The 55559-nt window shown below is 72.7% G+C and carries 56 protein-coding genes and 2 pseudogenes (1 of these 58 running past the window's edge); 48 read left to right on the forward strand and 10 right to left on the reverse strand.

The genetic code is table 11. From position 1 onward, the window contains the following. Positions 1-696 carry the 5' portion of an anhydro-N-acetylmuramic acid kinase gene (locus AB0I60_RS28380; protein ID WP_360734920.1) on the reverse strand. Its footprint begins 423 nt before the window's first position, so only the first 696 of its 1119 coding nucleotides appear in the window; it begins with the start codon at positions 694-696; its stop codon lies off the left edge, out of view. A 114-nt stretch (positions 697-810) separates the two neighbouring features. Here AB0I60_RS28380 and ftsY point away from each other — a divergent pair, with 114 nt between their 5' ends. Beyond that, positions 811-2205 carry a signal recognition particle-docking protein FtsY gene (gene ftsY, locus AB0I60_RS28385; protein WP_360734922.1) on the forward strand — a complete coding sequence of 465 codons (1395 nt, stop codon included), beginning with the start codon at positions 811-813 and terminating at the stop codon, positions 2203-2205. 10 nt (positions 2206-2215) lie between these two features. Here ftsY and AB0I60_RS28390 read toward each other — a convergent pair whose 3' ends face one another. Then, positions 2216-2581: a hypothetical protein gene (locus tag AB0I60_RS28390; RefSeq protein WP_360734924.1), complete on the reverse strand. Its 366-nt coding sequence runs from the start codon at positions 2579-2581 to the stop codon at positions 2216-2218. Between the two features lie 194 nt (positions 2582-2775). Here AB0I60_RS28390 and aceB point away from each other — a divergent pair, with 194 nt between their 5' ends. From aceB to AB0I60_RS28415, 5 genes are read left to right on the forward strand one after another with little or no spacing between them, the layout of a single operon-like run. Continuing rightward, a complete protein-coding gene (gene aceB / locus AB0I60_RS28395; protein ID WP_360734926.1) occupies positions 2776-4305 on the forward strand; it encodes a malate synthase A in 1530 nt (509 codons plus the stop codon). Positions 4306-4338: 33 nt separating this feature from the next. Next, positions 4339-4467, forward strand: coding sequence for a hypothetical protein (locus AB0I60_RS28400; RefSeq protein WP_360734928.1), 129 nt, complete (start codon positions 4339-4341; stop codon positions 4465-4467). 55 nt (positions 4468-4522) lie between these two features. Next, positions 4523-8299: a CHAT domain-containing protein gene (locus tag AB0I60_RS28405; RefSeq protein ID WP_360734930.1), complete on the forward strand. Its 3777-nt coding sequence runs from the start codon at positions 4523-4525 to the stop codon at positions 8297-8299. Further along, a complete protein-coding gene (locus AB0I60_RS28410; protein WP_360734932.1) occupies positions 8296-8856 on the forward strand; it encodes a hypothetical protein in 561 nt (186 codons plus the stop codon). Before AB0I60_RS28405 ends, AB0I60_RS28410 begins: the two co-directional genes overlap by 4 nt. Continuing rightward, on the forward strand, positions 8856-10211 hold the full coding sequence (locus AB0I60_RS28415) for a hypothetical protein (protein ID WP_360734934.1): 1356 nt from the start codon (positions 8856-8858) through the stop codon (positions 10209-10211). The genes AB0I60_RS28410 and AB0I60_RS28415 overlap by 1 nt, the downstream gene beginning before the upstream one ends. A 15-nt stretch (positions 10212-10226) precedes the next feature. Here AB0I60_RS28415 and AB0I60_RS28420 read toward each other — a convergent pair. After that, positions 10227-10589: pseudogene (locus AB0I60_RS28420) on the reverse strand (urate oxidase); the annotation flags it as partial. A gap of 61 nt (positions 10590-10650) precedes the next feature. Continuing rightward, positions 10651-11145, reverse strand: coding sequence for a 2-oxo-4-hydroxy-4-carboxy-5-ureidoimidazoline decarboxylase (locus AB0I60_RS28425; RefSeq protein ID WP_360734937.1), 495 nt, complete (start codon positions 11143-11145; stop codon positions 10651-10653). A 319-nt stretch (positions 11146-11464) separates the two neighbouring features. Here AB0I60_RS28425 and AB0I60_RS28430 point away from each other — a divergent pair, with 319 nt between their 5' ends. The 25 genes from AB0I60_RS28430 to AB0I60_RS28550 all read left to right on the forward strand — a co-directional run bounded on the left by AB0I60_RS28430 (position 11465) and on the right by AB0I60_RS28550 (position 35175). Beyond that, positions 11465-13003 carry an alpha/beta hydrolase gene (locus AB0I60_RS28430; protein WP_360734939.1) on the forward strand — a complete coding sequence of 513 codons (1539 nt, stop codon included), beginning with the start codon at positions 11465-11467 and terminating at the stop codon, positions 13001-13003. 233 nt (positions 13004-13236) lie between these two features. Then, a complete protein-coding gene (locus AB0I60_RS28435; protein ID WP_360734941.1) occupies positions 13237-14577 on the forward strand; it encodes an ammonium transporter in 1341 nt (446 codons plus the stop codon). Then, positions 14574-14912: a P-II family nitrogen regulator gene (locus AB0I60_RS28440; RefSeq protein ID WP_360734943.1), complete on the forward strand. Its 339-nt coding sequence runs from the start codon at positions 14574-14576 to the stop codon at positions 14910-14912. The genes AB0I60_RS28435 and AB0I60_RS28440 overlap by 4 nt, the downstream gene beginning before the upstream one ends. Before the next feature lie 43 nt (positions 14913-14955). Further along, a complete protein-coding gene (locus AB0I60_RS28445; RefSeq protein ID WP_360734945.1) occupies positions 14956-17310 on the forward strand; it encodes a [protein-PII] uridylyltransferase in 2355 nt (784 codons plus the stop codon). Between the two features lie 249 nt (positions 17311-17559). After that, a complete protein-coding gene (locus AB0I60_RS28450) occupies positions 17560-18117 on the forward strand; it encodes a Zeta toxin (protein WP_360734947.1) in 558 nt (185 codons plus the stop codon). A gap of 36 nt (positions 18118-18153) precedes the next feature. After that, on the forward strand, positions 18154-19704 hold the full coding sequence (gene ffh, locus AB0I60_RS28455) for a signal recognition particle protein (RefSeq protein ID WP_360734949.1): 1551 nt from the start codon (positions 18154-18156) through the stop codon (positions 19702-19704). Next, complete coding sequence (locus AB0I60_RS28460; RefSeq protein WP_360734952.1) at positions 19701-20777, forward strand: amidohydrolase family protein; 1077 nt, start codon at positions 19701-19703, stop codon at positions 20775-20777. Before ffh ends, AB0I60_RS28460 begins: the two co-directional genes overlap by 4 nt. A gap of 92 nt (positions 20778-20869) precedes the next feature. Beyond that, the gene (locus tag AB0I60_RS28465) at positions 20870-21580 is read left to right on the forward strand and encodes a CPBP family intramembrane glutamic endopeptidase (RefSeq protein ID WP_360734954.1); all 711 of its coding nucleotides are present in this window, start codon (positions 20870-20872) and stop codon (positions 21578-21580) included. Between the two features lie 14 nt (positions 21581-21594). Then, positions 21595-22371, forward strand: a complete 777-nt coding sequence (locus AB0I60_RS28470) for a type II CAAX endopeptidase family protein (RefSeq protein WP_360734956.1) — start codon at positions 21595-21597, stop codon at positions 22369-22371. Then, positions 22368-23123: a 5-oxoprolinase subunit PxpA gene (locus AB0I60_RS28475; protein ID WP_360734958.1), complete on the forward strand. Its 756-nt coding sequence runs from the start codon at positions 22368-22370 to the stop codon at positions 23121-23123. Before AB0I60_RS28470 ends, AB0I60_RS28475 begins: the two co-directional genes overlap by 4 nt. A gap of 151 nt (positions 23124-23274) precedes the next feature. Beyond that, on the forward strand, positions 23275-23703 hold the full coding sequence (gene rpsP / locus AB0I60_RS28480) for a 30S ribosomal protein S16 (protein WP_360734960.1): 429 nt from the start codon (positions 23275-23277) through the stop codon (positions 23701-23703). Then, on the forward strand, positions 23700-23939 hold the full coding sequence (locus AB0I60_RS28485) for an RNA-binding protein (RefSeq protein WP_015104447.1): 240 nt from the start codon (positions 23700-23702) through the stop codon (positions 23937-23939). The genes rpsP and AB0I60_RS28485 overlap by 4 nt, the downstream gene beginning before the upstream one ends. Before the next feature lie 8 nt (positions 23940-23947). Then, entirely contained in the window at positions 23948-24466 is a 519-nt protein-coding gene (gene rimM / locus AB0I60_RS28490) for a ribosome maturation factor RimM (RefSeq protein WP_360734962.1), read from the forward strand. After that, entirely contained in the window at positions 24456-25196 is a 741-nt protein-coding gene (gene trmD / locus AB0I60_RS28495; RefSeq protein WP_360734964.1) for a tRNA (guanosine(37)-N1)-methyltransferase TrmD, read from the forward strand. Before rimM ends, trmD begins: the two co-directional genes overlap by 11 nt. A 187-nt stretch (positions 25197-25383) precedes the next feature. Continuing rightward, positions 25384-25743 (forward strand): 50S ribosomal protein L19, encoded by a 360-nt coding sequence (rplS, locus tag AB0I60_RS28500; RefSeq protein ID WP_360734967.1) that lies wholly within the window; start codon positions 25384-25386, stop codon positions 25741-25743. A 35-nt stretch (positions 25744-25778) separates the two neighbouring features. Continuing rightward, positions 25779-26693 (forward strand): signal peptidase I, encoded by a 915-nt coding sequence (lepB, locus tag AB0I60_RS28505; protein ID WP_360734969.1) that lies wholly within the window; start codon positions 25779-25781, stop codon positions 26691-26693. A 4-nt stretch (positions 26694-26697) separates the two neighbouring features. Next, on the forward strand, positions 26698-27606 hold the full coding sequence (lepB, locus tag AB0I60_RS28510; protein ID WP_360734971.1) for a signal peptidase I: 909 nt from the start codon (positions 26698-26700) through the stop codon (positions 27604-27606). 12 nt (positions 27607-27618) lie between these two features. Beyond that, on the forward strand, positions 27619-28410 hold the full coding sequence (locus AB0I60_RS28515) for a ribonuclease HII (protein WP_360735035.1): 792 nt from the start codon (positions 27619-27621) through the stop codon (positions 28408-28410). Beyond that, positions 28410-28733, forward strand: coding sequence for a DUF2469 domain-containing protein (locus tag AB0I60_RS28520; protein WP_015104440.1), 324 nt, complete (start codon positions 28410-28412; stop codon positions 28731-28733). Before AB0I60_RS28515 ends, AB0I60_RS28520 begins: the two co-directional genes overlap by 1 nt. A gap of 213 nt (positions 28734-28946) precedes the next feature. Then, positions 28947-29303, forward strand: a complete 357-nt coding sequence (locus AB0I60_RS28525) for a YraN family protein (protein ID WP_360734973.1) — start codon at positions 28947-28949, stop codon at positions 29301-29303. Position 29304: 1 nt separating this feature from the next. Next, positions 29305-30822 carry a YifB family Mg chelatase-like AAA ATPase gene (locus AB0I60_RS28530; RefSeq protein WP_360734975.1) on the forward strand — a complete coding sequence of 506 codons (1518 nt, stop codon included), beginning with the start codon at positions 29305-29307 and terminating at the stop codon, positions 30820-30822. 205 nt (positions 30823-31027) lie between these two features. Beyond that, positions 31028-31681 carry a hypothetical protein gene (locus tag AB0I60_RS28535; RefSeq protein ID WP_360734977.1) on the forward strand — a complete coding sequence of 218 codons (654 nt, stop codon included), beginning with the start codon at positions 31028-31030 and terminating at the stop codon, positions 31679-31681. Continuing rightward, positions 31674-32819 carry a DNA-processing protein DprA gene (gene dprA / locus AB0I60_RS28540; RefSeq protein ID WP_360734979.1) on the forward strand — a complete coding sequence of 382 codons (1146 nt, stop codon included), beginning with the start codon at positions 31674-31676 and terminating at the stop codon, positions 32817-32819. Before AB0I60_RS28535 ends, dprA begins: the two co-directional genes overlap by 8 nt. A gap of 33 nt (positions 32820-32852) precedes the next feature. After that, positions 32853-33830: a tyrosine recombinase XerC gene (locus AB0I60_RS28545; RefSeq protein WP_360734981.1), complete on the forward strand. Its 978-nt coding sequence runs from the start codon at positions 32853-32855 to the stop codon at positions 33828-33830. Positions 33831-34341: 511 nt separating this feature from the next. Beyond that, positions 34342-35175, forward strand: coding sequence for a FliA/WhiG family RNA polymerase sigma factor (locus tag AB0I60_RS28550; protein ID WP_360735037.1), 834 nt, complete (start codon positions 34342-34344; stop codon positions 35173-35175). Here AB0I60_RS28550 and AB0I60_RS28555 read toward each other — a convergent pair. Further along, entirely contained in the window at positions 35153-35803 is a 651-nt protein-coding gene (locus tag AB0I60_RS28555) for a M23 family metallopeptidase (protein WP_360734983.1), read from the reverse strand. The genes AB0I60_RS28550 and AB0I60_RS28555 overlap by 23 nt on opposite strands. 659 nt (positions 35804-36462) lie before the next feature. Between AB0I60_RS28555 and rpsB the strand changes: the two genes are divergently transcribed. The 5 genes from rpsB to AB0I60_RS28580 all read left to right on the forward strand — a co-directional run bounded on the left by rpsB (position 36463) and on the right by AB0I60_RS28580 (position 40624). After that, complete coding sequence (gene rpsB, locus AB0I60_RS28560; RefSeq protein WP_360734985.1) at positions 36463-37320, forward strand: 30S ribosomal protein S2; 858 nt, start codon at positions 36463-36465, stop codon at positions 37318-37320. Between the two features lie 101 nt (positions 37321-37421). Next, positions 37422-38237 carry a translation elongation factor Ts gene (gene tsf, locus AB0I60_RS28565; RefSeq protein ID WP_360734987.1) on the forward strand — a complete coding sequence of 272 codons (816 nt, stop codon included), beginning with the start codon at positions 37422-37424 and terminating at the stop codon, positions 38235-38237. Positions 38238-38350: 113 nt separating this feature from the next. Then, positions 38351-39061, forward strand: coding sequence for a UMP kinase (gene pyrH / locus AB0I60_RS28570; protein ID WP_360735039.1), 711 nt, complete (start codon positions 38351-38353; stop codon positions 39059-39061). A 47-nt stretch (positions 39062-39108) separates the two neighbouring features. Next, positions 39109-39666 (forward strand): ribosome recycling factor, encoded by a 558-nt coding sequence (gene frr / locus AB0I60_RS28575; RefSeq protein WP_360734989.1) that lies wholly within the window; start codon positions 39109-39111, stop codon positions 39664-39666. 109 nt (positions 39667-39775) lie between these two features. Beyond that, positions 39776-40624, forward strand: coding sequence for a phosphatidate cytidylyltransferase (locus AB0I60_RS28580; protein ID WP_360734991.1), 849 nt, complete (start codon positions 39776-39778; stop codon positions 40622-40624). 4 nt (positions 40625-40628) lie between these two features. Here AB0I60_RS28580 and AB0I60_RS28585 read toward each other — a convergent pair whose 3' ends face one another. Next, positions 40629-41444 (reverse strand): VOC family protein, encoded by an 816-nt coding sequence (locus AB0I60_RS28585; protein ID WP_360734994.1) that lies wholly within the window; start codon positions 41442-41444, stop codon positions 40629-40631. Positions 41445-41500: 56 nt separating this feature from the next. Here AB0I60_RS28585 and AB0I60_RS28590 point away from each other — a divergent pair, with 56 nt between their 5' ends. Beyond that, entirely contained in the window at positions 41501-42247 is a 747-nt protein-coding gene (locus AB0I60_RS28590) for a class I SAM-dependent methyltransferase (protein ID WP_360734996.1), read from the forward strand. A gap of 40 nt (positions 42248-42287) precedes the next feature. Here the strand turns inward: AB0I60_RS28590 and AB0I60_RS28595 are convergent, their stop codons facing one another. Then, complete coding sequence (locus tag AB0I60_RS28595; RefSeq protein ID WP_360734998.1) at positions 42288-42920, reverse strand: PadR family transcriptional regulator; 633 nt, start codon at positions 42918-42920, stop codon at positions 42288-42290. 108 nt (positions 42921-43028) lie between these two features. On the opposite strand from AB0I60_RS28595, the gene rlmN reads away from it, so the two are divergent. Next, the gene (gene rlmN, locus AB0I60_RS28600) at positions 43029-44135 is read left to right on the forward strand and encodes a 23S rRNA (adenine(2503)-C(2))-methyltransferase RlmN (protein ID WP_360735000.1); all 1107 of its coding nucleotides are present in this window, start codon (positions 43029-43031) and stop codon (positions 44133-44135) included. Between the two features lie 267 nt (positions 44136-44402). Further along, entirely contained in the window at positions 44403-44867 is a 465-nt protein-coding gene (locus AB0I60_RS28605; RefSeq protein WP_360735002.1) for a ricin-type beta-trefoil lectin domain protein, read from the forward strand. Positions 44868-44915: 48 nt separating this feature from the next. Here the strand turns inward: AB0I60_RS28605 and AB0I60_RS28610 are convergent, their stop codons facing one another. Continuing rightward, a complete protein-coding gene (locus tag AB0I60_RS28610; RefSeq protein WP_360735004.1) occupies positions 44916-45404 on the reverse strand; it encodes a carbonic anhydrase in 489 nt (162 codons plus the stop codon). 256 nt (positions 45405-45660) lie between these two features. Then, positions 45661-45921: a DUF2631 domain-containing protein gene (locus AB0I60_RS28615; protein WP_360735006.1), complete on the reverse strand. Its 261-nt coding sequence runs from the start codon at positions 45919-45921 to the stop codon at positions 45661-45663. Between the two features lie 141 nt (positions 45922-46062). Between AB0I60_RS28615 and AB0I60_RS28620 the strand changes: the two genes are divergently transcribed. From AB0I60_RS28620 to AB0I60_RS28645, 6 genes are all read left to right on the forward strand, one after another. After that, on the forward strand, positions 46063-47214 hold the full coding sequence (locus AB0I60_RS28620; RefSeq protein WP_360735008.1) for an ABC transporter ATP-binding protein: 1152 nt from the start codon (positions 46063-46065) through the stop codon (positions 47212-47214). Further along, entirely contained in the window at positions 47207-48352 is a 1146-nt protein-coding gene (locus AB0I60_RS28625; RefSeq protein ID WP_360735010.1) for a spermidine/putrescine ABC transporter substrate-binding protein, read from the forward strand. The genes AB0I60_RS28620 and AB0I60_RS28625 overlap by 8 nt, the downstream gene beginning before the upstream one ends. A 100-nt stretch (positions 48353-48452) precedes the next feature. Beyond that, positions 48453-49301 (forward strand): ABC transporter permease, encoded by an 849-nt coding sequence (locus AB0I60_RS28630; RefSeq protein WP_360735012.1) that lies wholly within the window; start codon positions 48453-48455, stop codon positions 49299-49301. Next, positions 49298-50131: an ABC transporter permease gene (locus AB0I60_RS28635; RefSeq protein WP_360735014.1), complete on the forward strand. Its 834-nt coding sequence runs from the start codon at positions 49298-49300 to the stop codon at positions 50129-50131. Before AB0I60_RS28630 ends, AB0I60_RS28635 begins: the two co-directional genes overlap by 4 nt. 40 nt (positions 50132-50171) lie before the next feature. After that, positions 50172-51803 (forward strand): sensor histidine kinase, encoded by a 1632-nt coding sequence (locus AB0I60_RS28640; RefSeq protein WP_360735016.1) that lies wholly within the window; start codon positions 50172-50174, stop codon positions 51801-51803. 4 nt (positions 51804-51807) lie between these two features. Continuing rightward, positions 51808-52458, forward strand: coding sequence for a response regulator transcription factor (locus AB0I60_RS28645; RefSeq protein ID WP_360735018.1), 651 nt, complete (start codon positions 51808-51810; stop codon positions 52456-52458). Between the two features lie 102 nt (positions 52459-52560). On the opposite strand, the gene AB0I60_RS28650 is transcribed toward AB0I60_RS28645, so the two are convergent. After that, entirely contained in the window at positions 52561-52827 is a 267-nt protein-coding gene (locus AB0I60_RS28650) for a GlsB/YeaQ/YmgE family stress response membrane protein (protein WP_360735020.1), read from the reverse strand. Between the two features lie 156 nt (positions 52828-52983). On the opposite strand from AB0I60_RS28650, the gene dxr reads away from it, so the two are divergent. From dxr to AB0I60_RS28665, 3 genes and pseudogenes are all read left to right on the forward strand, one after another. Next, positions 52984-54204: a 1-deoxy-D-xylulose-5-phosphate reductoisomerase gene (dxr, locus tag AB0I60_RS28655; protein WP_360735022.1), complete on the forward strand. Its 1221-nt coding sequence runs from the start codon at positions 52984-52986 to the stop codon at positions 54202-54204. 4 nt (positions 54205-54208) lie between these two features. Next, positions 54209-55402, forward strand: a complete 1194-nt coding sequence (locus AB0I60_RS28660) for a site-2 protease family protein (protein ID WP_360735024.1) — start codon at positions 54209-54211, stop codon at positions 55400-55402. A gap of 28 nt (positions 55403-55430) precedes the next feature. Further along, positions 55431-55559: pseudogene (locus AB0I60_RS28665) on the forward strand (4-hydroxy-3-methylbut-2-en-1-yl diphosphate synthase); the annotation flags it as partial.

Consider the following 55559-nt stretch of genomic DNA (forward strand, 5'->3'; position numbering starts at 1 on the left):
GTGCTCCTTGCCGGTCGACTTGGGCGGCTTCGCGGCGTAGTACGGGTCGGCGAGGAGCCGCGCGAGCAGTTCCTCGTGGACGTGGCCGCGCGCGGCGAACTCACCGTCCACGTCGTGGGTGCGCAGCCCCTGGGACAGGGCGGTCATGGCGGCGTCCATGAGCGCGTTGCCCGGCCCGGTGTCGTAGGCGACCACGCCGTCGGGGGTCCGCCGGGTGACGTTGGCGATGCCGCCGATGTTGAGGGCGGTGGTGCCGGGCAGCTCGGCCAGCCAGAGCGCGTCGAGGGTGCCGGCGAGGGGTGCGCCGTGACCGCCGGCGGCCACGTCCCGGACGCGGAAGTCGGCGACCACCGGGAGGCCGGTGGCCTCGGCGATCCACGCCGGGTGCCCCAGTTGGAGGGTGCCCAGGCAGCGGCCGTCCTCGACGTGGTGGTGGACGGTCTGGCCGAGCGACGCGACCAGGTCGGCCCCGGCGGCGTGCGGTGCGGCTGCCGAGGCGAACAGCCGGCCGAGGCGGGCGTCGAGGAGGCAGACGTCCTGGGCGCTGCCCGGTGGGGTGCGCAGCTCGGGCGGGAAGGGGTGCTCGGCGTGCGCGAGCGGGGTCAGCACGACGGTCGGGCCGTCCAGCGCGAAGTCGCCCACCGCGACGTCGACGGCGTCCATGGACGTGCCCGAGATCAGCCCGATCACCCTCACGCCCTGTGTCCTATTCCACACCGAGCGCGAGCGCAAGGGGTCGGGTGGGGAAGTTGCCGGACGTCAACCTGGTTCGTTGGTTGGTCACGAAGCGGGGCGTGCGAGGATTGCCCGGTGTCCACCACGCTCCTGATCTGGATCGTTGTCGTCGTCGCGGCGCTGCTCGCGGTCGCCCTCGTCACGGGCGTCGTGCTGTCCAAGCGCAGGCGCATCAGCCTCACCGAACCCGAGCGGGACAAGCCCGTGAAGGGCTACCAGGCGGGTGGTGGCGTCACCTTCGCCCAGCCCTCCGCAGCGGTCGAGCCCGCCGATCCGGTCAGGGCCGCCGACCCCGTCGCGGACGCCGTCGAGGCAGCCGGCGCGCGTGACGCCGCCGGTGCGGTCGTGGAGCGCGGGGCCGTCGCGGAGCCCGGGACCCGCCCGGAGACCGAGCCGCAGCCCGAACCGGTGCAGCACCCGGTCGCCGACCGGACCGAGGTCGACGGGCAGCCCGGCGTGGGCGACGACGCCGCCGTGCCGAGGGACTCGGTCAAGCGCGGGTTCGTCGAGGTGCCGCTGCCCGAGGCCGCGTCCGAGATCGACGAGATCGAACCCACTGCCGGGCGGCTGGAGCGGCTGCGCGGCAAGCTGTCGCGCTCCCGGTCCACGCTCGGCCAGGGCCTGCTCGGGCTGCTCGGCGCGGGCGACCTGGACGAGGACTCGTGGACCGACGTCGAGGACACGCTGCTCATGGCCGACCTCGGCGCGGCGGTGACCGACCAGGTGGTCGCGGCGCTGCGCGCCCAGATCGTCGCGCGCGGGGTGCGGTCGCCGGAGGACGCGCGGGCGCTGCTGCGCGAGGTGCTGGTCGACGCGCTGCACCCGGAGATGGACCGCGCCGTGCACGCGCTGCCGCACTCCGGGAAGCCGGCGGTGGTGCTCGTGGTCGGCGTGAACGGCGTCGGCAAGACCACCACGACCGGCAAGCTGGCGCGGGTGCTGGTCGCGGACGGGCGGACCGTGCTGCTGGGCGCGGCGGACACGTTCCGCGCGGCGGCGGCGGACCAGTTGGCGACCTGGGGTTCACGTGTCGGCGCGGACACCGTGCGCGGCCCGGAAGGCGCGGACCCGGCGTCCGTGGCGTTCGAGGCCGTGAAGAAGGGCGTGGACGCGGGGGTCGACACGGTCCTGGTCGACACGGCCGGCCGGCTGCACACCAAGACCGGCCTGATGGACGAGTTGGGCAAGGTCAAGCGGGTGGTGGAGAAGCAGGCGGCGGTGGACGAGGTGCTGCTCGTGCTCGACGCCACCACCGGGCAGAACGGGCTGACCCAGGCCCGGGTGTTCGCCGAGGTGGTCGACGTCACCGGGATCGTGCTGACCAAGCTCGACGGCACGGCCAAGGGCGGCATCGTGTTCCAGGTGCAGCGGGAGCTGGGCGTCCCGGTGAAGCTCGTGGGGCTGGGCGAGGGCGCCGACCACCTGGCGCCGTTCGAGCCGGTCGCGTTCGTGGACGCGCTGCTCGGCTGAGCGGGGCGCCTCAGCCCACGTCCGCGCAGCGGTGCCAGCACTCCTTGACCTGCCGGCGCTCCGGGACCACGTGGTAGTGCAGCGGTTCCAGGTTCGACCGGACCACGTAGGACGGTGCGGCGGGGCGGGCCTGCGGGACCACGTACCGCAGGGACCCGCGCGCCGGGGCCCGCCAGTCGTCGCGGTTGGTGGCGCGCACCCGCGCGCCGGGGTAGGCGCGGCGGTACTCGCCGATCAGGTCGACCAGCCACTGCACGCGGTCGTCGGCCCGCGCGGCGGGCACCGGGTCCAGCTCGGCCCCGTCGCACCAGCGGCCCACCACCTGGCGGTCGTCCCAGTGCAGGGTGAGCGTGCGGCCTTCATGCGTCGTTCCCACGCCGAGATCATCGCGCGCGGGCGCGCGTCCGGCCGTGCCGGGTCATCCGATCGTGCGAACGGTGGTCCCGGTCGGTGGGCAGGGGCTGCACACCCGTGGACTGCCGTGCCGTCCGATTCACCCTCCGTTGCCGTTGCGCGATGCGAAAACTACAGTCCGCACAGCAGAACCGGGCGCAGGAGAGGCGGCCACCCGTGACCGGTACCCGGGTCCTCGGCGGCGAGGTCGAGCGCGGGGACGAGATCCTCACGCCGGACGCCCTGGAGTTCGTCGCCGGCCTCCACCGCGCGTTCGCCGCCACCCGCGACGAGCTGCTGGCCCGCCGGGCGCGGCGCGGCCCGCTCGGGTTCGCCGAGGAGACCCGGCACGTCCGCGAGGGCGACTGGCGGGTGGCCGGGGCACCCGGGCCGCTGCGCGACCGCCGGGTCGAGATCACCGGGCCCACCGAGCGCAAGATGACCGTCAACGCCCTGAACTCCGGCGCGAAGGTGTGGCTGGCCGACCTGGAGGACGCGAACACGCCGCACTGGCACAACGTCGTCGCCGGCCAGGTGAACCTGCGCGACGCGGCCCGGGGCACCGTCGAGTTCCGCTCGCCCGAGGGCAGGCACTACACCCTCGCGGACGGCGACCGCCCCACGATCGTGGTCCGCCCGCGCGGTTGGCACCTGCCCGAACGGCACATCGAGATCGACGGCAGGCCCGCCGTCGGGGCCCTGGTCGACTTCGGCCTGCACTTCTTCCACAACGCCGAGCTGGGCCGGCCGTACTACTACCTGCCGAAGATGGAGAGCCACCTCGAAGCACGGCTGTGGAACGACGTCTTCACCGCCGCGCAGGCCGCGCTGGGCGTCCCGCACGGCACGATCCGCGCGACCGTGCTGATCGAGACCATCCCGGCCGCGTTCCAGATGGAGGAGATCCTCTACGAGCTGCGCGACCACGCGTCCGGCCTCAACGCGGGCCGCTGGGACTACCTGTTCAGCATCATCAAGTACTTCCGCGACCAGGGCCCGGACCACGTGCTGCCGGACCGCAACAGCGTCACCATGACCGCGCCGTTCATGCGCGCCTACACCGAACTGCTCGTGCGCACGTGCCACAAGCGCGGGGCGTTCGCCATGGGCGGCATGGCCGCGTTCATCCCCAACCGCCGCGACCCCGAGGTGACCGCCCAGGCGCTGGCGAAGGTCCGCGACGACAAGTCGCGCGAGGCCGCCGACGGCTTCGACGGCAGTTGGGTCGCCCACCCCGACCTGGTCCCGGTGTGCCGGGAGATCTTCGACGCGCGGTTGGGCGACCGGTCCGACCAGCTCGACGTGCTGCGCGAGGACGTCGACGTCACCGCCGCGCAGTTGCTGGACTTCGCGTCGGCGGGCGGTCGGGCGACCCGCGCGGGCGTGGAGAGCGCGGTGGACGTCGGTGTGCGCTACCTGCTGTCGTGGTTGGGAGGCAACGGCGCGGCGGCGATCCACGACCTGATGGAGGACGCGGCCACCGCCGAGATCTCCCGTTCCCAGCTCTGGCAGTGGGTGCACAACGGCGTGGTGCTCGCCGACGGCGAGCCGGTGACCGCCGAGCTGGTCCGCGCGGTGCTGCGGGACGTGCGCGGCCGGCTCGACGGCGAGCACCTCGACCTGGCCGTGGAGCTGTTCGAGCAGGTGGCGCTGGCCGACGACTTCGTGGACTTCCTGACCCTCCCGGCGTACGAGCGGATCGACTGAGGCTCCTCGGACGTCGCCGGGCCGGACGAACCCGTGACCGCCCAGGCGCTGTCGTCGTCGTTCGTCCGCGCGGTGGAGTGCGGTGCGCCGGACGCCGAGGAGGTCCGACGGATCACCGGGCCGGACCCGGCCGCGTTGTGCGCCCCGGCCGGAAGTCGGTAACAGGGCGGGGATTCCCGGCGACCCACACAGGGACGACCACCCCGCCGGAGGTCCCATGTTCGCCGACCGCCTGGCCAGCGCGCGGCAGGCGCTGGCCGAGGGAAACCACGACCAGGCCGTGCTGATCGTCGGGAGCGGGCTGGCCGAGGCCCGCCGCCGGTGCGACCGGGGCGACGGCGACGCGCTCGCCTGGACGGTGGTGCTCACCACCGAGTTCGACGCGCTCACCGAGGACGTGCTGGAGCCCGCCGAGCGCACCCGGCCGTGGGAGGAGTTGCGCGCCCTGGCCCGGCGGGCGGGCGCGGCACCCGCCGAGCTGGGCTCGGTGCTGCGGCTGGCCGTGCTGCACCTGCGCGCCGACCGGCCCGAGGTCGCCGCCGAGCACGCTGCGGCGGTGCTGGACCTGGTGCCCCGCAACGGGGTGCTGCGCGCCGACGGGGTGGAGATCGAGGGGCCCGACCCCACCACGATCCACGAGGTGCTGGCGGACGTGGCGCACGACCTGTACTACCGGCGCGAGGACTTCGACGCGGTCGAGGCGCTGGCGGGCGCGTTCGCCGGGCACTTCCCGGACTCGCCGATCCCGTGGTACTTCCTCGGCCACTCGGCGGCCCGGCTGGAGCACCACGACGACGCGGTGCGCGCGTTGACCCGGCTCGCCGAGCTGGTCCCGGACGCGCCGGGTCCGCTGGTCGCGCTGAGCGGGTCGCTGTTCCACGTCGACCGCCGGCAGGAGGCCGTCGCGGCGCTCGACCAGGCGATCGCGCTCGCGCCGGACGAGGCGCGCTACCGGTACTTCCGGGCCCGGGTGCACGCGGCGGACGGCCGGGCCGAGGAGGCCCTGGCGGACCTGGACGACGTGATCGGCGTGCCCGTGCCGAGGCCGCGCGGCGGCCGGCCCGACCCGGCGCGCGAGCTGGTCGACCTCGCGGCGGTCCTGCGGTTGAACCTGCTGGTGGACCTGGGCCGGACGGGGGAGGCCGGCGCCGAGGCGCGGGTGCTCGCCGACACCGCCGACGAGCCGACGGCCGGCGCGGCGTACGCGGTGCTGGGCGAGCTGGCGTTCGACGCGGGCGACCACCGCCGGGCGATCGTCTGCTTCACCGCGCAGCTCGACCTGCACGAGTCGGCCGAGGCGCTGCTGTCCCGCGCGGCGACCTACGAGGCGGCGGACCTGCTGGACGCCGCCGCCGCCGACCTGGACGCGGTGACGGCGCACGACCCCGACCTGGCCGTCGAGGTGCTGTCCGGGCTGCGCGAGCGCCACCCGACCCACGCCGGCACGGCCAAGGCCCTCGGCCACGCCCTGCTGAGGGCGCTCGACCCGGCGCGGGCCGTGGAGGAGCTGGCGGCGGCGCACCGGCGGCTGCCCGACGACTGGCAGGTGGTGGCGTGGCTGGGGCTGGCGGCGATCACGCACAGCGCGGCCGGTGACGACTGGAACGCGGGCTTCGGCAGCCGCCGCGTGCTGGACGCCGTCGCGCGGCTGACCGACGCCGTGCTGCTGGCACCCGACGAGCCGTACCCGCGCCGGCACCTGCGCTGGCTGGTCGACCGGGCCTGCGCGTGGCCGCCGGTCCTGGAGTTCCTGCTGGCCGCCCGGGACGTGCCGCGCGGTTTCGGGCCGGGCGGCGCGGACCTGGCGGCGGCGCTGCCGGACGTGGACGACCTGCTCACCCGCTGGTCGCGGGTGGTTCCGGGCGAGCCGGCGCCGGCCGACCTGGCGGCGCTGCGATCCGGGGTGCGCGACCTGCCCGTGCTGGGCGCGCTGCTGGACCTGCGGACGGCGGACGCGCACCTGCGCCGGTGCCAGGTGTCCGAGGCGCTGGGCCTGGTCGCCGAGGCGGAGCGGGCGCTGCTCGACGTCGGCCGGCCGCCACTCGCCGACCTGCTGCCCGACCTGGACCACCGGGAGCTGGTCGCGGTGGTGCACGCGGAGCTGCGCAAGGCCGTCGCGGCGCGCGGTTCCCGGGCGCTGCACCGGCTCGGTGACCTGGAGGGCGCGCTGGAGGCGGCCGACCACGGGCTGGGCGACGACGACTTCGACGACCTGTACCAGCGCGCCGTGCTGCTGCGCGACGTCGGCCGGGTCGACGAGGCGGTCGGCCGGCTGCCCCGCCTGGCTGAACTCGCCACCGACGCCGACCGCACCCGGCTGGCCAACCTGGAGGCGACCCTGCACCTGAGCCGGCGCGACTTCGACGCGGCGGCGGACGTGCTGGAACGCGTGCTGCCGACGGTGGCACCGGATTCCTACGACGCCTCGGTGTTCGTCGGCAACCTGATCTCGGTGCACCTGGAGCGGGACGAGCCCGCGCGCGTGCTCGACCTGGTGGACCGCTACCCGCTGCCCGCGTGCGCCCAGCCGTCGCTGCTGCTCGACCGGTACGCGATGCGCGCCGTGGCGCTGTGCGGGCTGGGCGACCACCGGGGCGCGGCGGACGGCTTCCGGGCGGCGCTGGAGATCGCCGAGGACGTGCGCGCCGGGCTGCCCGACCGGGAGTCCCGGTCGTCCTGGCAGGCGACCCACCTGTGGGTGTACGAGCAGGCGGTGCTGGCGTCGCTGGCGGACGGCGACCTGGTGGGCGCGCTGGAACTGGTGGGGCGGGCCAAGGCGCACGCGTTCCCGGAGCGGCCCGGTCACCGCGCGGCAGCGGTGTCCGCCCAGCGGCTCGACGTGGCGGTGGCGGTGCGCGGCGGGTGCGTGCTGGCCGAGTTCTACGTGGCCGCCGACCGGGTCCTGCTGTTCGTGCTGACGCCGGGCAGCGCGCGTCCCGTGGTCTACCAGTGGGCGGCGGACCCCGACGAGCTGGTCGGCTGGTTCTTCGACCGGTCCGCGCGGGAGCTGGACCCGGACGCGTTCGCGGAGGCGTTCGGCCCGCTGGTCGCCCCGATCACCGACCACTGCGCGCCCGGCGACGTCGTCCTGCTGGTGCCGCACGGGGAGCTGCACCACCTGCCGCTGCACGCGCTGCTGCTCGACCGGAACCCGGTGTGCCGACTGCCCTCCTCGGGCCTGGGCCACGGCCGGCCGGGACGCCGGGAGTGGCGCACCGCGCTGGTCCTGGGCGACCCGGGCGGGGACTGCGCGCACGCCCGCCGGGAGGCGGAGGCCGTGGCGGAGGTGTTCGGCACCCGGCCCGCGCTCGGCGGCGAGGCGACCCGCGACCGGCTGTCGGACGCGGACGTGATCCACCTGGCGTGCCGCGCGCGGTTCGACGACGACCCGGCGGTCCTGTTGGCGGACGGGCACGAGCTGACCGTCCAGGACGTCCTGGGGCTCGAGATCGGCGCGGGGCTGGTGACGCTGGCCGCGTGCGAGTCCGGTGCCGGCGAGGAACTCGCCCACGCCGTGCTGCACGCGGGCGTGCCGTCCGTCGTGATGAGCCTGTGGGAGGTGGACGACCTGTCCACCAGCTTGCTGATGGCCGACTTCTACGCGCGGGCGCGGTCCGGCGCGGGACTGGCCGTGGCGCTGCGCGACGCCCAGTCGGCGCTGGCCGCCACCACCGCGCGGGAGGTCGTGGCGCACTGCGACGAGCGCCTGGCCGGCGCGGACCCGGTGACGGCCGCCGCGCTGCTGCTCGACCGGGCGGGCGCGCAGGCGGCGGCGGGCGACGTGGTGGGCGCGGCGGCGTCGTGCCGCGAGGTCGACCCGGTGCTGGCCGGGACGCGCGGCCCGTCCGCCGGACGGCTGCGGGCGCGTGCCGCGCGTCGGCTCACCCTGCTGGCGCTCAAAGCCGAATCCGCGCCCCCGGTGGATTACGCCACGCGACCTTTCGCGCATCCCTACCATTGGGCGGCATTCGTGCTCGTGGGTGATTGGCGGTGAGGCCGGTGCTGTTGTCGTCGTTGACCAGGAGCCACGTGGTCGTGCGGGACGACGTGGAGGTGGGCCAGGCGAGGGCCGCGCGGGAGCGGGTGAACGCCGAGTTCATCGTGGTCGTCACCTCCGACGGCAACCCGCTGGGCGTGCTGGGCGTGCCGGAGCTGGCCGAGCTGGCCGCCACCTCGGAGACGCTGACCGCCGTGGCGCACCTGTTCCCGACCCTGGTGGTGGTCGGCGGCGACCCGGACGAGCTGGCCCCCGACGAGCTGTTCGACCTGGCCGAGCTGGTGGTGCGCGAGCGGCTGCGGTTCGTGCTGGTGGAGCGGGACGGCCAGCCGGCGGGCGTGGTGCCGCGCGCGGCGATCGCCGACGCCCTCCCGCTCGACGCGCTGGACGGCCTGGCCGTCCGCACGGGCAACCCGATGGTGCCCGCGCTGCGGTACGTGTGCCGCAAGTGCGCGCCGCCGTCGTTCCAGTTGCCGCGCGTGCCGGCGGAGGGCGGCCGGCCGCCGAACTGCCGCCGGGTCTTCTTCCACGGCGCCACGGAGCCGGACGCCTGATGTTCGCCTCGGTGCTGCGGGAGGTCACGGGCTACTTCGACAAGCGCGCCCTGATCTCGACGTTCTTCCCGGTGCTCGCCTTCCTGGGCGGCGCGGTGGTCGTGGTGTGGACGACGGTGTCCGGGGTGGCCGGCGCGCTCGCGGCGTGGGGCGGCCTGGCGGGCACGGTGCAGGTGGCGCTGCTGGTCGGGTTCCTGGCGCTGGTGGCGTTCCTGACCTTCCTGCTGGGCACCCTGCGCGAGTGGCAGGACCGGCTGTGCCAGGGGTACTGGCCGTCGTGGGCGGCCGGCCTGGCGGAGCGGTGCGCGCGGTCGCACCGGGCGGCGCGGCGCGCGCTGGTCGAGCGCGACGGGGAGTTGCAGCGCGAGGAGGAGGCGCTGGCGGTCGAGCGGGCCTGGCTGCCCCGGCCCGACGACGCCGCGTCCGGCGGGCTGACCGACGAGGAGTTCGCGGCGGCGGTCACGGCGCTGCGGGCGGTGCGGCAGTCCCCGGAGTGGCCGCGCGGCACGGCCGAGCGGCTGGCCGAGGTGGTGCGCGCCGTCCGCGAGCGGCCCGCCGAAATCGAGGCGGTGACCGGGCTGGCGCTGGACCTGGACGCGCACCTCGCGGCGGTGGAGCAGGCGGTGCGCGCCCGGCGGGCGGCGGTGCAGCAGGAGCTGTTCCTGTGGTACCCGCAGCCGCCCGGCGACGTCCAGCCGACCCGGATGGGCAACGTGGTGCGGGCCGCCGAGCAGCACCCGACGACCCGCTACCGGCTGGACGCCGTGGTGCTGTGGACGCGGCTGCAACCGGTGCTGCCCAAGGAGTTCGCGGACGCGGTGAGGGACGCCAAGGTGTCGGTGGACCTCTTGCTGACCACAGCGGTGTTCCTGCCGCTGTTCGGGATGCCGCTGACGTGGTGGCTGGCGTGGCGGCTGCCGGCAATCGAGGGCCCGGCGACGTGGCTGACGGTGCTGGCCGTCGTGGTGTGCGGGTGCGCGGTGGTCCGGCTGAACCACCGGATGCTGCCGCCGGCGGTGGCGGGCGGCGGGCTGGTGGTGGTGCACGCGGTCACCCGGGTCTGGGAGCCGGTGCTTCGCATCGAGGTCTGTCTGCTGTGGACGCTCGCGCTGGCGGTCCTGTCCTACGGCCTGTACCGCAATGCGACGCACGCGACCCTGGCCTACGCCGAACGCCTGCGGACGGCGTTCGACCTGTACCGGTGGAAGCTGTTGGAGGAGCTGCGGATCAAGCTGCCGGAGACGTTGACCGAGGAGCAGCACGTGTGGGGCGGGTTGAGCCAGTTCCTGTACCGGGGCGGCGTGGCCGATCCGGCGCTGCTGCGCTACGAGCACCCCCGACCCGAAGGGCCGTGACCGCGTCGGGCGTCGGAACGCCGGCAGCGTGAGCCAGGCAGAGCCCGCGTCTTCGGCGTCGTCGCGCAGCACCGCCTCGCCCATCGCGTACAACGTCTGCTGCAACGACAGGGTGTGCCTGTCGGCGAACGTCCGGAGCAGGGGAGTGCGGATCGCGCCGAAGCTTTCCGCCCAGTCGGTTCCCTGGTAGCGCCGGCGCGCGGTCACCGAGGTCGCCAGGACGCGGTCTGTCATCTCTCGTAGTGTCGTGTGGTCGTGGCCGGCGATCCGCTGTCACGAGCGCTCGTCGACGAGGACCAGCGCGCCGCTGACGGGGTCCTGCGTCGACACGAAGTGCCGTTCCAGCCGCAGCGCGAAGTCCTCGATCTCGCCGACGGGTACTGCTTGGCGAAGGCGTACCCGGTTGGGCCGCAGGACGAAGGCCATCTGCTCAGCCCCCTCACGGGTCGTGGGGGTGGAGCACCTCCCGCAGGCGCAGCACGGCGATCTTGGCCAGTTCCCCGCTCACCACGCGCCACTCCTCGTCCGGCTGGTGGTCCAGCCGCGCGGTGAGGTCCGCCAGCACCTGCTCACCGGACATGCCCGTCGTGCACACGAGGTAGAGGTGCCCGAAGCGCTTTTCGTAGGCCGCGTTGGCCGCCTGCACCCGTTCGGCCGAGGGGTCGCCGACGCGGGACTGCCCGGTGGCCGACCACAGCGCCGAGGCCCCGCCGCCCGTGGGCCGCTCGCCGATGCGGGAGTGCCCGGCGAGTGCCGCGCGCGCGTCGTCCCGGCCGAGTTCGAGGGACCGGGCGGTGGACAGCAGGGCGTCCTCCGACGCGTAGGGCCGGCCGGCCAGCACGGCGTCGACCCAGCGCGGCACGGCGAGGCACTCGGTGAGCAGCGGGCGCAGGTCGGCCGCCGGCGCGGTGTTGAAGTCGTCCAAACCGGACACTGGGACTCCGTGTTTCGTCAACGCGGAAGCGCGCTTCCGCTGCGGGGACGGTACGAGCGGGTTCGGGGGAGTGTCAACAGTGTCGCGCCGCTCCGGCCCGGCCGCTCGCTCCCCGGTTCGAGAACTCCGCGTCCGCACTGCGGAAGGGGTCGCCGGTGCGTTCAGTCCGGCCGTCACGCAGTGTTATCGGAATCTGTCCCGTTAACCTGAAAGCAGTCAGCCCACCGAAGGACCCGGCGTCCAACTTCGGGTGGTTGTGCACCAGTTCACCCTCCTGGAAGCCTGCGGAAACCCATACGGGTGACAGAGGGAGGGAACTGTGCGACCGATCTTCCGCGCATTGGGCGGTGTGGGCACGGCGGCGGCACTCGTCGTCGGCCTGGTGTCGACCGCGTCGGCCGACCCCGTCGAGGCGCAAGGTCTCGACACCCAGGCCATCGACTGGAAGCCGTGCCCGGAACTCGCCGAGGTCGAGTGCGGCACGCTGAGACTCCCCGTCGACTGGGGCAAGCCCCGGGGTGACAAGTTCGACCTCGCGGTCGCCCGCCGCAAGGCCACCGACCCGGCCAAGCGGCTCGGCGTGCTGGTCATCAACCCCGGCGGTCCCGGCGGTTCCGGCGTGGACTTCGCCCTGGGGGCGAACCGCTACTTCAGCGCTCAGGTGCAGGAGCGGTTCGACATCGTCGGTTTCGACCCGCGCGGCGTCGCGCGCAGCCAGCCGGTCAAGTGCTCCATCGACGTGCTGCAGCGCCAGCCGTCGACCCACCCGACCACCCAGGCCGAGTTCGACGCGCTGGCGCGGTACAACCGCGAGCTGGCCACGGACTGCCGCAAGCAGACCGGCCCCATGTACGACCACGCCGACACCATCGGCGTCGTCAACGACATCGACGCCCTGCGCCGCTCGCTCGGCGAGCGGAAGATCAACTACTACGGCGTCTCCTACGGCACCCTCATCGGCCAGCAGTACGCCGAGCGCTACGGGCGCAACATCCGCACCATGGTGATCGACTCGAACATGGACCACAGCCTCGACCTGCGGGGCTTCAACGAGACCGAGGCGCGCACCGCCGAGGACTCGTTCACCGAGTTCGTGAAGTGGTGCGACCGGACCACTTCGTGCGCGCTGCACGGCAAGGACGTCGCGAAGTTCTGGGACGACCTGCTGGCGAAGGCGGATCGCGGTGAGATCACCGACCCGAACGACCCGACCTACAAGGTGACCGCCGACGACATCATCGGCTTCGCCTTCAGCGCGTTCTACGGCCCGGACTGGCACCTGCTGGCCTCGGTGCTGCTCGACCTGACTTCCGGCACCGCCCCGCCGCGCGCGTTCGCGGCGGAGACCGCGCAGAACCCGTTCCCGGCCGTGTTCTGCCAGGACTGGGCGATCCGGGTGAAGAACCAGCGCGAGTTCGCCGCCGTCGAGCGCCGTGCCAAGCAGATCGCGCCGCACATGCGCGGCTCGGCCCTCGGCCACAGCGCGATCGCCGGCTGCGTCGGCCTGCCGGAGAAGGTCAACAACCCGCAGCACCGCCTGAACATCAAGAACGCGCCCAAGATCCTGATGCTCAACGCCCTGCACGACCCGGCCACCGGCTACGAGTGGGCCGTCGCCGCCAACCGCCAGAGCCGGGACACCACGGTCCTGGTCACCTATGAAGGCTGGGGCCACGGCGTCTACGACCGCAGCCAGTGCACCCAGGGCACCACCGACGACTATCTGATCAGCCGGCGGGTCCCGCGCCACGGCACCCGGTGCGCAGCCGTCGAGCCGCCCCCGGTCACCGCACGCACGACCGACACCACCCGCCTGCCCGCCGGCCCGAAGCCCGGCATCCCGGGCTGGCTGCGCTGACACCCTCCACGACGGGCCGCTCCTCGACCTACGGGGAGCGGCCCGCCGCGTCGGGCGGCCGGCGATTCCACGGTCCCCGGTCGTGATCGCCGACGGTCGTCCGCCCGCCGACCATCGGAAACCTGCTCGTAACACCGGACCCCGGACAGTTCACCGCCGCGAAACGCACCGCGCCGCCCGGCGAAACAGTGCGTCCCGATGCTCCCTGCAACCGACGTGCAGTGGAGGTCGACGTGGATACAGGGGACACCGCCTGGTTGCTCACCAGTTCCGCTCTGGTGCTGCTGATGACCCCGGGCCTCGCCTTCTTCTACGGGGGGATGGTCCGCTCGAAGAGCGTGCTCAACATGATGATGATGAGCCTGGGCGCGATGGGCGTGGTCGGCGTGCTCTGGGTGCTGGTCGGCTACTCGACCGCGTTCGGCACCGACGTCGGGGCCGGTCTGCTGGGTGAGCCGTTCCAGTTCTTCGGCCTGGACGGGCTGCTGGGCGCGGACGCGCTGTCCGGCACCGTCCCGAGCACCGTGTTCGCCGCGTTCCAGGCCATGTTCGCCATCATCACGGTGGCCCTGGTCTCCGGCGCGATCGCCGACCGGGCCCGGTTCGGGCCGTGGCTGCTGTTCGCCGCGCTGTGGTCCGTGGTCGTGTACTTCCCGGTCGCGCACTGGGTGTTCGACTTCGACGTCAAGGACGCCTCGGGCACGGTCGTGGACCCCGGCGGCTGGATCGCCAACCAGCTCGCCGCCCTCGACTTCGCGGGCGGCACGGCGGTGCACGTCAACGCCGGCGCGGCGGGGCTCGCGCTGGCCGTCGTGCTGGGCAGGCGGGTCGGCTGGCCGCGCGACCGGATGAAACCGCACAACCTGCCGCTGGTCGTCCTCGGCGCCGGGCTGCTGTGGTTCGGCTGGTTCGGCTTCAACGCCGGTTCGGCGGTCGGCGCGAACGCCACGGCCGGGGTCACGTTCGTCAACACCCTGGTGGCCACCTCCGCCGCGCTGCTCGCGTGGCTCGCGGTCGAACGCGTCCGGGACGGCAACGCCACCACGCTCGGCGCGGCGTCCGGTGTGGTCGCCGGCCTGGTGGCGATCACCCCCGCGTGCTCCGCCGTCACCCCCACGGGCGCCATCGCAATCGGTGCGGTCACCGGCGCGCTGTGCGCCCTCGCGGTCGGCCTGAAGTACCGCTTCGGCTTCGACGATTCTCTGGACGTGGTGGGCGTGCACCTGGTCGGCGGCCTGTCCGGCACCGTCCTGATCGGCCTGTTCGCCAGTGACGCGGCCCCGGCGGGGGTCGACGGCCTGTTCCACGGCGGCGGCCTGGACCAGTTGTGGCGTCAGGTCGTCGGCGCGGGTGCCGTGCTCGTGTACTCGTTCGTGCTCAGCCTGGCCCTGGGCTACCTGGTCAGGTTCACCGTCGGCTTCCGCGCCGACGAGGAGGCCGAGGTCGTCGGGATCGACGAGGCGGAGCACGCCGAGACGGCCTACGAGTTCGGCGGCGGCCTCGGTTCGCGGGGGAGCAGCAGGCCGGGTGTCGCCGGCGCAGCCGCCGTGCTGGAGAGGAGCACCACGTCATGAAGCTGGTCACCGCGATCATCAAGCCGTTCATGCTCGATGAGGTGAAGACGGCGTTGGAACGGCTCGGCGTGCTCGGCATGACGGTCGGCGAGGTGCAGGGCCACGGCCGGCAGAAGGGCCACACCGAGGTGTACCGGGGTGCGGAGTACGCCGTGGACTTCGTGCCGAAGTTGCGCGTCGAGGTGCTGGTGGACGACACGGCCGCGGACAGGGTGCTCGACGCCGTCGTGGACGCCGCCCGGACCGGCAAGATCGGCGACGGCAAGGTCTGGGTCACCCCGGTGGAGGCGGTCGTCCGCGTGCGCACAGGAGAGCGCGGGACCGACGCTCTGTGAGGCACGTCCGGTGGAAGACGTTCTGCGAGAACGGGGTGCGGGCGTGGTGGAAGACGTCGGAACGGCCGACGACCTGGTGCGGGCCCGTGATCGGCTGCTCGCGCCGGGCCGTCGCCGGTTGACCGGGGAGTCCCTGCGGGAGGCGCTGGTCGACCTGCACGAGTTCTGGCTGACCGCGCACGCCGCACGGGCGGGCGTCGGACGGGCGGTCGGGTCCGCCCTGGTCGCCGTGGGCAGCCTGGGCCGGCGCGAACTCGTCCCGCACTCGGACCTCGACCTCGTCCTGGTGCACGCCGGGGAGAACGGCGTGGACGCGGTCGCCGAACGGCTCTGGTACCCGCTGTGGAACTCGGGCATCGGGCTGGACCACTCCGTGCGCACGGTCGGCGAGGCGCTCCGCGTGGCGGCGAACGACCTGCGCACGGCGGTGGGGCTGCTCGACCTGCGGCACATCGCGGGCGACCCGGAGATCAGCGGACGGCTCGCGGACAGCGCGCGTCGGGCGTGGCGGTCCGGGGTGCGGACCAGGCTGGACGAGGTGGCCGAGACCGCCCGGCGCCGGTGGGCGCGCAGCGGCGAGGTCGCGCACCGCGTCGAACCCGACCTGAAGCACGGGCGCGGCGGACTGCGGGACGTGACCCTGCTGGACGCCCTGTCGGCGGCCCAGCTCACCGACCGCCCGTCGCCCGACGTGGACGAGGCGCGCAGGCTGCTGCTGGACGTGCGGACCGAACTGCGCCGGGTCGCCGGACGGCCGCGAGACGTCCTGCGCGCCCAGGACGGTGACGAGGTCGCCGCCGCGCTCGGGCTGGCCGACCGCTTCGCGCTGGCGCGCGCCACGTCGTCGGCGGCGCGCACGATCGCGTACGCCGTGGACGTGTCCATGCGCGCCGCCCGCGCCGCCGTGCCGAGGAAGGGTTTGGGCGTCTTCGTCCGCTCGCCGTTGCGACGGCTGCCCGTGCGTCGGCCGTTGGACGAGGGCGTGGTGCTGCACGGCTCTGAGGTGGCGTTGGCCCGTGACGCGATGCCCGGCCGTGACCCGGCGCTGCTGCTGCGGGTCGCCACGGCGGCGGCGCGCGGTCGGCACCCCATCGCGGCCGGGACGCTCGCGCGTCTCGCGGACGCCGCCCCGGAGCTGCGCCGGCCGTGGCCGCGTGAGGCGCGCGACGAGCTGCTGGCGCTGTTGGGCAGCGGGTCCGGCCTGGTCGACGTGGTGGAGGCGTTGGACCGCACCGGGCTGTGGGGACGCTTGTTCCCCGAATGGGGCGCTGTCCGCGACCTACCCCCACGCGACGCCGCGCACACGTGGACGGTCGACAGGCACCTCGTGGAGACCACCGCGAACGCGGCCCGTTTGACGACCCGTGTGTCGCGTCCGGACCTCTTGCTGTTGGGCGCGTTGCTGCACGACATCGGCAAGGGGCGTCGGCAGGACCACTCGGAGGTGGGTGCCGCCATCACGGCACAGGTCGCCGAACGCCTGGGCCTGTGGCCGCAGGACGTCGTCACGGTGACCGCGCTGGTCCGCCACCACCTCCTGCTGCCGCACACCGCGACGCGGCGGGACGTCGAGGACGAGGCGACCGTCCGGCGCGTGGTCGACGCGCTCGGTGGCGACCCGGTGCTGCTGGAACTCCTGCACGCCCTCGCCGAGGCGGACGCCACCGCGACGGGCCCCGGCGCGTGGACGGGGTGGAAGGCGGCGCTGGTCGGCGACCTGGTCGCCCGCTGCCGGGCCGCGATGGCCGGCGACCCGCTGCCGCGACCGGAGCCGCCGGGCCGACGGCTGCGCGGGGTGGCGGAAGCGGTGCTCGCGTCCGGGGAACCGGACGTGCTGGTCGACTCCCTCGACCACGCGGCCACCGTGACCGTGGTCGCCCTCGACCGGCCGGGGCTGCTGTCCCGGGCGGCGGGCGTGCTGGCGCTGAACTCGCTGGAGGTGCACTCGGCCGTGCTCGGCTCGCACGGGGGCGCGGCGGTCGACGTGTTCACCGTGTCGCCCAGGTTCGGGTCGCTGCCCGGCGCGGCGCTGCTCAGGGAGCAGGTGACCCGGGCGGTGGACGGGTCGTTGCCGCTGGCCGGGGAGCTGGCGGCGAAGGAGCGCGACTACGGCGGCCCGCCCCACGACCCACCGCCCCCGAAGGTGCTGTGGTTCGACGACGAGTCGACCGGGGCGGTGGTGCTGGAGCTGCGCGCGGCGGACCGGATCGGCCTGCTGCACCGCGTGGCGGACGCGTTGGAGCGGTGCGGCGTCGACGTGGTGTGGGCGCGGGTGGCCACGCTGGGGTCGACGGTGGTGGACTCGTTCGCCGTCACGGCGGTGGGCGGTCCGGACGGGGAACTGCGCCGGAAGGTGGAACGGGAGGTGCTGGCGGCTGCCCGCCGGTCGGATGCGTAGGTCTACGCACAACCGATGCGGGACGTCACGCTGACCAGCACCCGCGCGTCACGGCAGGCTCTTCGCTGTGACGCGGGGGCCGCCGGACGTGGGCGGCGGAGCGTCACCGGCGGAAGTCCCGGAGGCGGTCCATCGAGGGGTTGAACCGCCTCCGGGCACCCCCACGCCGACCCGGCTCGTGCCGGCGGGCCCGGTGTGAGCTGTCCGGGAACTCCGGCCCGTCCGAAACGTCTCTTTAGTATGGGTGTGATGAACGCCGTCGCCGTAGCGCCACGTGCTCTCGTAGTGCTGGCCGGGCTGCCGGGTGCGGGCAAGACGACGTTGCTCGCCGGTGTCGACACCGGGGGAGCGCCGGTCGTCGTGCTGGACTCCGACCAGGTGCGCGGCTACCTCCGGGGCGTGTTCCCGGCGGCGCTGCCCTACCGCTTCTACCGGCCGCTCGTCCACCTCGCGCACCGCGCGCGCATCCTCTGGTTCGCGGTCACCACGTCCGGCCTGCTCCTCGTCCACGAGCCGTCCACCCGGCCGACCACCCGCGCCGGGCTGGTGCTGGTGGGGCTGGTGGCGCTGCGCCCCCGCCACTTCCTCTGGCTCGACGCCAGCCCGGAGCAGGCGCTGTCCGGCCAGCTCCAGCGCGGCCGGCTGATCCGGTCGCGCTCGTTCACCCGGCACGTCCGCCGCGCCGCCCGCCTGCGCGAACGGCTCACCGGGGGCCGGGCGCCGCGCGGCTGGCAGGCGTTGACCGTGCTCACCCGGGACGACCGGCTGCGACTGTCGGTCACCCGGAGCGGCTACGCTGGCGGGTAGTCATTTGTCCGACGACGTGCGAGGTCTGGCGGCATCGTGTTCAACACCCTTTCCGACCGGCTCACCTCGGTCCTGCAGAACCTGCGGGGCAAGGGCCGGCTGTCCGAGGCCGACATCGACGCCACCGCACGCGAGATCCGGGTGGCGCTGCTGGAGGCCGACGTCGCGCTGCCCGTCGTCCGGACGTTCATCGCCTCGATCAAGGAACGCGCCAAGGGCGCCGAGGTCTCGCAGGCCCTCAACCCGGCCCAGCAGGTCGTCAAGATCGTCAACGAGGAGCTCGTCGGCATCCTCGGCGGCGAGACCCGCCGGCTGAACCTGGCCAAGAACCCGCCCACGGTGATCATGCTCGCCGGCCTCCAGGGCGCGGGCAAGACGACCCTCGCGGGCAAGCTCGCCAAGTGGCTGCGCGGCCAGGGGCACACGCCGGTGCTGGTGGCGTGCGACCTCCAGCGCCCGAACGCGGTCACCCAGCTCCAGGTCGTCGGCGAGCGGGCCGGCGTGCCGGTGTTCGCCCCCGAGCCCGGCAACGGCGTGGGCGACCCGGTCGACGTGGCCCGGCGCGGCATCGAGGAGGCCCGGCGGGCGCAGCACGACGTGGTCGTGGTCGACACCGCCGGCCGGCTGGGCGTCGACGAGGAGATGATGCGCCAGGCGGTCGACATCCGCGCCGCCGTGCAGCCCGACGAGGTGCTGTTCGTGGTCGACGCGATGATCGGCCAGGACGCGGTGAACACGGCGACCGCGTTCCGCGACGGCGTCGGCTTCACCGGTGTCGTGCTGACCAAGCTCGACGGCGACGCCCGGGGCGGCGCCGCGCTGTCGGTGCGCGAGGTGACCGGCCAGCCGATCCTGTTCGCGTCCAACGGCGAGAAGCTGGAGGACTTCGACGTCTTCCACCCCGACCGGATGGCGTCGCGCATCCTCGGCATGGGCGACATGCTCACCCTGATCGAGCAGGCGGAGCAGGCGTTCGACGCGGAGCAGGCCGAGGCCGCCGCCGTGAAGATGGGGTCCGGCCAGCTCACGCTGGAGGACTTCCTGGAGCAGATGCTCACCCTGCGCAAGATGGGCCCGATCGCGAACCTGCTCGGGATGCTGCCCGGCGCGGGCCAGATGAAGGACCAGCTGGCGAACCTGGACGAGAAGCACCTCGACCGGGTGCAGGCGATCATCCGGGGCATGACGCCCGCCGAGCGGGACGACCCGAAGATCATCAACGCGTCCCGCCGGCTGCGCATCGCCAACGGCTCGGGCGTCCGGGTCAGCGAGGTCAACGACCTGGTCAACCGCTTCTTCGAAGCGCGCAAGATGATGTCGCAGATGGCCGGCCGGTTCGGCCTGCCCGGTGCCCGCACCAACGGCAAGAAGGGCAAGGGCAAGAAGGGGAAGAAGGGCAAGGGCGGTCGTGGTCCCACGCCGCCGAAGATCAGGGGCGGCTTCCCCGGCATGGTGCCGGGCGCGATGCCGCCCGGGATGCCGCCGGGGATGCCGGGCGGGATGCCCGAGCTGCCGCCGGGCATGGGCGGGCTGGACCAGCTTCCGCCGGGGTTCGACCCGTCGAAGCTGAAGTTCCCGAAGAAGTGACCGGGCTGCACCTGCGCGGCGTCGTCCTGCCCGACGGCGGCGACCCGCGCGACCTGTGGGTGGTCAACGGGCGCATCCGCACGCAGCCGGTGCCGGGCGCCCGGACCGTCGTGGACGGCGGCTACCTGGTGCCCGGCCTGGTCGACGCGCACTGCCACGTCGGCCTGGGGCCGCAGGGCGTGGTGGACCTGCCCGAGGCCGTGGAACAGGCGCTGCTGGACCGCGAGGCGGGCACGCTGCTGATCCGCGACTGCGGCTCGCCGCTGGACACCCGCCCGCTGCAGGAGCGCCTGGACCTGCCCCGGATCATCCGCGCGGGCAGGCACATCGCCCGGCCCCGCCGCTACATCAAGTACCTGGGCGTCGAGATCGAGGACGAGCAGGAGCTGCCGGCCGCCGTGGCGGAGCAGGTCGCGCAGGGCGACGGCTGGGTGAAGCTGGTCGGCGACTGGATCGACCGGGCGACCGGCGACCTGGCCCCGCTGTGGTCCGACGACGTGCTGGCCCGCGCCGTCGAGGTGGCGCACGGGGCCGGCGCGCGGGTCACCGCGCACGTGTTCGGCGAGGACGCCCTGCCGGGGCTGCTGGCCGCCGGCATCGACTGCGTCGAGCACGGCACGGGCCTGACCGACGACACGATCGCCACCATGGCCGCCGCCGGCACCGCCCTGGTCCCGACGCTGATCAACATCGAGAACTTCCCGGACATCGCCGCGTCCGGCGCCGAGAAGTTCCCCGCCTACGCGGCCCACATGCGCGCCCTCCACGCGCGCAACAAGGCGACCATCGCGTCGGCGGTCGAGGCCGGCGTCCCGGTCTACGCGGGCACGGACGCCGGTGGCGGCATCAAGCACGGCCGGATCGTGGACGAGGTGCAGGCGCTGCACGGCGTCGGCCTGTCCCGGCACGACGCGCTGGCCGCCGCCTCCTGGGCCGCGCGCGAGTGGCTGGGCTTCCCGTCCCTGGTGGAGGGTGCGGCGGCGGACGTCGTCGTCTACCGGGAGGACCCGCGCGAGGACCTCGGCGCGTTGCGGCACCCGGCCCTGGTGATGCTGCGCGGACGGATCCACTGACCGGCCCCTCCCGTTCGGGCGCGCGTCCGTCAGAGTGATCTTGAGCCGCCCTGGGCAGTGCCGGTGCCGGTCGTGCCGCTACGTTCGGACGAGTGGAGGAACAGCGGGACATCGGGCGGGCGCAGTGGGGCTTCCTCGCCTTCTTCGTGGGCTTGGCCGGGTACCACCTGTCCACGCTGGTCTTCACGGCGGTCACGGCCGACCGGTTCGCCGAGGTCGACATCACCGACCCGCCCGTGCTCGGGCCGCTGCTCCTGCTGCTGTTCCTGCCCAACGTCCTGCTGGGACTCGGGCCCGTGGTCTTCTCCTGGTGGCGCGGCGACGGCCCCGCCCGTGACTTCGGGATCGTGCCGCGCGCGCACGACGTGAAGGTCGGCCTGCTGTGCGGCGGCGCGTCGCTGCTGGCCGCGTGGGTGCTCGGTGTGCTGCTGCTGCGCATCTACCGCGACACCGGCTCGTCGTTGGACCAGATCGAGTCGTTGTCCGGCGGCCGGTCCGTGTGGCTGGCGCTGGCCGCGCTGTTCGTGTTCATCGGCGCACCGCTGACCGAGGAACTGCTCACCCGTGGTGCGCTGTGGAACGCGTTGGAGCACTACAAGGTCCCGAAGATCGCCATCCTCGGCCTCACGGCGCTGATCTTCGCGTTCCTGCACGAGGAGTCGTGGCGGACGATCAGCCTGTTCGCCCAGGGGCTCGCCATCGGCGCGGCCCGCATGATCACCGGGCGCGTCTCGGCGAGCGTCGTCGCCCATGCCGCCAACAACCTGCTCCCCGCCGTCTACCTGTACGTAGGCGCCTCCTGATTAGGGTGTTTGCTGTGAACCCACCGGATGATCCCCCGACAGGTCTCATCGCCGGAGTCCGCGCGGTCGGCCGCGAGCCCTCGCCCGAACGGGCCGGGCAGCGCTGGGGTTTTGGCGCGTTCCTGCTGGTCGAAGCGGTGTTCATCCTGTCGGCCGTGTTCATCACGGCGGTCGCGTCCACGAACGGCACCGACCTGTTCGGCTCGGTCGCGTTCATCCTGATCGGCTCGATGGTGCCCACCGTGCTGGCCGCCGCCGTGGCCGTGGTGATCACCCGGCTGCGCGGCAACGGGCCGCTGGTCGACCTGCGGCTGTCGTGGAACTGGGCCGACGTCAAGATCGGGCTGAAGCTCGGCCTGCTCGGCATGGTGCTGACCTACCTGGCCGCGCTCATCTGGTCCCGGATCGTCGGCAGCGACAACGCCACCTCGGCGATCGGCGAGCTGGTGGACGGCGCGGCGCTGCCGCTGGGCGCGGCCGTCGCCATGTTCCTCTACGTGTGCTTCCTCGGCCCGATCTGCGAGGAGCTGATCTACCGGGGCCTGCTGTGGGGCGCGATCGAGCGCCAGGGCTGGAGCCAGTGGGCGGCGTTCGTGCTGACCACGCTGATCTTCGCGGCCAGCCACCTGGAGCCGCTGCGCACGTCGCTGCTCATCGTGGTCGCGCTGCCGATCGGCATCGCCCGGCTGATCACCCGCCGGCTCACCGCCAGCGTGGTGGCGCACGTGGTGAACAACTTCCTGCCCGGTCTCACGCTGCTGCTGGTCTCGTTGGGGGCGATGCCGGGATGACGGACCTCAACAGCGACCTCGGCGAGGGTTTCGGGATCTGGCGGTTGGGTGACGACGACGCCCTGCTGGACGTGGTGACCAGCGCGAACGTCGCGTGCGGCTTCCACGCGGGCGACCCGTCGACCATGCGCCGGGTGTGCGCGCGGGCCGCTGAGCGCGGCGTGGCGGTGGGCGCGCAGGTGTCGTACCGGGACCTCGCGGGCTTCGGCCGCCGGTTCATCGACGCCGACCCGACCGAACTCGCCGACGAAGTGCTCTACCAGATCGGCGCTCTTGAGGCGTGTGCGCGCGCTGCGGGCACGAAGGTGTCCTACGTGAAGCCGCACGGCGCGCTGTACAACGCGACCGTGCACCACGACAGGCAGGCCGAAGCCGTGATCAGCGGTGTGAAGGCGTTCGGTGACCTGCCCGTGCTGGGGCTGCCTAGTTCACGCCTGCTGCACCACGCGTCACGCGCGGGGCTGCGTCCGGTGCGTGAGGCGTTCGCCGACCGCGCTTACACGCCGGAGGGGACGTTGGTGCCGCGTTCGCAGCCCGGTGCCGTGCTCACCGACACGCGGGCGGTGCTCGACCAGGTGCTCAGGCTCGCTCAACGCGGTGAACTGGTCGCCATTTCGGGTGAGACCCTCGCCACCGAGGTGGACTCCATCTGCCTGCACGGGGACACTCCGGGTGCCGTAGAGCACGCCCGAGCGGTGCGGGAAGCGCTGACCGAGGCGGGCGTTGCCGTGGGCCGATTCGTGGTCGGGTAGAGCTGTCTGGCAGAATGGCCTGTTGTTCGCCGCGGTCGGTCCCTCTCACCGTGCCATGGCGCCCAGACCTTTGGGCCTTCCCGCTCGTGCCCCACGCGGGCGAGGAGTGCCCGCACCTGAGCAAACGAGAGCCTGAGGAGTACCCACACCCGTGGCCGTCAAGATCAAGCTTCAGCGGCTTGGCAAGATCCGTCAGCCGTACTACCGCATCGTCGTCGCCGACGCGCGCACCCGCCGCAACGGCAAGGCCATCGAGACGATCGGCAAGTACCACCCGAAGGAGGAGCCGTCGTTCATCGCGGTGGACTCCGACCGGGCGCAGTACTGGCTGGGCGTCGGCGCGCAGCCGACCGAGTCCGTGCAGCGGATCCTGGAGATCACCGGTGACTGGCAGAAGTTCAAGGGCCTGCCGGGCACCGAGGGCACGCTGAAGGTCAAGGAGCCGAAGCCGAGCAAGGCGGACCTGTTCGCCGCCGCGCTCGCCGCCGCCGGCGACGCGCCGACGACCGAGGCCACCACGCCGAAGAAGAAGTCCGCCAAGAAGGCCGACGAGGCCGAGGCACCCAAGGACGAGGCGTGAGCCTGCTGGCCGACGCACTCGAACACCTCGTTCGGGGCATCGTCGACCACCCGGACGACGTCCGGGTGAACCTCGTCACGACCCGGCGCGGTCGCACGCTGGAGGTCCACGTCCACCCGGACGACCTCGGCAAGGTGATCGGGCGCAGCGGTCGCACCGCGACGGCCCTGCGCACCGTGATGGCCGGGATCGGCGGGCGTGGCGTGCGCGTCGACGTGGTCGACACCGACCGCTGAGCACGCGCATGGACGTCGTCGTCGGCCGTGTGGCCAAGGCGCACGGGATCACCGGCGAACTCGCCGTGGACGTGCGCACCGATTCGCCCGAACTGCGGTTCGCGCGCGCCTCGGCGCTGGTCGCCAAGCTGCGCGACGGCACGTCCCGCACCCTCACCGTCGCAGCCGCCCGGAACCACTCCGGGCGGCTGCTGGTGCGTTTCGAGGAGGTCCTGACCAGGGACGTCGCCGAGACGCTTCGCGGGACGCTGCTGTTCGCCAGCACGGACGACCTGCCGCCGACCGGTGACCCGGACGAGTTCTACGACCACGAGCTGGAAGGGCTGCGGGCCGAGCTGCTCGACGGCAGCGAGGTCGGCCGGGTGCGCGAGGTCGTGCACGGTCCGGGCGGCGAGCTGCTGGTGGTCGACCGCGCGGGCGGCGGTGAGCTGCTGGTGCCGTTCGTGCGCCAGATCGTGCCCACCGTCGACGTGCGCGGTGGGCGCGTGGTGCTCGACCCGCCCGAGGGCCTGCTCGATGCGGATTGACGTCGTCACGATCTTCCCGGAGTACCTGGAGCCGCTGCGCGCCGCGCTGCTCGGGAAGGCCGTCGACAAGGGCCTGATCAGCATCGGCGTGCACGACCTGCGGAACTGGACGCACGACGTGCACAAGGCCGTGGACGACAGCCCTTACGGCGGTGGTCCCGGCATGGTGATGAAGCCGCAGGTGTGGGGCGCGGCGCTGGACGAGGTGTGCGCGGGCGACCCGCCGCCGAGGCTGGTCGTGCCCACGCCGGCCGGGCGGCCGTTCACCCAGGAGTTGGCCCACGAGTACGCCGCCGAACCCCGGCTGGTGTTCGCGTGCGGCCGGTACGAGGGCATCGACCAGCGGGTGGTGGACGACGCGTCCCGGCGGATGCGCGTGGACGAGGTCTCCATCGGCGACTACGTGCTGGTCGGCGGCGAGGTCGCGGTGCTGGTCGTGGTCGAGGCCGTGGTCCGGCTGCTGCCCGGCGTGCTGGGCAACCCGGCGTCGGCCGCGCAGGACTCGTTCTCCGACGGCCTGCTGGAGGGCCCCTCCTACACCCGACCCGAGGTGTGGCGCGAGCTGGCCGTGCCGGACGTGCTGCGCTCGGGCAACCACCGGGCGATCGACCGCTGGCGGCGCGACGAGTCGCTGCGCCGCACGTGGGAGCGCCGGCCCGAGCTGATCGACGCCCTGCCCGAGGGCGCGCTGGACAAGCACGACCGGAAGCTGCTGGACGAGCTGCGGTAACCCCGATTTCGCCGCGACCCGCCCCATCTGGCACACTGGACAGGTTGCTGCACCCGGTCAGCCGGGGTGCGCCGCAAAGCCCGCCCCCACGCGGATGTGTGAAACCTTGGCAAGGCCACGAGCGACCTTGGCAAGAACGCGCCCCGGGGGAGTACGCATTACACGTGAGGACGAGGACGGACCACCGATGAACACCCTGGACGCTCTTGACGCCCAGTCGCTGCGCTCCGACATCCCGAGCTTCCGGCCGGGCGACACGCTGAAGGTCCACGTCCGCGTCATCGAGGGCTCCCGCGAGCGGGTCCAGGTGTTCCAGGGCGTCGTGATCCGCCGCCAGAACGGCGGGATCCGCGAGACCTTCACCGTCCGCAAGGTCTCGTTCGGCGTCGGCGTCGAGCGCACCTTCCCGGTGCACTCCCCGAACATCGCCGAGATCGAGGTCGCCACCCGTGGCGACGTGCGCCGCGCGAAGCTCTACTACCTGCGCGACCTGCGCGGCAAGGCCGCCAAGATCAAGGAGAAGCGGGACGCCAAGCCGGCCTCCTGACGCCGGGTTCACGCCCGACCAGTAGCCTGCCCCACGTGGCAGAACCCGCGCACAGCTCCGCCGACGAACACGGTCGGGAACCCGATGCCGAGTCCACTCCGGACTCGGCATCGGCCGGTAAGGGCAAGAAAAAGAAGAAGGCGCCGCTCTGGCGCGAGCTCCTCGTGCTGCTCGGCACGGCGCTCGTGCTCACCGTCCTGATCCAGACGTTCATCGCGCGCGTGTACGTGATCCCGTCGGCGTCGATGGAGCAGACGCTGCACGGCTGCACGTCCCCCTGCTTCGGCGACCGGGTGCTCGTGGACAAGCTGGTCTACGACTTCACCGACATCGAGCCGGGGGACGTCGTCGTCTTCCGGGGGCCGCCCGCGTGGACCGCGAACGACTTCCAGTCGACCCGCTCGGACAACCCGGTGGTGCGGGTCTTCCAGTCCGGCCTGTCGCTGATCGGCCTCGCGCCGCCGGACGAGCGCGACTTCGTCAAGCGCGTGATCGCGGTGGGCGGCCAGACCGTCGAGTGCTGCGACGAGCAGCACCGGGTCAAGGTCGACGGCAAGCCGCTCGACGAGCCGTACGTCTACTGGCAGCCCGGCACCAGCCCGGCCGACAACCGCCCGTTCGAGCCGGTCAAGGTGCCCGACGGCACCCTGTGGGTGATGGGCGACAACCGGATGAACTCCACCGACTCGCGCTACCAGGGCGACGGCGGGCCGTCCGGCGCGGTGCCCGAGTCGGACGTGATCGGCAAGGCGCGGGCCATCGTGCTGCCGCCGTCGCGGTGGAGCGGCATCGGCGACCACGACCCGCAGGCGGTGGCGCTGGGCGCCCCGGCGTGGCAGTCCGGCATCCCGGCGGGCGTCGGCCTGGCCGCCGCGTGGCCGGTGCTCTTCCTGGGGCGGCGGCTCCGGGGCAGGCTGACCAGGGCTTCACAGAGCGGATCGGTACGCTGACAGCGTGGTAGACGTCGCACCTTCCCGGGGTTCGTCCGACGAGGAACCCGAGCACTCCTCCTCCGACGAGGAGAAGATCGAGGAGTTCCGGAGCCGCTCGCGGAAGAAGAAGCGGAAGGGCTCGTTCTGGCGCGAGCTGCCGATCCTGCTGGTGGTCGCGGTGGGCCTGGCGTTCCTGATCCAGACGTTCCTGGCGCGGGTCTACATGATCCCGTCCGAGTCGATGGAGCAGACGCTGCACGGCTGCACCTCGCCGTGCTTCGGCGACCGGGTGCTGGTCGACAAGCTCACCTACGACTTCACCGACCCGGAGCCGGGCGACGTGATCGTCTTCCACGGCCCCGACACCTGGATCAACAACGACTTCGCGCCGGCCGAGCCGGCGAACCCGGTGGTCGGGTTCTTCCAGGGCCTGGGCTCGCTGGTCGGGATACCGACGGCGAGCAAGGAGGACTTCGTCAAGCGGATCATCGCGGTCGGCGGCCAGACCGTGAAGTGCTGCGACGAGAAGAACCGGTTCCTGGTCGACGGCAAGCCGCTGGACGAGCCGTACGTGTACTGGGAACCGGGGCGCGGCACCTTCCAGGACTCCTACGACGAGCTGAAGATCCCGGACGGCTACCTGTTCGTGATGGGCGACAACCGCAACGACTCGTGCGACTCGCGCTGCCAGGGCGACAAGCGGCTCGGCGGGCTGGTGCCGGTCGACAAGGTGGTCGGCAAGGCGCGGCTGATCGTGCTGCCGCCGGGGCGCTGGGGTGGCGTGTCCGCGCAGAACCCGCAGGTCGTGGCGCTGGGTGCCCCCGTGTGGCAGGACGCCGTGCCGGCCGGCGTGGGTCTGGTGGCGGCGTGGCCCGTGCTGCTGGTCGGCCGGCGGTTGAGGGCCCGGCTCCGGCGCTCGCGGCTGGGATAGGGTCGGGTGGTGATCCGCAAGCCGCCCCGTGCGCAGGTCCGGCAGACCGCGGGCATCTGGGCGTTCCAGGCCGCGCTCGACCGGCGCGGCCTCGGCCCGGTCGCCGGGGTGGACGAGGCCGGGCGCGGTGCCTGCGCGGGTCCGCTGGTCGTGGCGTCCTGCGTGCTCAAGCCGGGTGACGCCGCCAAGTTCGAGGGCCTGACCGATTCCAAGCTGCTCACCGCCGCCGCGCGAGACCGGATGTTCGACGTGGTGGTCAAGCGCGCGGTGGACTACGCGGTGATCGTGGTCCCGGCGTGGGAAGTTGACCTGATCGGGGTACACGTGGCGAATATCGAGGGAATGCGGCGGGCGGTCGCCCAGTTGACCGCGCACCCCGGCTACGTGCTGACCGACGGGTTCCCGGTGCCGGGGCTGACCGCGCCGAACATGCCGGTGGTCAAGGGCGACCGGGTGGCGGCGTGCGTGGCCGCCGCGTCCGTGCTGGCCAAGGTCACCCGGGACCGGATCATGACCGGGATGCACGGCGACCTGCCGGCCTACGGTTTCGACGTGCACAAGGGCTACTGCACCGCCGAGCACACCGCCGCCCTGCTGGAGCACGGGCCGAGCGCGGAGCACCGCTGGTCGTATGCGAACGTGGCGTCGGCGGCGGCCCGGCACGGGTTGACCGCGCCGCACCGAGTGGCGCGTGACGTGCTTTCCGCCACCGTGGTCCAGAATGGAACCTCGCCGCGGACCAGCGGTGGCAGGCTCGTGACGAGGAGGAGCGCGGATTCGATGAGCACCCGCGCGGAGGCGTAATGAGTGCAGAGGATCTCGAGAAGTACGAGACCGAGATGGAGTTGTCGCTGTACAAGGAGTACCGCGACATCGTCAGCCAGTTCTCGTTCGTCGTGGAGACCGAGCGGCGGTTCTACCTGGCCAACTCGGTGGACGTGCAGGTCCGCAACGCGGACGGCGAGGTCTACTTCGAGGTGCGGATGTCCGACGCGTGGGTCTGGGACATGTACCGGCCCGCCCGGTTCGTGAAGAACGTCCGGGTCATCACGTTCAAGGACGTGAACGTCGAAGAGCTGGACAAACCCGACCTGCGGCTCCCCGAGGACGGCCCGTTCAACTCCTGATCGCCAGAAGTCGCCGGGGGCTCATCCACCAGGATGGGCCCCTAATCGGCTTTTCGGGCCGTTATCGCAGGTAGGTGTGGTTGCCGGCGGCCGGCTGGGCACTTGTCCACAGCCCCGGGACTCCATCCACAGATCGCGGGTCCGTACTGGCACCGCAAGATCCGCTTCGGCACAGTCGACCAGGACATCGACTGATCCGAACGGAGCAACACCATGCCGGACACCCGGGAGCTGGGCCGCCTGGGCGAGCAGGTGGCGTGCCGCTACCTGCGCCAGGAGGAGCGCCTGGACCTGCTCGCCCGCAACTGGCGGTGCCCCGAGGGCGAGCTCGACATCGTGGCCACCGACCGGGAGCGGCTGGTGGTGTGCGAGGTGAAGTGCCGGTCGGGCACCGGCCGGGACGGTCCGCTGGAGGCCGTCACCCCGGCCAAGCTCGACCGGGTCCGGAGCCTGGGCCTGCGCTGGCGCGAGGTGCACGGCCTGCGCGGCCTGGCCGTCCGCTGCGACCTGGTCGGCATCCTGTGGCCGAGGTCGGGGCCCATCCGGCTGCACCACGTGCGGGGTGCCTGAGATGGCCCTGGCGAGCGCCTGGTGCGTCGCGCTGTTCGGCGTGGACGGCGTGCCGGTGGAGATCGAGGCGGACGTGGGCGCGGGCTCGGTCCGCACCCAGCTGCTCGGGCTGCCGGACGCGGCCCTGCACGAGTCCAAGGACCGGGTGAAGGCCGCCGTCCGCAACAGCGCCCACGCCTGGCCCACCCAACGGGTGACGCTGGGCCTGTCCCCGGCGACCCTGCCGAAGGGCGGCTCGGGCTACGACCTGGCGCTGGCGTGCGTGGTGCTGGCGGCGTCCGGGGCCGTCCCGGGTGACCGGCTGCACGGCACCGTGCTGCTGGGCGAGCTGGCGCTCGACGGCCGCGTCCGCACCGTGCGCGGCGTGCTGCCCGCCCTGCTGGCCGCCCGGCGTGCCGGGTTGACCAGGGCGGTCGTGCCGACCGCGTCCCTGCCGGAGGCGGCCCTGGTCGCCGGCCTGGAGGTGCGCGGCACCGGGACGCTGGCCGACGTGATCGACTGGCTGAACGGGTCGGACGGGTCCCTGACCCCGCCGGCCACCCCCGCGCAGCCGCCGCCCGCCCCGCCCGGCAAGGACCTGGCCGACGTGGTCGGCCAGCCGGAGGCGCGCTGGGCGCTGGAGGTGGCGGCGGCCGGCGGGCACCACGTCCTGCTGACCGGCCCGCCGGGCACCGGCAAGACGATGCTGGCCGAGCGCCTGGTCAGCCTCCTCCCGCCGCTGTCCGCCGACGAGGCGATCGGCGTCACCGCGATTCACTCGATCGCGGGACTGCTCACCCCGGAGGCGCCGCTGGTGGCGACGCCGCCGTTCGTCTCGCTGCACCCGTCGACGTCGACGGCGGCGCTGGTGGGCGGTGGATCGGGCCTGGCCAAGCCGGGTGCGGTGAGCCGGGCGCACCGGGGCGTGCTGTTCATCGACGAGGCGTGCGAGTTCGGCGCGCGCAGCCTGGACGCGCTGCGGACGTGCCTGGAGGACGGCGAGGTCCGCATCGCCCGCCGGGACGGCGTGGCCCGGTACCCGGCCGCCTTCCAGTTGGTGCTGGCGGCCAACCCGTGCCCGTGCGCGCCGCCCAAGGACCTGGACTGCATCTGCCCGCCGGCAGCCAAGCGCCGGTACCGCAGCAAGCTCTCGGGTCCCCTGCTGGACCGCGTCGACCTGAGGGTGACCATGCGCCCGTTGACGGTGATGCTCGGCCCCGAGGTGGGCACGCCGGAGCCGACCGCCGTGGTCCGGGAGCGGGTGCACCGGGCGCGGGCCCGCGCCACGACCCGCTGGTCCCCGCACGGGTGGCGGACCAACGCCGAGGTCCCGGGCACGGCGCTGCGCAGGGAGTTCCGCCTGCCCGGCAGCTCCACCGCGCTACTGGACCGGGCCCTGGCCCTGGGCGCGCTCACCGGCCGGGGCGCGGACCGCTGCCTGCGCGTGGCCTGGACGCTGGCGGACCTGGCCGAGACCGACGAACCCACGGCCGACCACGTGGCGGCGGCCCTGGAGTTCCGCGAGAGGAGAAGGCCGTGACCCCACCACCCCGGGTCTCCCGCCTGGCACCACGGAGGTTCCCGTTCGTCACACCACCGGAACCCCCGCCCCCGTCCCCGGCCGGTCGAAGGCGAAGACCCACCCTCCGCCGCCTGGCCACCCGCGGAAGCGCGAAGCGCTGGACCCTCGGCTGGCTCGGCAAAACCCTCCGATTCCGCTCGACCGACAACGAAGAAGGCACCCCATGACCACGAACCAGCCCACCACGCCGCACACCACCACCCCCGACGGCCCGAACCCCGACACCCCGAACCACGACGCCGCCGCTCTCGGCGTCGTGGGCCTCGACGTGATCGCCATGATCACGCCCCCGCCCACCCCCAGCACGCCGGAATCCGAGGCGACCCCACCGACCGAACCGCCCGCGAGCACCCGGGCAGCCGATCCGCCGTGGCGGGAGGTGGCCGGATCACTCCCGCCCGACCGGTCCCCGGAACCCCCACCCCGCGCAACCCCCGCCACCACCGACACTCCCGTGACCGACAGCCCCGTCACCGACAACCCCGTCATCGGTGCCCCTCTGTCCGTCCCGGTCACCGCTGTCCTCGCCGCCGTGCTCGCGGCTCCGTTCCGCCGAGGCAGGGCGTGGCTGTGCGAAGTGATCACCAATGCCTGGCTGCTGCACCTCCGGTCGAGGTGTGGCCGTTGGACCGACCAGTGCGGAGGTGCCCGCCGCTGCCCACGGCAGGGGTACCGCCCGCGCCGGGCGGAGCGCTCGTCCCCCGAAGCAGACCCGGTCCCCGGGGACCGGTCGGCCCGGTCCGCCCGGCCGCTCGCGGACGACCGCCCGTGGCGCACGGCCTGCGGCCTGTCCCCGTCGGTGGTGTGCCGTGATTGACGACGTCCGGCTGGCCCGCGCGTACCTCTCGCGCGTCGCCGAGCCGCCGGCCGGGGCGTTGGCCGCGTTCGTCGCCGCCGTGGGGCCGGTGCGGGCGGCGGCGTTGGTGCGGCGGGGGCAGGTGCCGAGCGCCGTCGAGAGCCAGGTCTCCGCCCGCCGGGCCGATGACCGGGCCGAAGCCGACCTGGCGGCGGTGGCCGAGCTGGGCGGGCGGCTGGTGGTGCCGGAGGACGAGGAGTGGCCCGCGTGGCCGTTCACCGCGCTCGACCTGGCCGCCGCGCAGGGCCTGCGTTGCGGGTTGGCCCCGCTGGCGCTCTGGGTGCGCGGCGCGGCCGGGCTGTCCGCGCTGACCGAGCGGGCGGTCGCGGTGGTCGGCAGCCGGGCGTCCACCGGGTACGGCCAGCACGTCGCGGGCGAGTTCGGGCACGGGTTGGCCGCGTCCGGCGTGACGGTGGTGTCCGGTGCCGCCTACGGCATCGACGGCGCGGCGCACCGGGGTGCGCTGGCGGCGGGCGGGCCGACGATCGCCGTGCTCGCGTGCGGGGTCGACGTCGCCTACCCGCGCGGGCACCAGGGCCTGATCGAGCGCATCCCGCACCACGGTCTGGTGGTCTCCGAGTACCCGCCCGGCCTCCAACCCGCGCGGCACCGCTTCCTCACCAGGAACCGGCTGATCGCCGCGTTCGGCGAGGGGACGGTGGTGGTGGAGGCGGGCCGGCGCAGCGGTGCGAAGAACACCGCCGCGTCCACCTCGGCGCTCGGGCGGGTGCTGATGGCGGTGCCGGGGCCGATCACCTCCGGCAGCTCGTCGGGCTGCCACGACCTGCTGCGGTCGGGTGAGGCGCTGGCGGTGAGCAGCGTGGCCGAGGTCCTCGAATCGACCGGGCGGCTCGGGGTGGACCTGGTGGAGGCCACGCGGAACACCGAAGTCGGTCTTCCACAGGGCGAGGCGCTGCGGGTGTTCGAGGCGCTGCCGCTGGACTCCGCGACCAGCGCCGAAGCGGTGTCGATCGAGTCCGGGGTCGAGCTGCCGAGGGTCCGGGCGCTGCTGCCGGAGCTGGAGCTGGTCGATCTGGCGATCCGGGTCGACGCCGGGTGGAAGCGCTCTCATGAGGGGATCTCGCGTGGCGATACTTGACCAAGAGCGCTCCGAGGCGCAGCGTCAGGGGCTATGTCCCCGCCGCCGCACGCTCGGACTCGCCGTGTCGACCTCGTCGGACTGCGCCGGGAACTGCCCGCCGACGTCGCAGGGGCCCTGGACCGCTACGAACGCCACCTGGCGCTGGAGCGCTCGCTCTCGCCGCACACCGTCCGCGCCTACCTCGCCGACACCGTCTCGCTGCTCGTCCACCTCGCAAGCGGCATCCCCGGCGACGCCACCGTGGAAGCGGTCGACCTCGCCGGGCTGCGCTCGTGGCTGGCGGCCCAGCACGGGTCGGGCGCGAGCCGAACCACCCTCGCCCGCCGCACGGCCGCCGCCCGCGCGTTCACCGCGTGGGCCGCGCGGACGGGCCTGCTCGCCGACGACCCGGGGCCGCGCCTGGTAGCGCCCCGCCCGCACCGGACCCTGCCCGCAGTGCTGCGGGCGGACCAGGCCGAGGCCGTCATGTCGGCGGCGGAAGTCTCCGCCGAACACGGCGACCCGGTTGCGCTGCGTGACCAAGCCGTGGTGGAGTTGCTGTACGCGACAGGTGTTCGGGTCGCCGAGCTGTGCGGTCTCGACCTCGGCGACGTCGACTACTCCCAAAGGGTGATCCGGGTTCTGGGCAAGGGTGGGCGCGAACGCACCGTGCCATTCGGCGTACCGGCCGAACGGGCCGTACGGCGCTGGGTGGAACACGGCCGATCGGCGCTGGTCAGCGACCGTTCACGGCAGGCCCTGTTCCTCGGTGCGCGAGGTGGCAGGCTGGACCCGCGTACCGCCAGGAGGGTTGTTCACGATGTAGTGGGTGCGGTGCCCGGGACAGCCGACACCGGGCCGCACGGCCTGCGGCACACCGCGGCCACGCACCTGTTGGAAGGGGGAGCGGACCTGCGTACCGTCCAAGAGCTTCTCGGTCACGCTACGCTCGCAACCACTCAGCTCTACACACACGTCACCGTCGAACGGCTGAAGGCGATCCATGACCGAACCCACCCCCGCTCCTGATGCCGCAGGGGGAGGTTCGCGGACCGCAACCGTGACCTCTCCTCCCGCCGCGCGCGTCGGGACCTCGTCGGACGCGCAGCCCTCGGGTGCGCACACCCCGACCGGGACGAACGGTCACCACGTCGACGGCGAGGACCCGCACCCAGGACCCGCCGCCGGCGAGGCCCCGCGCACCAACGGCCACACCGCACCACCCGCCCCGCCCACCGCCGACGCGCACGCCTCCGCCCCCGTCACCGACGGACCGACCCCGGAACCCGCCCACACCGCTCACGCCCCCGCGCCCGTGCCTTCCGCTGGAGTCGGTGCTGGAACGGGGGCCGAAGCCGAGGTCGGGACCGGCGTCGCGGCCGGCGCTGGCGCCGACGGGGCCGAGGCCGTCGCTGGGTCGCCTGCTCTCGACGCTCCCGAGCCGGCTCCCGGTGTCCACAGCCCCGCCTCCGTGCTCGCCCTCGCCGCCGACGCGCCGACTTCCGCACCTGCTGCCGGGCTGTCGGCGGCCGGGCCCGACTTGACCGCGTCGGCGGCCGGTCGGCCCGCGCACCCGGCGTCCGAGTCGCGGACCGCCGATGACGTGGAAGCCGGGATCATCGCGCTCTGGCACACCTACGGGCAGTCGCACGAGCGTGCTCTGCGCGATCGCCTGGTGCTGCACTACGCGCCGCTGGTCAAGTACGTCGCGGGCCGGGTCGGGACCGGTTTGCCCGCGCACGTAGACGTGGCCGACCTGATCCAGTCGGGCATCTTCGGGCTGGTCGACGCGATCGAGAAGTTCGAACCTGAACGCGGGCTGAAGTTCGAGACCTACGCGATGCAGCGCATCCGTGGCGCGATCCTGGACGACCTCCGCTCGCAGGACTGGGTGCCGAGGTCCGTCCGGAGCCGGGCGCGCGACGTCGAGCGGGCGTTGGAGAGGCTCGGTGCCCGGCTCCAGCGCACGCCCACCGACCGCGAACTCGCGGCCGAGCTGAAGATCGGGTTGGCCGAGCTGCGCGAGCTGTACGCGCAGCTCCAACTGACCAGCGTGGTGGCCCTCGACGAGCTGATCGCCGCCGGCCGCAGCGCGGGTGGTGCGGGCGCGTCGCTGGCCGAGTCGCTGCCGGACGAGGGTGCCGAGGACCCGATCGCGACCCTGGTCGACCACGACAGCCGCCGCCAGCTCGCGGATGCCATCGCGCAGCTCGCCGAACGCGACCGGGTGGTCGTCACGCTGTACTACTTCGAGAACCTGACGCTCGCCGAGATCGGCAAGGTCCTCGGTGTCACCGAGTCGCGGGTCTGCCAGCTGCACACCCGCGCGGTTCTGCGCCTGCGCACCAAGCTCAACGAACAGCTCGAAGCCTGACACCGACCACGACCGGCCTTGAGCCGACCACCGCCGGCCTCGCGCCGACCACCGAACGCCTGACCGGAACCCGGAGTCGTGCCGGCGGTGCCCTCGCTGCGGGCGTCTTCCGCCGCAGGCCCGTGCGGTGCGGAAGATCTCGCGGCGCGTGGTGTGCGGTGGGTGAGCCCCCGTGGGGGTCCGTGGGCAGCAGGCGGACCCGGGTGCGGGCCAGGAGGCTCAGCGGGTCCAGGTAGTGGCGGTGCGGCGTCGGGCGCAGGGCCGCCCAGTGCAGGCACGTCGTGCGGCAACCCTCGTGACCCGGGTCCAGGGTGCCGACCGGTGTGCCGCGCGTGACCCGCTGGCCACGGCTGACCAGGGGTGTCACCGGTTCGTACGTGGTGCGCAGGTTGCCCGCGTGGGCGAGGGAGACCACCTGGCGGCGGCCGACCGTCCCGGCGAAGTGCACCGTGCCGTCGGCCGAGGCGAGGACCACCGCGTCCGGCGCGGCTCCCAGGTCCACGCCCCGGTGGCCGGCGAGGTACGGGGTCGGCGGGCGCTCGAACGCGCGCAACACCGGGTGCGGAGGCGCCAGCGGCCAGGCGTGCCGGCGGAACGCCCGGGGCGGGGTGCGAGACGGCGAGGTCACCCCAGAGGTCACCCCGGAGATCACCGCAGAGATCACCCCCGACGCAGACGCTGTGCCGGCCTCCGCCGCCGGAACCTCCGCCACAGCCCCAGCCGCCGAAGCGACCGCCGCAACCCCGACCGCCGCAACCCCGGCCGCCGCAACCCCCGCCGCCGGAACCACCGCCGTGCCGGCCCCCACCGCCGCAGCCGCAGCCGGGACCGCGGTCGCCGCTGCCGGAAGTGTGGTGCCTGCGGCCAGGGCCAAGGCGAGGGCGGCGGCTGGGATCGCCGGCGTTCCCAGCAGCCGGACCAGCGGTTTTCGGGCGGAGGAGGGCATGGGTCCACCGTGCCCTCGATGGGCTCGGGGCACCAGCGGCGGGGTGTGAACTGTGGATGGTTCAGCCGCCTGTGGACAGGTCAGGGGTGGGTTCGGTACCCGTGGCGCGGCGGCGTACACTCGTCTCGCGGCCCGTGTGAGTGCGGGGCGACTTCGCGTGCCAATGCTGACTTGATCCACCTCTCGTGGTCGAGTCACGGCGTCCGGCGGTCCTGAGGTCAACTCCGGTTCGGGCGGCGGCAAGGGCACCAGGGCGGCGGTCCACCCGGTCCGCCGCGACCAACCGGAGCGCGTGCCGGCGCAACGCCGACACGCCCGAACGAAGAGGTGCGAACCCGGCCATGGCCGTCGTCACCATGAAGCAGCTGCTCGACAGCGGCGTGCACTTCGGGCACCAGACCCGTCGCTGGAACCCGAAGATGAAGCGCTACATCTTCACCGAGCGCAACGGCATCTACATCATCGACCTGCAGCAGACGCTGACCTACATCGACCGGGCCTACGAGTTCGTCAAGGAAACGGTCGCGCACGGCGGGTCGATCCTGTTCATCGGCACCAAGAAGCAGGCGCAGGAGGCCATCGCCAACGAGGCCCTCCGCGTCGGCATGCCGTTCGTCAACCAGCGCTGGCTGGGCGGCATGCTCACCAACTTCTCGACGGTGCACAAGCGCCTCCAGCGGCTCAAGGAGCTGGAGTCGATGGAGCAGACCGGCGGTTTCCAGGGTTTCACCAAGAAGGAAATCCTGATGATGAACCGCGAGAAGGACAAGCTGGAGCGCACGCTCGGCGGTATCCGCGACATGTCCAAGGTGCCCAGCGCCGTGTGGATCGTGGACACCAAGAAGGAGCACATCGCGGTCGGCGAGGCGCGCAAGCTGAACATCCCGATCGTCGCGATCCTCGACACCAACTGCGACCCGGACGAGGTCGACTACCCGATCCCGGGCAACGACGACGCGATCCGGTCCGCCGCGCTGCTGACCAAGGTCGTCGCCGAGGCGGCTGCCGCCGGTCTGATGCAGCGCTCCGGTGCGCGGACGAACGCGGCCGACGGTGCCGACAAGCCCGAGCCGGGCGTGGCGACGGACGAGCCGCTGGCCGAGTGGGAGCAGGAGCTGCTGGTGGGTGCCGAGGCGACGGAGAAGCCGGCTGCCGCCGCCGCTCCCGCCGAGGGCACCTCCGAGACCGCCCAGTCCTGATCCGTCGGCACGCCGCGCCCGTGCTCACCCACGGGCGCGGCGTGCTCCGGTGACCGCTACACCCCCGCGCGTACCCCGCAGAAGGAACGGACAACCGCACGATGGCGAACTACACCGCCGCTGACGTGAAGCGCCTGCGCGAGCTGACCGCCGCAGGCATGATGGACTGCAAGAAGGCGCTGGAAGAGGCTGACGGCGACTTCGACAAGGCGGTCGAGATCCTGCGCATCAAGGGTGCGAAGGACGTCGACAAGCGCGCCGCGCGCACCACCTCCAACGGTCTGGTCTCCGCCGAGGACGGCGTGATGATCGAGCTGCGCTGCGAGACCGACTTCGTCGCCAAGAACTCCGACTTCCAGGCGCTCGCGTCGCGGATCGTCGCGGTCGCCAAGGCCACCCGCCCGGCGGACGTCGACGCGCTCAAGGCCACCGACCTCGACGGCCAGACCGTCGACGCCGTGGTCCAGGAGTTCTCGGCCAAGATCGGCGAGAAGCTGGAGCTGGCGAAGGTCGCCGTGTTCGACGGCACCGTCACCACCTACCTGCACCGGCGTGCCGCCGACCTGCCGCCCGCCGTGGGCGTCGTGGTCGAGTACACCGGCGACAACGAGGACGCCGCGCGCGGTGCCGCGATGCAGGTCGCCGCGATGCGCCCGCGCTACCTCACCCGCGACGAGGTGCCGGCCGACGTGGTCGCCAACGAGCGCCGCATCGCCGAGGAGACCTCGCGCGAGGAGGGCAAGCCCGAGGCGGCCCTGCCCAAGATCGTCGAGGGCCGGGTGAACGGCTTCTTCAAGGACGTCGTCCTGCTGGAGCAGGCTTCCGTGACGGAGTCCAAGAAGAACGTCAAGGCTGTGCTGGACGAGGCCGGGGTCACCGTGACCCGGTTCGCCCGGTTCGAGGTCGGCGAGGCCTGATTCGCGTGAGGGCGGGGTTGCGCAAGGATGCAACCCCGCCCTTGCCGTGTCCAGAGGAGGACCTGTTGAGCGCAGAGGTAGACGCCGAGCCAGGCCACGGGTACCACCGGGTCATGCTCAAACTCGGCGGTGAGATGTTCGGCGGTGGCGGTGTGGGCGTCGATCCCGACGTCGTCCAGAACGTCTCCCGCCAGATCGCCGCGGTCGTCCGAACAGGTGTCCAGGTCGCCGTCGTGATCGGTGGCGGCAACTTCTTCCGGGGCGCCGAGCTCCAGCAGCGCGGCATGGACCGCAGCCGCGCCGACTACATGGGGATGCTCGGCACCGTCATGAACTGCCTCGCGCTGCAGGACTTCCTGGAGCGCGAGCACGGCATCGAGACGCGCGTGCAGACCGCCATCACGATGGGCCAGGTCGCCGAGTCCTACATCCCCCGCCGGGCCATGCGCCACCTGGAGAAGGGCCGCGTGGTGATCTTCGGCGGCGGTGCCGGGATGCCGTACTTCTCCACCGACACCACGGCCGCGCAGCGGGCGCTGGAGATCGGCTGCGAGGTCGTGCTGATGGCCAAGGCGGTCGACGGCATCTACACCGCCGACCCCAAGACCGACCCGGACGCGCTGATGTTCGACAACATCACGCACCGCGAAGTCCTCGAACGCGGCCTGAACGTCGCCGACGCGACCGCGTTCAGCCTGTGCATGGACAACAACATGCCGATCATGGTGTTCAACCTGCTCACCGAGGGGAACATCGCGCGCGCCGTGCGCGGTGAGAAGATCGGCACGCTGGTGAGCACCCCCGGTGGTCGCCCGTCTTTCTAGACCTGCTGGGATTCGAGCAGAACTTCGCACACCAAGGGAGTCAAGCCGTGATCGACGAGACCCTCCTCGACGCCGAGGAGAAGATGGAAAAAGCGGTGTCCGTGGCGAAGGAGGACCTGGCGGCGGTGCGCACCGGCCGCGCCACACCCTCGATGTTCTCCCGCATCGTCGTCGAGTACTACGGTTCGCCGACCCCGTTGAACCAGCTGGCGAGCGTCGCCATCCCGGAAGCCCGGATGGCGGTCGTCAAGCCCTACGACGTCTCCCAGCTGAACTCGGTCGAGAAGGCCATCCGCGACTCGGACCTGGGCGTCAACCCCAGCAACGACGGCTCGGTCATCCGCGTGGTGATCCCGCAGCTGTCGGAGGAGCGCCGCCGCGAGATGGTGAAGGTCGCCAAGTCCAAGGGCGAGGACGCCAAGGTGTCCATCCGCAACATCCGGCGCAAGGCGAAGGAAGAGCTGGACCGCCTGGTCAAGGACGGCGAGGTGGGCGAGGACGACGGCGCCCGGGGCGAGAAGGAGCTGGAGAACGTGACGCACCGTTACGTCGTCCAGGTCGACGAGCTGGTCAAGCACAAGGAAGCCGAGCTGCTGGAGGTCTGAGCCGCCCCCGGCGGGGGTGGCTCGCCGGGGCGGTCACGTCGGTGTCGTGCGGCCGGACGACCGGTCGCGTGGTTTCCCCGGCCGGTCGACGGTCGTGATAGGAGCACAGGTGTCAGGCGGCGGTGGGCAGGGCGCGGCCGGGAAGAGCGCGTCACGTGCCGGTCGGGACCTCCGGGCGGCCATCGCCGTCGGTGTCGGTCTGGGCGCGGTCATCCTGTTCGCCCTGTTCACGGTGCGCCAGACGTTCGTCGGCATCGTCGCGGTCGCGGTCGCGGTGTCGGTCTACGAGCTGTCCGGTGCGCTGAGGCGGGGCGGCGACATCAAGGTCGCGCTGGTCCCGGTGCTGGTCGGCGGCCAGGCGGTGGTGTGGCTGGCCTGGCCGTTCGGCCTGGACGGGGTGCTCACCGCGTTCGCGGTGACGGTCCTGGTGTGCCTGATCTGGCGGCTCAAGGACGGCGCGGACGGCTACCTGAGGGACGTCACGGCGTCCGTCTTCACGGTCGTCTACGTCGCCGTGTTCGCTTCCTTCGCGGTGATGCTCGTGGTCCCCGACGACGGCGTGTTCCGGGTGCTCGCGTTCCTGATCGGCGTGGTCCTGTCGGACACCGGCGGGTACGCGGCGGGCGTGTTCTTCGGCAAGCACCCGATGGCGCCGACGATCAGCCCGAAGAAGTCCTGGGAGGGCTTCGCGGGCTCGCTGGTGGCGGGCATGGTGGGCGGTGCGCTCACGGTCGGCCTGATGCTCGGCGGCGCCTGGTGGCACGGCGTGCTGTTCGGCGCGACGCTGGTGGTCACCGCCACCACCGGCGACCTGGTGGAGTCGCTGATCAAGCGGGACCTCGGGCTCAAGGACATGGGGACGCTGCTGCCCGGCCACGGCGGCCTGATGGACCGGATGGACTCGCTCCTGCCGTCCGCCGTGGTCTCCTGGCTGCTGCTGCACGCGTTCGTGCCCTGACGGCTCAGTCGTCGTACGGGTCGTCCACGGGCGCTCCGGTCTCCTCCTCCGACAGCGGGGTGACGCGCGTCGGGTCGATCACCGAGAACGCCGCGCCCGTGTGGTCGGCGACCACGGTGATCCGGCCGAACGGGCTGTCGTACGGCTCGACGGTGATCCGCCCGCCCAGCTCCAGCACCCGGGACGCGACGGAGTCCGCGCCGATCTCCGGGTCGGCGGTGAAGTAGACCATCCAGTGCGCCGGGGTCTCGGGCGGGAACGCGCTGCCCATCCGCTGGCGGCCCAGCACGGTTTCGCCCTGCACCGCCCAGATCGTGTAGTCGACGGCGGTCCCGTCGCCGATCTGGGTGACGTCGAAGCCGCACAGCTCCTGGAAGAACTCGTCGGCGACCGCGCCGTCGCGGGTGTTCAGCTCCGCCCACGCGTACGCGCCGTGCCCGTCCGCGCCGAACAGCCAGTCCTGCGGCACGTGCCGGAAGCCGACCACGCCGCCGGTCGGGTCCGCGATCAGCGTGGTGACGTCGTCCGGTTCGCGCAGGACGTGACCGCCCAGCGCGTAAGCCTTCTCCGCCGTCGCGCGCGCGTGCGGGGTGTTCAGGTAGAGCGTCCACCCGAAGCCGCCGTCGGCCGGGAGCAGCTCGGCCACCGGCAGGCCGTCGACCACGGCGACCGTCCGGCCGGCCACGTCGGCGTAGGTCCAGCCGAACAGCCCGGTGTAGAAGTCGAACGCGGCCTGCTGGTCCACGGTCGGCAGCTCGACCCAGCAGGGCGCGCCGTGGTGCATTTCGGCCAGCGCGGGAGAATTCGGGACAATCGACACCGCAATACCTCCTGCACGCCGGGGGAATGATCACGGTACGGCTCTAGAGTTGTTTCGTGAAGGGATTCGTCCGCGCCGCGCTCGCCGCCGTCCGCCCTGCCGACGTGCTGCCCAGCCCCAACATCTGGCAGTGGCCGGACGTCTACGAGGTGGAGAACCGCGCGCAGGACGTCGGCGGTGCGCTGTGGCGGGCGCTCGCCGAGGAGTGCGACTGGACCGGGCGGGACGTGGTGGACGTCGGCTGCGGTGACGGGTTCCACCTGCCGGAGTTCGCCCGACGTGCCGGGCGGGTGGTCGGCGTCGAGCCCCACCCGCCGCTGGTGCGACGGGCGCGGGCGCGGGTCGCCGACCTGCCCAACGCGTCGGTGGTCGCCGGACCGGCGCAGCGGTTGCCGCTGCCGGACGGCAGCGCGGACCTGGTGCACGCGCGCACGGCTTACTTCTTCGGCCCGGGGTGTGAGCCGGGGTTGCGCGAGGCGGACCGCGTGCTGCGGCCCGGTGGGACCCTGGCGGTGCTCGACCTCGACGGCACGGCCGCGCCTTACGGCCCGTGGTTGTGCGCCGACGAACCCCGCTACAACCCGGCGGAGGTGGAGGAGTTCTTCCACGCCCAGGGGTTCGCGCTGCGCCGCGTGCGCGCGCTGTGGCGGTTCGAGTCGCGCAACGACTTGGAGGCGGTGTTGCGCATCGAGTTCTCCGCCAAGGTCGCCGAACGCGCGATCGCGCAGACGTCCGGTCTCTCGTTCGAGGTGGGGTACCGGCTGCACACGCGGCGCAAGCCGTCCGGCCTCGTGCTGCCTTGAGGCACCCCAGGCGGCCGTTGGTGCACGGCCGCCCGGGGGCTCACTCCTCGTCGGTGTCCTCTTCGACGTCCAGCTCGCCGAGGATGGCGTAGAGCTTGCGCCGGGCCTCGTTGAGGACCTCGACGGCCCGGGTCTTCTGCTCCCGCGTGCCCGCGTGGGCCATCTGCTGCATGGCCGAGCCCAGGTGCCGGGAGGCCGTGCGCAGCTTCGCCGCCTGGAGGTCGATCCCGTCGTTGACCTGCTGCCACGGCGGTGCGCCCTCCAGCTTGCCTGCCTCGGCGCGGCCGGCCTCGGTGAGCGTGAACAGCTTCTTGCCGCCGGACTCCTCGCTCGCGGCGACCAGTCCCTCGTCGGCGAGCAGTTGGAGGGTCGGGTAGACGGAGCCGGGGCTGGGCCGCCACAGGCCGTCCGTGCGCCCGCCGATCTCCTGGATCATCTCGTAGCCGTGCATGGGCCGTTCGGCCAGCAGGGTCAGCACGGCCGCGCGCACGTTGCCCTTGCGCTGCCGGCCGCCGCCCCCGCGCCCGCCCGGGTGGAAGCCCCGGGGGTCGGGCGGTCCGGGAGGACCCCCGAACGGGCCGAAGCCGCCGCCGAACCCGCGCCTCGGATCGCCGAAGCCGCGCTCCCGCTGGTGGCGGTCGTGCCGGCCGTGGTGCTCGTGGTGGAACCTCATGTCGTTGACTCCTTCATCGATCTGTTGTGACGTGTCGACGATATATCGGAACGTATCACGATGCAACGGTGATTCCAGTCGCCCCGTCGTGGGACACTGGAGGGCGCTATGACTGCACTCCCCCTCGTCTTCGACGCGCCCAAGCGCGGCCTGCCGCCGCGCCACCTCGCCGACCTCTCCGCCGACCAGCGCAAAGAGGCCGTCTCGGCACTGGGCGAGAAGCCGTTCCGCGCTGCCCAGCTCTCCCACCACTACTTCAGCCGGCTGACCGTCGACCCGGCCGAGATGACCGACATCCCGGCCGGCTCGCGGGAGAAGCTGGTCGCCGACCTCATGCCGCCGCTGTGGACGGAGCTGCGCAGCGTCGAGGCGGACGCGGGCGCGACCCGCAAGACGCTGCTGCGCGCGCACGACGGCACGCTGGTCGAGTCGGTCCTGATGCGGTACCCGGACCGGGCGACGCTGTGCATCTCCTCGCAGGCCGGGTGCGGGATGGCGTGCCCGTTCTGCGCGACCGGCCAGGGCGGGCTGACCCGCAACCTGTCGACGGCGGAGATCGTGGACCAGGTGCGCCGGGGCGCCGCGGCGATGCGCGACGGTGAGGTGCCCGGCGGTCCGGGCCGGCTGTCCAACATCGTGTTCATGGGCATGGGCGAGCCGCTGGCGAACTACAAGCGGGTGATCGAGGCGGTGCACCGGATCTGCGACCCCGCCCCGGCCGGGCTGGGCATCTCCCAGCGGTCGGTGACGGTGTCCACGGTCGGCCTGGTGCCGGCGATCCGGAAGATGACCGAGGAGGGCCTGCAGGTCCGGCTGGCCGTGTCGCTGCACACCCCGGACGACGAGCTGCGCGACACGCTGGTGCCGGTGAACACCCGCTGGAACGTCGCCGAGGTGCTGGAGGCCGCGCGGGGGTACGCCGACCGCACCGGGCGGCGGGTGTCGATCGAGTACGCCCTGATCCGCGACATCAACGACCAGCCGTGGCGCGCGGACCTGCTGGGCAAGCTGCTGCGCCGGCACCTGGGCCAGTTGGTGCACGTGAACGTGATCCCGCTGAACCCGACTCCGGGGTCGAAGTGGGACGCCTCGCCCAAGCCGGTCGAGCGCGAGTTCGTGCGCCGGGTCAACGAGCAGGGCGTGGCGTGCACGGTCCGCGACACGCGCGGCCAGGAGATCGCCGCCGCGTGCGGCCAGCTCGCCGCCGAGGGCTGATCAGCCGCCGGCGCGCACTCGCCTTCAAGAGGGTGTCACCTCGTTCGATCAGGTGACACCGACGCGCACCGCACGTGACGTGCGGCTCCTCGGAATACCCGCACGTGTGCTCAAGCTCCTCCTTCGAGGGCTTCGGGTTCCGCTGCTCGCGCGGCCCGGTCTGTACTGGCTCGCAGGGCCACGTCGCCGCGCCACCACTGCGGCGGTGGGCCGGTCCACCCGGACGGGCGGTGCCGCCGCCCGCGCGATTGCTGAGGAAGAGGCGTCATGAAGAGTCGGGCCACCCTGATCGCCGCCGCGTTCGCACTCGTCTCGACCGTGGGGCTCGCCCCGGCGGCGAGTGCCGACTCGAAGGTGTTCGTGATCGAGAGCGCGAACGGCTCCGAGGACGTGTGGACGCAGTCGTCGTTCGACACCCGGCCCGTCACCGCCGGCGAGTACCGCCACGAGGGCCGCCAGGTGTGGGAGTACGACTACGACGAGGACACCTTCCGCAACCTCGGCACCGGCCTGTGCGCCACGGCGGTCGACCGCGACAAGATCAAGGGCCGGCCCTGCGACGACACCGACCCGGGCCAGAAGTGGACCCGCCGGGGGTCGGGCGACTCGCGGCTGCTGGTGAACACCGAGTTCCGCACGTGCGCCGAGTACCGGGGCCTGGACAACCCGCTGCGCCTGGAGGACTGCGACGACGACAACGAGAAGCAGCACTGGCACCTCAACGAGCAGTGACCGCCGGCCGCGCCCGTTCACCCCGCCGGGTGAACGGGCGCGGCGGGGTCAGACCACCTCGTCCAGCTTGCCGGTGGCGACGTCGAACACGAAGCCCCGGATCGAATCCTTCACCGGGATGTACGGGCTGTTCCGGATTCGGCCGACGGACTGGCGGACGTCCTCGTCCAGGTCCTTGAACGCCTCGGCCGCCCACGGGGGCTTCACGCCGACCTCGTCCTGGATCGCCCGCTTGAACTCGTCGTCGGTGAAGGTGAGCATCCCGCAGTCCGTGTGGTGGATCAGGATGATCTCCCGAGTGCCCAGCAGGCGCTGGCTGATGGCCAGCGAGCGGATCTCGTCCTCGGTCACCACGCCGCCCGCGTTGCGGATGACGTGCGCCTCGCCCTCGTTGAGGCCGAGCACGCGGTAGACGTCCAGCCGGGCGTCCATGCACGCCAGCACGGCGACGTGCTTCGACGGCGGCAGCGGCAGCGGGCCGGAGAAGTGCTCGGCGTAGGCGGCGTTGTTGGCCAGTAGGTCGTCCGTGACGGACATGGCGGTATTCCTCTCACGGAGAGCAAGTGGTTGGGTGCGCTGCGCGACACTGAGCCAACTGTCGTACGCGGTTGCGCGCAACCGGCGTTCACAGGGTGGGACGTGAGGAGCCCTTCGGCGGTTCTCCCGAGCAGTCGCCCCGGAAACGGGTACGCCCCTCGTCGGGGAGTTCCAGCGCGCGGGAGGCCGGCAGGTGCGGGCACACGTCAAAGCAGCCCCGCCGGAATCCGGACGGGGCTGCGGGGTGCGGTGGGTGCTAGCGCTTGCGCCAGGAGGTGCGGCTGCGCACCTGGTCCCAGATCAGCAGCAGCGCCATGCCGACGCCGAACGCGATCACCCAGATGTCCTCGGTGCGACCGTGGTGGTTGCCGATCAGCAGCGAGAACGTGGCCAGCACGGACAGCCAGCCGGCGATCTTGATGCCCTTGGGGAAGGTGCCGTGCCAGCCCCACTCGGCCGACGGCTCGTCGTGGGGGTCGACCGCCGGACGCTTGTCCAGTTCCGAGGACGAAGACACAGCCGCACGACCTTCCTGCCCGATCACGTTCAACCAACGGTGGCAATCGTCGCACACGGCGGGCGCGTGCGGGACGTGAGGTGCGCGGCAGCGCACCGGCGTCTACCCTCACCCGCTGTTTGTCCAGCGAAAGGCGGCGAGTTGACCGACCAGCCCGGCTTCCACCCGGCCGAGGGTGCCACCCCCGACGCGTTCGCGCCCGTCGAGGTGGGCCTGCACGGGGTGACCAAGCGGTTCTCCGACCAGACCGCCGTGGACGACGTCACGGTGCAGGTGCACGAGGGCGAGTTCTTCTCCGTGCTCGGCCCGTCCGGCTGCGGCAAGACCACCCTGCTGCGCATGATCGCCGGGTTCGAGCACCCGGACGCGGGGCGGATCGAGTTGGACGGCGTCGACATGGTGGGCGTGCCGCCCTACCGGCGGGACGTCAACACGGTCTTCCAGTCCTACGCGCTGTTCCCGCACATGTCGGTGTGGGACAACGTGGCCTACGGCGTGAAGCGCAAGGGCGTCCGGGGCGACCGGCTGCGCGAGGTGGTCGGCGAGCACCTGGAACTGGTGCGGCTGAGCCGGTTCGCCACCCGGCGGCCCGCGCAGCTCTCCGGCGGTCAGCAGCAGCGGGTGGCGATCGCCCGCGCGCTGGCCGCCGGCCCGGAACTGCTGCTGCTGGACGAACCGCTCGGTGCGCTGGACGCCGTGCTGCGCAAGGAACTCCAGATGGAGCTGATGCGCATCCAGCGCGAGGTCGGCACGACGTTCCTCTACGTCACGCACGACCAGGAGGAGGCGCTGGTCCTGTCGCACCGGATCGCCGTCATGAACGCCGGCAGGCTGGAGCAGGTCGGCTACCCGGAGGACGTGTACGAGCGCCCGGCGACCCGGTTCGTGGCGGGGTTCATCGGCACCTCGAACATCCTGGACGCCGAGGTGTCCGGGGTGGACGGTCGCTGGGCGGAGCTGTCCGCGCCGGGCGTGGCGCGGCTGCGCGCCCCGCTGCACGGCGCGGTGCGGCACGGGCGGCGCGTGGCGGCGACCGTGCGCCCCGAGAAGGTGCACCTGTACGACCGGGCGGGCGAACCGCCGGCGGGCTGGTGCGCGCTCGACGGCACCGTGCGCGACGTCGTGTACACCGGGGTGTCGACCCAGTACGTGGTCGACGTGCCCGGTGGCGGCGAACTGGTCGCGTTCGTGCAGAACACCCGCCGCATCGACGACGCGGGTGCGCCGGGCCAGCCCGTGCGGCTGGCCTGGGACCCCGAATTCACCGTGCTGTTGGAGAGCGCAGATGACTGAACGGAACCTCCGGATCGCCCGCCTGTGGGACGTGGGCTCGGCGCGGGTGACCCGCCGGGCGGTGCTGCGCTCGACGGCGTTCTTCGCGCTCGCCGCGACGGGCGCGTGCGGCGTCGGCGAAGCGCCCGGCACGAGCACCGCGCCCGGCGCGAAGGTGAAGGCGTCCAACGACCGCGACGAGCCGAAGCTCAACTTCTACAACTGGACGGACTACATCGGGCCGGACACGCTGTCCGGCTTCAAGACCGCCGCCGGCATCGACGTCATCTACGACAACTTCAGCACCAACGACGAGATGGAGGCGAAGATCGCGTCCGGCGCAGCGGGCTACGACCTCGTGGTGCCCAGCGACAACTTCCTGCGCCGGTTCCTGCGCTCGGGCCTGCTCTCGCCGCTGGACCACGACCTGCTGCCGAACCTGAAGAACCTCGACCAGCGGTTCACCGAGGCCGACTACGACCCCGGCAACGCCTACTCCGTGCCGTGGGCCTGGGGCACCACGGGGCTGGCGTACTCGAAGTCCCGGCTCGGGGACGTGACCGGCTTCTCGGCCTACGACCTGGCCGCCGCGCAGGGCCGCAGCACGATCCTGGACGAGGCGCGCGACGGCCTGGCGCTGGGCCTGCTCAAGGCCGGGCACGACCCGAACACCACCGACGCGCGGCACCTCGACGAGGCGGTCGCGGTGCTGCTGGAGCTGAAGAAGAAGATCGGGCAGATCACCTCCGACGTGATCGAGCCGCTGACCGGCGGCCAGGTGCCGCTGGCCCAGTCGTACTCGGGCGACGCGTTCCAGGCGCGCGGCGCGAACCCGGACGTCGGCTACGCCATCCCGGCCGAGGGCGGGCTGTCCTACGTCGACCTGCTGTGCATCCCGAAGGACGCGCCGCACGCGGCCAACGCGCACCGGTTCATCGACTACGTCCTGGGAGCCGAGGTCGGCGCGGCGCTGGCCAACGCGGTGCGCTACGGCAGCCCGAACGCCGCCGCCAAGCCGTTGATCGACAAGGAGCTGCTGGACGACCCGCTGGTGTACCCCTCGGCGGAGCGGCTGGCGAAGCTGCCGTTCACCAAGGACCTCGGCGGCGAGGTCGAGGCGCGGTACGCGGACGCGTGGACGCGGGTGAAGACCGGCTGAGCCGGCCCGGCCGGTGGGTCGCGACGGGCACCGCGCGGAGCCCCGGACCACCGCCGAGCCGGGGTGGTGCGCGGTCGCGGGAGTGGCATCATGTGCGCTCGTGCTCCAGTCCCGGCGCAGGTGGCTCACCGCCACCGGTCTGCTCCTCCCCACCGGCCTCTGGCTGGGCGTCTTCCTGCTCGCGCCGCTCGCGCTGGTGGTCCAGTTCAGCTTCGCCACCCGCGACACCGGGGTGGCCAGGGCGGTGCTGCCGTGGACCGCGCAGCCCTACCTGACGGCCCTGGACCCGGCGTTCCTGCCGATCTTCGGGCGGACGCTCGCCTACGCGGGCGCGACCACCGCGCTGTGCCTGCTGCTGGGGTTCCCGCTGGCGTGGTTCATCGCGCGGCACGGCGGCCGGTACCGGACCGCGCTGCTCGCGGCGGTGCTGGTGCCGTTCTGGTCGAGCTACCTGGCGCGGATCTACGCGTGGAAGGCGCTGCTGGACGAGGACGGGCTGGTCAACCGGCTGCTCGGGGTGGTCGGGCTGGACCGGGCCGGCGGGTTCCTGCTCACCGACGGCGCCGTCGTGCTGGGGCTGACCTACGGGTTCCTGCCGTTCATGGTGCTGCCGCTCTACGTGGCGTGCGAGCGCTTCGACCACCGGCAGGTGGAGGCGTCCTACGACCTCGGGCACGGGCGGGTCTCCACGTTCTGGCGGGTAGTGCTGCCCGGCGTGTTCCCCGGCGTCCTGGCGGGGGCGCTGCTGGTGCTGGTGCCCTCGGCCGGCGACTTCGTGACGCCCCGCCTGCTGGGCGGGGTGGACCAGTCGACGTTCGGCAGCGTGATCGACGACCAGTTCCGGGGCGGCAACAACTGGCCGCTCGGTTCGGCGATGGCGGTCCTGCTGCTGGTGCTGGTGGCCGTCGTGCTCGTGCTGCGCGGCCGGCGCGGGGAGGACGTGCTGTGAGGGGCGGCAGGCGTGCGGTGGACCGGCGGCCGTGGGTGCTCGGCGCGGTCGCCGGGCTGGTGTTCCTGTTCCTGTACGCGCCGATCCTGTGGTTGGCGCTCGTGTCGTTCAACGAGTCGCGCTCGCTGAGCCGGATCACCGGGCTGTCCACGCGGTGGTACGCGGAGCTGTTCGCCGACTCGCGGGTCCTGGAGTCGCTGGGGCTGACGTTGCGGCTCGCCGGGGTCAGCGCGGTGATCTCGACCGCCATCGGCACCCTGGCCGCGTTCGGGCTGCGGCGCGCGTTCCCGGGGCGCGGGCTGTGGACGGTGCTGCTGAGCCTGCCGCTGGTGGTGCCCGAGGTGGTGCTGGGCGTGGCGCTGCTCGGCTTCTGCGTGAAGCTCGCCGGCATCCCCCTCGGCTTCGGGGCGCTGCTCGCGGCGCACGTGGCGTTCTCGCTGAGCTTCGTGGTGGTCGTGGTGCGGGCCCGGGTCGCGGGGGTGGACCACCGGCTGGAGGAGGCCGCGGCGGACCTCGGGGCGGGGCCGCTGGTCGCGTTCCGGACCGTGACGCTGCCCCTGGTCGCCCCGGCCGTCGCCGCCGGCGCGGCGTTCGCGTTCCTGCTCTCCTTCGACGACGTGGTGACGTCGAGCTACCTGACCGGCGTCGGCTCCACGACCCTGCCCGTGTTCGTGTACGCGCAGGCGAGCAGGCGCGGGGTGTCGCCGGAGATCGTCGCCCTGTCCACGCTGATGGTGGCGGTGAGCGCCGCATTGTTGCTCACCGGGGTGCTGTGGGCGGCGAAACGTGCCCGTTCGTCAACTTTCGTCGAGTCGATTGACGACCAATGAACGCCGCTCGGCGCGGGGAGGTTCTTTAACGTTGTCCCGTGTGACGTCTGTTGTGCAGCGACTGCGTCCGGAAGTCGCCGACATCCGGACGGCACCGGCCGAGTTCTTCCGCACCCACGCCGGGCGCTTCCGCGCGCTCACGCCGTGGCGGATCGGCCGCGAGGTGGTGGCGATCGTCGCCATCGTCGTGCTGGACGTCTACCCGGGCTTCCTGGCCACCAGCGACCCGGTGTCCCCGTGGTGGCTGCTCGGCCTCGGTGCCGCCTTCATCGGCGTCTACGAGCTGCGGCTGATGTTCCCGGCGATCGCGCTGCTGCTCGGGGTGTGGGTGGTCTTCAGCATCGAGCACGGCGGGGTCGCCACCATCCTGATGCTGGCCTACGGCTGCGGCTACCGGATCGTGCCGTGGCAGCGGTCGCTGGTCACGGCGGCGCTGGGGCTCGCGCTGCACATGCTCGCGTGGGACATCGGCGCCCCGCAGGTGGCCGGGCCGCTCGGCTCGTGGGTGATGCTGACCGTGTACGGCATGGTGGTGGCGCTGCCGTTCCTGGTCGGCCGGTACCTCGCGCAGCGGAACGCGCTGGTGGCAGCCCTGCACGACCGGGAGAGCACCATGGTGCGGGAGCGGAAGATGATCTCCCGCCAGGTCCGGCTGCGCGAGCGCAACCGGATCGCGCAGGACATGCACGACAGCCTCGGGCACCGGCTGAGCCTGATCTCCGTGCACGCCGGGGCGCTGTCGCTGGACCCCGGGCTGGGCGAGGGCCAGCGGGAGGCGGTGCAGGTGCTGCGCACCGCCGCGCTGACCGCGATGGAGGAGCTGCGCGGGGTGATCGGCGTGCTGCGGCGCGACGAGCCCGAAGAGGACCAGGTGCGGCGCACCGTGGACGCCATCGACGAGCTGGTCGAGGGCGCGCGGCGGGCCGGCGTGCGGGTCAGCCTGGTGCGCGGCGGCCAGCCGTGCCCGCTGCCCGCGAAGGTCAGCCACGCCGCCTACCGGATCGCCCAGGAGGGGCTGACCAACGCGAGCAAGCACGCCGCCGGGGCGAGCGTGCAGGTGACGGTCAAGTACGAGCCCGACGCGCTGGTGGTCGAGGTGCGCAACAACCCGCCCCGGGTCAAGCCGCCGAAGGGCGCCGGGTTCGGCCTGATCGGGCTGGGCGAGCGGGTGCGGCTCGCGGGCGGGATGCTGCACGTCGGCGAGCTGCCCGCCGGCGGGTTCCGGATCGCGGCCGTGCTGCCCTACGAGGACACCGCGGCGGCCGGGGACGAGCCCGCCGACGAGGAGCCCGTGGAGCAGGTCAAGCCGTCCGGCATCCGCAAGTGGGCGGGCGTCGGGTCGATCGGGCTCGCGGGCGTGGTCGTGCTGGCGGTGGTCGGCGGCTTCACCTGGCTCGGGTCCCAGCCGGTCACCCGGGTCGTGCCCCGGGAGCTGTACGACTCGATCCGGGTGGGCCAGCCGGAGGCCGAGGTGCGGGCCAGGCTGCCCCAGGGGGCGGACCCCCTGATCAGCGACTACACCTCTGCCGCGCCGCCGGAGCCGCCCGGTGCCGTGTGCGAGTACCTGGTGGCCGACGACCAGTCGTACTCGCTGCGGGCGACCAAGGTCGTGCGGTTCTGCTTCGCGGACGGCAAGCTCGTCGAGAAGAACTCCCACCAGCAGGAGACGTGAGCAGTTGATCCGGGTACTGATCGCCGACGACGAACCCCTGATGCGTGCCGGCATCAAGGCCATCCTCGGGACCGCCGACGACATCGAGCTGGTCGCGGAGGCCGGGGACGGGCGCGAAGCGGTGCAGGTCGCCCTGGAGCGGCGGGTCGACGTCGCCGTGCTGGACATCCGGATGCCCCGGCTGGACGGCCTGGCGGCGGCCCGCGAGCTGAAGGCCGTGGCACCGACCGTGCGCGTGGTGATGCTCACCACGTTCGGCGAGGACGACAACATCGTGCGCGCCCTGTCCGACGGCGCGGCCGGGTTCCTGCTGAAGGACTCCGCGCCGGAGGAGCTGCTGCGGGCGGTCCGGGCGGTGCACTCCGGCGAGGCGTACCTGTCGCCGATGGTGACCAGCCGGGTGGTCGGGATGGTCGCGGCGGTGGGGCAGCCCCGGCGCCAGGAGGCCGTGCGGCAGGTCGCCGGGCTGACCGAGCGCGAGGTGGAGGTGCTGGCCCTGCTCGGGCTGGGGATGTCCAACGCCGACGTGGGCCAGCGCCTGCACATGAGCGAGGCGACCGTGAAGACCTACGTCAGCCGGCTGCTGGCCAAGCTGGGCCTGACCAACCGGGTGCAGGCGGCGCTGCTCGCCCGGGACGCCGGCCTGGCGGGCTGACCTGCGGGGTTCCGGCCTCCGCCGGGTACCAGGGACGCAGAAAAGCGCCCTCGCCGTCATGACGGCGAGGGCGCTTGGTCGCGCTGCGAGAGGGGGGACTCGCTAGGCGCGAGCTCGATTGCCGGTCACCAGGCGGTAGATGCCGAGGACGACCAGCGAGCCGAGGATGGCCAGTAGCCAGGTGCTGAGGCTGAAGAACGTGTTGATGTCCGTGCCGAACAGGGCCTGGCCGATGAACCCTCCGACAATGGCGCCGACGATGCCCAGGAGCATGGTGATGATGATGCCGCCGGGGTCGCGACCAGGCATGATGGCCTTGGCGATGGCGCCTGCGATGAGGCCGAGGACGATCCAGCCCAAGATGCCCACGGGGGTCTCCTTCCTGATGGCCGTCACGAGCGGAATCCGTAGCGGCTCTTGATCAGGGGTTGCCCACGGACGGGTGAGTCCACGCCTGCGTTACCGTTCTGTGACCTGAGTACCGCTGTGCGGGCTATCAGGTTGGTTCCGGAAGAATGGTCCGCGATGAGCACACCACGCACGGTCCTGGTCCTCGGGTCCACCGGGTCGATCGGCACCCAGGCCCTCGACGTCGTCGCCGCCAACCGGGAGCGCTTCTCCGTGGTCGGGCTGGCCTCGGGCGGCTCCGACCCCGCCCTGCTGGCCGCGCAGGCGGTCGAGTTCGGGGTGTCCGCCGTGGCCGTCGCCAAGGCCACGGCGGTGGAGGACGTGACCCTGGCGCTCTACGCCGAGGCGCAGCGGCGCGGCTACCCGTCCGGCGGGTTCGCGCTGCCCAAGGTGTTCGCCGGGCCGTCGGCGATGGTCGACCTGGTCGACTCGGTGCCCGCCGACGTGGTGCTCAACGGCATCACCGGTTCGATCGGCCTGGAGCCGACGCTGCACGCGCTCGCCACCGGCGCCACGCTCGCGCTGGCCAACAAGGAGTCGCTGATCGCCGGCGGGCCGCTGGTGCTCAAGGCGGCCCGGCCCGGCCAGATCGTGCCGGTCGACTCCGAGCACTCGGCGCTGGCCCAGTGCCTGCGCGGCGGGCGGCGCGACGAGGTCGCCCGGCTCGTCCTGACGGCGTCCGGCGGGCCGTTCCGGGGCCGGTCGCGGGCCGACCTGGCCGGCGTGACGCCCGCCGAGGCGATGGCGCACCCGACCTGGTCCATGGGCCCGGTCATCACGGTGAACTCGGCGACCCTGGTCAACAAGGGCCTGGAGCTGATCGAGGCGCACCTGCTGTTCGACGTGCCGTACCCCCGGATCGACGTGGTCGTGCACCCCCAGTCCGTCATTCACTCGATGGTGACCTTCGCCGACGGGTCGACGCTGGCCCAGGCCAGTCCGCCGGACATGCGGCTGCCGATCGCGCTGGCCCTGGGCTGGCCGGAGCGCGTCGCGGGTGCCGCCGCCGCGTGTACCTTCGAGGAGCCGACCGCCTGGACCTTCGAACCGCTGGACGACTCGGTCTTCCCCGCGGTCCGGCTGGCCCGGGAGGCGGGCACCGGCGGGGGCTGCCTGCCCGCCGTCTACAACGCCGCCAACGAGGAGGCCGTCGCGGTGTTCCTCGGCGGGGGCACGTCTTTCACGTCCGTCGTGGACACGGTGGAGCGGGTGCTGGCGGAGGCGGGGGAGTGGGCGCGCGAACCCTCCGACGTCGCCGAGGTGCTCGCCGCCGAGCACTGGGCCCGGACGCGGGCACGCGAACTCGTGGCCACTTCGGTGGGGTCGGGAAGGGACTGAAACCGTGGTCTTCTTTTTGGGCATCCTGCTCTTCGCCCTGCTGATCGGGATCTCGATCGCGCTGCACGAGCTGGGCCACCTGGCCACGGCGAAGATGTTCGGCATGAAGGTGACCCGGTACTTCATCGGGTTCGGGCCGAAGATCTGGTCGTTCCGGCGCGGCGAGACCGAGTACGGGCTCAAGGCGATCCCGGCCGGCGGCTTCTGCGAGATCACCGGCATGACCGCGCTGGAGGAGGTGCGCCCCGAGGACCGCGAGCGCGCCTTCTACCGGCAGAAGACGTGGAAGCGCGTCGTCGTGCTGAGCGCGGGTTCCATCACGCACTTCATCCTCGGCTTCGTCATCCTCTACCTGATGGCCGTCTTCCTGGTGCTGCCGAACGTGCGCAACACGGCGGTCGTGCAGGAGGTCGCGCAGTGCGTGCAGAGCGAGAGCAAGCCGAACTGCGCGCCGGGCGACACCTCGCCGGCCGGCCGGGCCGGGTTCCGGGCCGGTGACGAGATCACCGCCGTGGGCGGGGTGACCACGCCCACCTGGACCGACGTGCTCAAGGCCACCCAGAACCGGTCCGGCACGACGGACTTCACCGTCCGGCGCGGCGACGAGACGCTGACCCTGACCACGGACGTCGCCCGGGTCGACCGGAAGTTCAAACGGGCCGACGGCTCGACCTACACCCGCGAGATCGGCGCGATCGGCGTCGTGCACCAGCGGGAGTTCGAGTACAACGCGGTGACCGGCGTGGGCGCGGCCTTCTCGTTCACCGGCGACATGTTCGTCAACACCTGGCACGGGCTGCTGAAGTTCCCGGAGAAGATCCCGGCCGTGGTCAAGGCCATCGGCGGCGGTGAGCGCGACCTGGAGTCCCCGGTCAGCGTGGTCGGCGCGTCGCGGCTGGGCGGCGAGGCCGTCGAGCACGGCCTGTGGCCGTTCTTCTGGCTGATGCTGGCCGGCCTGAACTTCTTCGTCGGTGTGTTCAACCTCCTGCCCCTGCTGCCGCTTGACGGTGGTCACATCGCCGTCAACCTGTACGAACGGGTGCGAAACTGGATCCGGAAGCTGCGCGGGATGCCCGCGGGCGCGCCGGTCAACTACCTGCGGCTGCTGCCGCTGACCTACTTCGTGATCTTCGTCGGCGGCGCGGTGACGCTGCTGACGGTGACCGCGGACATCGTGAACCCCATCCGGCTCCAGTGATCACCGCGACAGTGAGAGGTGTTTGTTCATGAGTGACGGCGTGATGCTCGGGATTCCGGCATTGCCGCCTCCCGTGCTGTCCGAACGGCGCAAGACCCGCCAGCTGATGGTCGGGTCGGTGGGTGTGGGCAGCGAGTTCCCGGTGTCGGTGCAGTCG

The organism is Actinosynnema sp. NPDC050436, assembly GCF_040655415.1.
Lineage (GTDB): Bacteria > Actinomycetota > Actinomycetes > Mycobacteriales > Pseudonocardiaceae > Actinosynnema.

Bases quoted from the DNA above. Each gene is read 5' to 3' on its own strand.
- rplS (WP_360734967.1), top strand. From the start codon at position 25,384: ATGAACACCCTGGACGCTCTTGACGCCCAGTCGCTGCGCTCCGACATC.
- dxr (WP_360735022.1), top strand. From the start codon at position 52,984: ATGAGCACACCACGCACGGTCCTGGTCCTCGGGTCCACCGGGTCGATC.
- pyrH (WP_360735039.1), top strand. From the start codon at position 38,351: ATGCTCAAACTCGGCGGTGAGATGTTCGGCGGTGGCGGTGTGGGCGTC.
- AB0I60_RS28605 (WP_360735002.1), top strand. From the start codon at position 44,403: ATGAAGAGTCGGGCCACCCTGATCGCCGCCGCGTTCGCACTCGTCTCG.
- tsf (WP_360734987.1), top strand. From the start codon at position 37,422: ATGGCGAACTACACCGCCGCTGACGTGAAGCGCCTGCGCGAGCTGACC.
- AB0I60_RS28535 (WP_360734977.1), top strand. From the start codon at position 31,028: ATGACCACGAACCAGCCCACCACGCCGCACACCACCACCCCCGACGGC.
- AB0I60_RS28610 (WP_360735004.1), bottom strand. From the start codon at position 45,404: ATGTCCGTCACGGACGACCTACTGGCCAACAACGCCGCCTACGCCGAG.
- trmD (WP_360734964.1), top strand. From the start codon at position 24,456: ATGCGGATTGACGTCGTCACGATCTTCCCGGAGTACCTGGAGCCGCTG.
- AB0I60_RS28545 (WP_360734981.1), top strand. From the start codon at position 32,853: ATGTCCCCGCCGCCGCACGCTCGGACTCGCCGTGTCGACCTCGTCGGA.
- AB0I60_RS28595 (WP_360734998.1), bottom strand. From the start codon at position 42,920: ATGAGGTTCCACCACGAGCACCACGGCCGGCACGACCGCCACCAGCGG.
- AB0I60_RS28625 (WP_360735010.1), top strand. From the start codon at position 47,207: ATGACTGAACGGAACCTCCGGATCGCCCGCCTGTGGGACGTGGGCTCG.
- AB0I60_RS28530 (WP_360734975.1), top strand. From the start codon at position 29,305: ATGGCCCTGGCGAGCGCCTGGTGCGTCGCGCTGTTCGGCGTGGACGGC.
- AB0I60_RS28440 (WP_360734943.1), top strand. From the start codon at position 14,574: ATGAAGCTGGTCACCGCGATCATCAAGCCGTTCATGCTCGATGAGGTG.
- AB0I60_RS28475 (WP_360734958.1), top strand. From the start codon at position 22,368: ATGACGGACCTCAACAGCGACCTCGGCGAGGGTTTCGGGATCTGGCGG.
- AB0I60_RS28415 (WP_360734934.1), top strand. From the start codon at position 8,856: ATGTTCGCCTCGGTGCTGCGGGAGGTCACGGGCTACTTCGACAAGCGC.
- rimM (WP_360734962.1), top strand. From the start codon at position 23,948: ATGGACGTCGTCGTCGGCCGTGTGGCCAAGGCGCACGGGATCACCGGC.
- rpsB (WP_360734985.1), top strand. From the start codon at position 36,463: ATGGCCGTCGTCACCATGAAGCAGCTGCTCGACAGCGGCGTGCACTTC.
- rlmN (WP_360735000.1), top strand. From the start codon at position 43,029: ATGACTGCACTCCCCCTCGTCTTCGACGCGCCCAAGCGCGGCCTGCCG.
- AB0I60_RS28520 (WP_015104440.1), top strand. From the start codon at position 28,410: ATGAGTGCAGAGGATCTCGAGAAGTACGAGACCGAGATGGAGTTGTCG.
- AB0I60_RS28525 (WP_360734973.1), top strand. From the start codon at position 28,947: ATGCCGGACACCCGGGAGCTGGGCCGCCTGGGCGAGCAGGTGGCGTGC.
- AB0I60_RS28450 (WP_360734947.1), top strand. From the start codon at position 17,560: ATGAACGCCGTCGCCGTAGCGCCACGTGCTCTCGTAGTGCTGGCCGGG.
- AB0I60_RS28405 (WP_360734930.1), top strand. From the start codon at position 4,523: ATGTTCGCCGACCGCCTGGCCAGCGCGCGGCAGGCGCTGGCCGAGGGA.